A 57,671-nucleotide genomic window follows, 5' to 3' on the forward strand; every position below is an offset into this window, starting at 1 on the left:
GCCGTGGTGGGCGACCTGCGGCAACTCAATCGCGGCAAGTGATCGCAACCGCAGGGTGGAACGCGGCATACTGGTCACACCTCGTCTCACTCAAGGAGCCTGTATGCAGTTGGACCCCGCCAGCGGTTGGTGCCAGGGCATTCGTCATTGCCCTTCGCCCAACTTCAACGAGCGCCCTGAAGGCGAAATCTCGCTGTTGGTGGTGCATAACATCAGTTTGCCTCCGGCGCAGTTCAAGACCGGCAAGGTGCAGGAGTTTTTCCAGAACCGCCTGGATATTTCAGAGCATCCCTACTTTGAAGGGATAGCCAGCCTACGGGTGTCTGCGCATTTTCTGATTGAGCGTGACGGCACTGTGACGCAATTTGTTTCGTGCCGCGACCGGGCCTGGCATGCCGGTGTTTCCGTTTTTGACGGGCGCGAGGTGTGCAACGATTTTTCCCTGGGAGTCGAGCTGGAAGGTACGGACGACCTGCCGTTCACCGATGCCCAGTATGCGGCGCTGATCGACCTGACCCGCCAGTTGCTCAAGGCTTACCCGAAGATCACCCACCAACGTATTTGTGGTCACAGCGACATCGCACCGGGGCGCAAGACCGACCCGGGCCCCGCTTTTGATTGGACGCGCTTTCGCAGCGCCCTGCAGGATGGAGGACACGAACGATGAGTTTCCTGGTGTTGGTGCTGGCGGTATGGATCGAGAAGTTCTCAGCCTTGCGCCTGCGGTTGCAGCGTGACGGCGGATGGCTGCGTGAGCTGGCCAAGCTGGAATCGAGCCCGCGCATGGGCAAGCGGCCCTGGCTGATCCTGCTGGTATTGGTGCTGCTGCCGGTGGCATTGCTGGCGTTGCTGTTGCTGGTGCTGGAACCAGTGGCCTATGGCCTGTTGGCATTGCCGGTGCATTTGCTGGTGGTGATCTATAGCCTGGGCCGTGGCGACCTATTGGCAGGGTTGGGGCCGTTTCGCGATGCCTGGCGGCGCGGTGACCTGCAAGCGGCCGAGCATGTGGCCGAGCGCGACCTGAATATTGGCGCTGACAGTGGCGAGCAACTGCTGGAGCGTGTCCAGGGCTACCTGCTGTGGCAGGCATATCAAAGTTTTTTTGCGGTGATTTTCTGGTATTTCCTGCTGGGCCCGGTGGCCGCCCTGGCCTACCGCCTGTTGGCACTGGCCAGCGAAAACAGCCAGAACCCCTTGGTGGTCGAGCGCGCCACGCAACTGCGCCACGCGTTTGACTGGTTGCCGGTACGCCTGCTGGCGGCCAGCTTTGCCCTGGTGGGCAATTTCGTCGGGGTCAGCCGGGTGATGCTCCACGAACTGCTGAGCTGGGACATCAGCGCGGCACAGTTGGTGGAAAAAGTCGGCCTGGCCGCTGCGGAAATCCCGCCGCCAGTGGTGGGGGCCGATGGCATTAACAGCCTGGATCGCCTGTGGGAACTGCTGCTGCGCGCGGCGGTGCTGTGGTATGCCGGGTTTGCCATCTGGACGGTACTCCCCTGATGCCAATTTGTAGGAGCGAGCTTGCTCGCGAAAAACGTCAACGATAACGCGTGCTTCCTGAATAAACGCGGCGTCGTTAAGTTTTTCGCGAGCAAGCTCGCTCCTACATGGCGTTAGGGCCTCCAGACACGCCGTTAACCTTACGTTACAAAACTCCCTTTCGAATTGAGCTATACAGATAGAGCGCCAAATAGTGGCTATCTGCCGCCGCCCTGCGCCTCAATAAAAATAAAAGAAGGGGAGGTCACCTGTGAAGAGCTTGCTCTATCCCGCCGTCGCGCTGATGAACCGCCTGAGCTTCGGCATGAAGTTCAGCCTGATCAGCGTGCTGTTCCTGCTGCCGATGCTGGCGACCAACTATTACCTGGTGCGCGATTCGTGGCGTGAATACCAGGGCACCCGCGTCGAACTGCAAAGCCTTGACCTGCTTGGCAGCAGCCTGGCGTTGCGTCGCGAGTTGGAAACCCTCAACAACCAGGTACAGATCAACGCGACCCTCGGCCAGTCTGGCAAAGCGGCAGACCTGGAGACCAAGATCAGTGCCTTGGAAGCCAGTGTAGTGGAGCGCTTGCAGAGCTTGCGCGCCATCGCGACCCAGCCCGAGCACGTTGCCGTCTTCGACAGTAAGCGCGACGAACTGATCGCCGCGTTCAAGGCCCAGCAGCAGGAAACCTCGTTGCTCAACAAAGCGGCTTTGATCAGCAAGTTACTCAACCAGGCCCAGATGTTCAGCCAGATCATCGCCAGCCAAGCCGGCTTGAGCCGTGATCCGCAAAGTGATCTGCGCCAGCTCAGCGACCTGGTCACCACCGTCACCCCTCAAGTCACCCAAGCCTTGGGCGAAGGCCGGGCGATGGGCGCCTACTCCCTGGGGCAGGGCTTTATCAATTCGTCCTCCAGCACCCGTTTTGACGAACTGCTGCAGCAGCTGGAAAAACTCCACGGTGAATACGGCCTGAAGCTGCAGGACGCGTTGGGCGCCAGCCAGGCCGCGCACGCCGCCCTCGACGTCTCGGCGCAAGCCAGCCAGGCGAGCCTCAAGCAAGGCAGTGAGTTTTTCGAAGAGCAGGTGGTGATGGCCGAGACTCTCGATGCGCCTTGGCAGGGCTTTTATGACGGCGTCAGCCAACTGATGGCCAAGACCTATCAATTGGATGACGCCACCCTGGCGTTCCTCGGGCAGCAGTTGCAGCAGCGCCTGGCGCAGAACCGTTTGCATATGGTGTTGCTGGTCACTGCCCTGGCGGCGGTGTTTGCGCTGATTTTCTATCTCTATGCCGGTTTCTTTGTCTCCACCCGCACCACCTTGCGTCGCCTGGGGGCGATGATGGACAAAGTGGCGGCGGGCGACATGACGGTCACCTTCGTTGCCCAGAGCCGTGACGAACTGGGCGACCTGGGCCAGGTGTTCAATGGCACCGTGGCCAAGATTCATGACCTGATCGAGCGCGTTGGGCATACGGTCAGCCAGGTCGAGTTGCAGGCCGGCCAGGTGCAGGCGGTGTCGGCACAGAGTAACCAGGCGGTGTCCGGCCAGCGCAGCCAGATCGAGCAAGTGGCGACGGCGATGAACCAAATGTCCGCCACCGCCCAGGAGGTGGCGCGCAGCGCGGCGGCGGCGGTCAGCAGTGCCCAGAGCGTCAACGATGAAACCGTCAGCGGGCGTGCGCTGGTGCAATCCCAGCAAAGCGGCATCGCACGCCTGGCGGCGGAGATCGACGAATCGGTGCGGGTGATCAACCAGCTGGCTACCGACAGCCAGTCCATCAGTAGCGTTCTGGAAGTGATCAAGAGCATCGCCGAGCAGACCAACCTGCTGGCGCTCAACGCGGCCATCGAAGCGGCGCGCGCCGGTGACCAAGGGCGCGGGTTTGCGGTGGTGGCCGACGAGGTGCGCACCCTGGCTCGGCGCACCCAGCACTCTACCGAGGAAATCGAGCAGATGATCATCCGCTTGCACAGCGGCGTGGGTGCGGCGGTGAAGGCCATGGGTAGCAGCCATGAAATGGCGAATGGCACGGTAGGGCAGTCGGAAAAAGTCCAGCAAGCCCTGGAAAATATCCTGGGGGCGGTTGGGATGATCGTCGATCAGAACCAGCAGATCGCCGCCGCCGTGGAGCAGCAAACGGCGGTCGCCCACGACATCGACCAGAACATTGTCGAAATCAACCGCGCCGGCGAGCATGCAGCGCAAGGCGCGCAGCACACGGAAGCGGCCAGTCGGCAACTGGCAACCCAGGTGGTTGAGTTGAAGCAATTGATTGGCGCGTTTCGGGTGTAGGGCGGTTCTGAAGGACAGAGCGGCGGGCCATGTGGCTTATGTCCTGATTTACCAATGCGTGTTTTATCGGGGCGTGAATAGGTGAAAATTTATTTCATCCGTCACGGTCACGAGGGGACAAAACGATGGCCGCCGCAATCGGTATCAAAGGGCATTGCGCCCAATGCAACATGACGTTTGAGCTCAAGCCCTGGCAACTGAACGCCATTGCCATTGAGGTGCCGTTTGACTGTACGTATTGCCACTGCGGTTTGCAGTTGGAGTGCGTCAAGCAGTTGCGCCAGTTCAAGGCCCTGGACCACTGGGCGCTGGTACGCCCGAGCATGATCATGCTGACGTGCGCGACCTTGCTGGTGGCCTTGGTCGCTGAATGGTTGGGGCTGCTCAGTGTGATCGGGCAGTTGAACATTTCGCTGGTCGCCGTGCTGATCCATTTGCTGGTGGTGCGCTATGCCCGACATCGACAGACAATGACCTTGAAGTTGCAGGTCATCAGCCCGCTACCAGTTGAACAGCTCGCACGCATTGCGTGTGCTCGCCTCAGCCAGCAATAAAGGGCTGATACCCATGCGCTCGGCCAGGGCCGTGCAGATCTGCGGCAGGTGCTGTGGGCTATTGCGCTGGTTGGGGTACATGGCCGGGGCCATATCCGGCGAGTCGGTTTCCAGCACCACGGCATCAAGTGGTAACTGCGCCAGTACCCTGTGCATGCGCAGCGCCTGGGGCCAGGTGGCAGCGCCGCCCAGGCCCAGTTTGAACCCGAGCTTGATGTACTCGCGTGCCTCTTCAACGCTGCCGGCGAACGCATGGATGATGCCGCCTCTGGGCACGCGGATGCGCTTGAGGGTGGCAATCACGGCGGCGTGGCTGCGGCGAACGTGGAGCAAGGCCGGCAGTTGGAAATCCACCGCGAGTTTCAGTTGGGCTTCAAACAGCGGTTGCTGGCGCTGGTGGTCCAACTGTTCCAGAAAGTAATCCAGGCCAATTTCGCCCACGGCGCACAGTTGCCGGTGGCCGTGCAGGCGCGTCAACCAGTCGCCCAGTTCCAGCAGGTCGGCAGGGCGATGCTCATCGAGATACACCGGGTGCAAGCCGAAGGCGGCGAACAAGCCTTCGTCCTGCTGCACCAAGTCCCACAGCCGCTGCCAATTCCTCTGGTACACCCCCAGCACCACCAGGCGCCGCACGCCGAGTTCACGGCTGTGGGCGAGGACGTGCGAGCGATCCTGGTCGAAGTCCTCGAAGTCCAGGTGCGTGTGGGTGTCGATCAGCTCCACGCTCAGGCCCCGTGAATACGCTGCTTGAAGGTCCGGCCAATCGCATGCACCCCGGGTTGGTACTGTTCTTCTTCAATGGCAGCCAGGGCCAGGCGCAGGGCGGTCTCGGCAATCAACTGATGTTGCTGGGCCATGGCGTTGACCGGCAGCGGCAGGAAATCCAGCAACTGGGTATCGCCGAAGGTGCCCAGGCGTAGGGGGCGCGACTTGAGGGGGAAGTCATGCAGCGCGTCGAACACGCCTTGCAGCAGTACGTAGGAGGTGGTCACCAGCGCGTCCGGCAGATGCCCCAGGCGTTGCAGCAGTTGCTCCATCAGCTCTCTGCCGCAGTCACGACTGAAGGCTTCGCCCTGTTCGATGATCACGTCGCCCGTAAAGCCTTGCAGCGCATCACGGAAACCGGCGGTACGTGCCTGGCTGATGCTCAGCTCGGGCCGCGCGCCAATCAGTGCAATCTGTTTGGGCAGCGGTTGCAGCAAGCTGCTGGTGAGTTGCTGGCAGGCCTGGTGGTCGTCGCTGACCACGGAACAGAACTGGTTCGGCTCCATCTCTCGGTCGATGGCAATCACCGGCAGCCCCTTGGCCTGCAACTCGCGATAGCTGTCATCGCTGGCCGGCAGGCAACTGGCGACGAACAACGCATCGCAACGCCTGGCACGGAACAGTTGCAGCAGTTGGCGTTCGCTGTCCGCTTCGTCATCGGAGCTGGCAATCAACAGCTGATAGCCCCGCGCCCGTGCACCTTGTTCCAGCAGTTTGGCGATGCGTGCGTAGCTGGGGTTTTCCAGGTCTGGCAGGATAAACCCCAAGGTGCGTGTATGCCGGCTGCGCAGCCCGGCGGCTTGAGGGTTGGGGGTAAAACCATGGGCCTGGACCACGGCACGCACACGCTCAACGGTTGCGTTGCTGATGCGCTGCTGTTCGGCCTTGCCATTGATGACATAGCTGGCGGTGGTAACGGACACACCGGCCAGACGTGCGATATCACTGAGTTTCAAACCGGGATTTCCTTGTTTTTTGGCGCTCGCCCCGACATTTTGTCCAATCGTAACCGATTCCAGCATTCGACCCATGTCCCACAGCAAGCGCCGAGTGGCCCTTCAAGCTTGCGCAATTAACGCGTAAGCTGCCATAAATTCTAGATTAAACGTTTCAGCAGGCGTATTTTTACGATGTTCGCCGCTGAGTGACCACTGCCAATTGACCGCTCAGTCAGTTAATTTCGAACATATTTACCTACAACAATACCTAGTGCGCTTGTCGCACTAACTAGGAGAACGGCATGCTTGAGCTCACTGTAGAGCAGATATCCATGGGCCAGGTGGCTGTGGATAAATCTGCTGCCTTGCACCTGCTCGCTGACAAATTAGTGGCCGATGGCCTGGTTGCCGAAGGTTATCTCAGTGGCTTGCAAGCCCGTGAAGCCCAAGGTTCGACCTTTCTCGGCCAAGGCATTGCCATTCCTCATGGCACGCCAGAAACCCGCGACCAGGTATTTTCCACCGGTGTGCGCCTGCTGCAGTTCCCCGAAGGGGTGGACTGGGGCGATGGCCAAATCGTTTACCTGGCGATTGGCATCGCGGCTAAATCCGATGAACACCTGCGCCTGTTGCAACTGCTCACCCGTGCCCTGGGTGAAACCGACCTGGGCCAGGCCTTGCGCCGTGCCGGCAGTGCCGAAGCCCTGTTGAAACTGTTGCAAGGCGCGCCCCAGGAACTGGCGCTGGATGCACAGATGATCAGCCTGGGCGTGTCGGCCGATGATTTTGAAGAGCTGGTATGGCGTGGTGCACGCCTGCTGCGCCAGGCCGACTGCGTGAGCAATGGCTTTGCCGCCGTGTTGCAGCAAGTCGACGCGCTGCCCCTGGGCGATGGCCTGTGGTGGCTGCACAGCGAGCAGACGGTCAAGCGTCCAGGCCTGGCCTTTGTGACGCCGGACAAACCCATGCGTTACCTCGGCCAGCCCTTGCACGGCCTGTTTTGCCTGGCGAGCCTCGGTGAAGCGCACCAGACCCTGCTTGAACGCCTGTGTGCCTTGCTGATTGAAGGGCGCGGCCAGGAGTTGGGGCGCGCCACCAGCAGCCGCGCGGTGCTGGAAGTGCTGGGCGGTGAACTGCCGCCGGACTGGCCCAGCGCCCGCATTACCCTGGCCAACGCCCACGGGTTGCATGCACGCCCGGCCAAGATCCTGGCGCAATTGGCGAAAAGTTTTGACGGCGATATCCGCGTGCGCATCGTCGATGGCGCGGTGGGCGCCGTGTCGGTCAAAAGCCTGAGCAAGTTGCTCAGCCTCGGCGCGCGTCGTGGCCAGGTGCTGGAGTTTGTGGCCGAGCCGACGGTGGCCGGCGATGCACTGCCCGCGCTCTTGGCCGCCGTGCAAGAGGGCCTTGGCGAAGAGGTCGAGCCTTTGCCCACCGTGAGCGCACAGCCAGCGCAGGTCGACATCGAACCCGTACTCAGCGCGCCACTGAGCGGTAGCCAACTCCAGGCCATTGCCGCCGCACCGGGTATTGCCATCGGCCCGGCCCATATCCAGGTGCCGCAGGTGTTCGATTACCCGCTGCGCGGTGAGTCTGCCGCCGCCGAACGCCAGCGCCTGCACACGGCCTTGAGCGAAGTGCGTACGGATATCCAAGGCCTGATCGAACGCAGCCAGGCCAAGGCCATCCGCGAGATTTTCATCACCCACCAGGAAATGCTCGACGACCCGGAACTGACCGACGAAGTCGACACCCGCCTCAAGCAAGGCGAAAGCGCCGAAGCCGCCTGGATGAGCGTGATCGAAGCCGCCGCCAAGCAACAGGAAGCCTTGCAGGATGCCCTGCTGGCCGAGCGTGCTGCCGACTTGCGTGACATCGGCCGCCGTGTGCTGGCGCAGTTGTGTGGCGTCGAGAGCGTCCAGGAACCGAGCGAACCCTACATCCTGGTGATGGAAGAAGTCGGCCCTTCGGATGTAGCACGCCTGGACCCGGCCCGCGTTGCCGGCATTCTCACCGCCCGAGGTGGCGCCACCGCTCACAGCGCTATCGTCGCCCGCGCCCTGGGCATTCCGGCCTTGGTCGGTGCTGGCGCTGCGGTGTTACTGCTCAACGCCGGCACGCCACTGTTGCTCGATGGCCAGCGCGGTCGCCTGCATGTGGACCCCGACGCCGCCACCCTGCAACGGGCCACCGTGGAGCGCGACAGCCGCGAACAGCGCTTGCAAGCCGCCTCGGCCCAGCGCCATGAAGCGGCGCTGACTCGGGACGGTCACGCCGTGGAAGTGTTCGCCAACATTGGCGAAAGCGCCGGGGTGGCCAGCGCAGTGGAGCAGGGCGCCGAAGGTATTGGCCTGCTGCGCACCGAACTGATTTTCATGGCCCACCCCCAGGCGCCGGACGAGGCCACTCAGGAGGCCGAATACCGTCGCGTACTCGACGGCCTCAACGGTCGCCCGTTGGTGGTGCGCACCCTGGATGTGGGCGGCGATAAACCTTTGCCCTATTGGCCGATCGCCGAAGAGGAAAACCCCTTTCTGGGTGTGCGCGGCATTCGCCTGACGTTGCAACGCCCGCAGATCATGGAAGCGCAACTGCGCGCATTGCTGCGTGCAGCAGACAACCGCCCGCTGCGCATCATGTTCCCCATGGTCGGCAGCGTGGATGAGTGGCGCGCCGCCCGGGACATGACCGAGCGCCTGCGCCTGGAGATCCCGGTGGCGGACCTGCAACTGGGGATCATGATCGAAGTGCCTTCAGCCGCCTTGCTGGCGCCGGTGCTCGCCAAGGAAGTCGACTTCTTCAGCGTCGGCACCAACGACCTGACCCAGTACACCCTGGCCATCGACCGCGGCCACCCGACCCTGTCGGCCCAGGCCGATGGCTTGCACCCGGCAGTTTTGCAACTGATCGACATCACCGTGCGCGCCGCCCATGCCCATGGCAAATGGGTGGGTGTGTGCGGCGAGTTGGCGGCGGACCCGCTGGCGGTACCGGTGCTGGTCGGCCTGGGTGTGGATGAGTTGAGCGTGTCGGCCCGCAGCATTCCCGAGGTGAAGGCGCGAGTGCGTGAATTCAGTCTGAGCGAGGCCCAGGGCCTGGCGCAACAAGCACTGGCGGTGGGTTCGCCCGCGCAAGTGCGTGCCCTAGTGGAGGCCGTGTAGATGGCGAATATTCTGACCCTGACGCTGAACCCGGCGTTGGACCTCACGGTACGCCTGGCGCACCTGCAACCCGGTGAGGTCAATCGCAGTGAAGCGATGCTCACCCACGCGGCGGGCAAGGGCGTGAATGTGGCGCAAGTGCTGGCGGACCTGGGCCATTACGTCAGCGTGGGCGGGTTCCTCGGCAGTGCCAACCCCCAGGCTTTCAATGCGCTGATCAAGCGCCGTGGGTTTGGCGATGCCTTCATCCGGGTTCCCGGCGAAACCCGTAGCAACATCAAGATTGCCGAACAGGATGGGCGGGTCACCGACATCAATGCACCGGGGCCGCTGGTGACTGAAGAGGCGCTAAAAGCCCTGCTCAAGATGGTCGCGATCATTGGCCCGGAGTTCGATGCGGTGGTGGTGGCCGGTAGCCTGCCGCGCGGCGTCAGCCCGCAGTGGTTTAAAGGTCTGCTGGAGGCGTTGAAGGACCTCGGGTTGAAAGTCGCCCTGGACACCAGCGGCGAAGCGCTGCGCCTGGGGCTGGAGGTTGGGCCGTGGCTGGTCAAACCCAATACCGAAGAGCTGGCCGAGGCCTTGGGTAACGCCACCGATGCCATCAGCCGCCTGCATCAGCAAGGCGTCGAGCATGTGGTGGTGTCCGACGGGGCCGCAGGCGTGACCTGGTACCGCCCAGGTGCGGCGCTGCACGCCACGCCGCCCAAAGTGGCAGTGGCCAGTACCGTGGGCGCCGGCGACTCGCTGCTGGCCGGGATGCTCCACGGTTTGCTCAGTGGCGACACGCCGGAGCACACCCTGCGCCGGGCCACGGCGATTGCCGCGATGGCAGTGACACAGATCGGTTTTGGCATCAGCGATGACGCGCAGTTGGCGCGTCTCGAAAGCGGCGTCGATGTGCGCACGCTGACAGAACAATAAGAGGGTTTGTGATGAAGTTAGCCATTGTTACCGCCTGCCCGAACGGCATGGTCACCAGTGTGCTGTGCGCCCGCTTGCTGGACGCCGCCGCCCAGCGCATGGGCTTGCACACCAGTGTTGAAGTCGTCGATGTGCAGCGCCCGGAGCGCCAGTTGTCCCAGGCGACGATTGATGATGCCGAGTGGGTGCTGCTGGTCAGCAGTACCCCGGTAGATATGCAGCGGTTTGTCGGCAAGCGTGTGTTCCAGAGCACGCCCGCCCAGGCGTTGGCGGATGTCGAAGGCGTGTTGCGCCGTGGGGCTGAAGAGGCCCAGGTGTATGTCGCCAACGCCGCCCCGGTGGCGGCCAAGGCTGCGCCGCGTATCGTCGCGATTACCGCGTGCCCCACCGGTGTGGCCCACACGTTCATGGCCGCCGAAGCCTTGCAGCAGACGGCCCTGCGCCTGGGTTATGACTTGCAGGTCGAGACCCAAGGTTCGGTGGGCGCACGCACGCCGTTGAGCCCCCAGGCGATTGCCGAGGCCGATGTGGTATTGCTCGCGGCCGATATCGAAGTGGCCACCGAGCGTTTCGCCGGCAAGAAGATTTACCGCTGTGGCACCGGCATTGCCCTCAAGCAATCCGAAGCCATCCTCAACAAGGCCCTCGCCGAAGGCGCAGTGGAAAGCGCGGCCAGCGGTGCAGCGGCCAAGGCCGAGAAAACCGGGATCTACAAACACCTGCTCACCGGCGTGTCGTACATGCTGCCGATGGTGGTGGCGGGGGGCTTGCTGATCGCCTTGTCGTTTGTGTTCGGCATCCATGCTTTCGAGCAGCCCGGCACCTTGGCGGCGGCGCTCAAATCCGTGGGTGACCAGGCGTTCCTGTTGATGGTGCCGCTGCTGGCGGGCTACATCGCCTACTCGATTGCCGACCGTCCCGGCCTTGCGCCCGGCATGATTGGCGGGCTGCTGGCGGGGACGCTGGGGGCTGGGTTTATTGGCGGCATCCTCGCCGGTTTCGTCGCCGGGTATTGCGTCAAGCTGATCAGCCGCGCGGTGCAACTGCCCCAGAGCCTGGAAGCGCTCAAGCCGATCCTGATCATCCCGTTATTGGCGAGCCTGTTTACCGGTTTGGTGATGATCTACCTAGTGGGGCCACCGGTCGCCCGCTTGCTCACGGGCCTGACGGACTTCCTCAGCACCATGGGCACCACCAACGCGGTGCTGTTGGGCATTTTGCTCGGCGGCATGATGTGCGTGGACTTGGGCGGGCCGATCAACAAGGCGGCCTATGCGTTCTCGGTCGGCCTGCTGGCCGCCTCGAGCGGCGCGCCGATGGCCGCGACCATGGCCGCCGGCATGGTGCCGCCGATTGGCATGGGCATCGCTACGTTACTGGCCCGACGCAAGTTCGCCCAGACCGAACGCGAAGCCGGCAAGGCGGCGATGATCCTGGGGCTGTGCTTTATCTCCGAAGGCGCGATTCCTTTCGCCGCCAAAGACCCGCTGCGCGTCATTCCCGCCAGCATCGCCGGCGGCGCGTTGACCGGTGCGCTGTCGATGTACTTTGGCTGCAAACTCGCCGCGCCCCATGGCGGCTTGTTTGTGCTGGTGATTCCGAATGCGATGAACCATGCGTTGTTGTACTTGTTGGCGATTGTGGCGGGCAGTGTGTTGACCGGGCTGGTGTATGCCCTGCTCAAGCGGCCGGAAGCGGCCGAGCTGGCCGTTACTGCCTGACCAATACCCTGTAGGAGCGAGCTTGCTCGCGAAGAACTAAAAGGCGCCGCGCTCATTCAGCAAGCCCGCGTGATCGTTGACGTTTTTCGCGAGCAAGCTCGCTCCTAGCGTTGGATCCTGTCATCTGCGCTTCATCCCATCATGCTTTAGTGGCCCTTTTGATACTCAAGAGGGCACCTGCATGAGCCACTTCGATCTGGGCCGCCGCCGTGTGATGCAAGCCGTGGGCGCCGGCCTTTTGCTGCCGGGCCTGGCGCCGGCGGTGATCGCTTCGGTGAAGGACCGACCGCAACTCACTGACGGCGTGCAGTCGGGCGACCTGCAGGGCGACCGCGCCATGATCTGGAGCCGCAGCGACCGCCCGGCGAAGATGGTGGTGGAGTGGGATACCCGCAGTGTGTTCAGCAACCCGCGCCGTTTCGTCTCGCCCCTGGCTGACAGCCGCACCGACTTTACCGCCCGTGTCGAACTCACCGGGCTGCCGGTCGACCAGGCGATTTTCTACCGCGTGCATTTCGAAGACGCCCAGAGCGGCATTGCCAGTGAACCCTGGTTCGGCCACTTGCGTAGCGTGCCGCAACAGCGTCGTGACATCCGTTTTGTGTGGAGCGGCGACACCGTCGGCCAAGGCTTCGGCATCAACCCGGACATCGGTGGCATGCGCATCTATGAAGCCATGCGCCTGCGGCTGCCGGACTTTTTTATCCACAGCGGCGACACCATCTATGCCGACGGCCCAGTCCCCGCGCAGATCACCACCGAAGGCGGGCGCATCTGGCGCAACATCACCACCGAAGCCAAGAGCAAAGTCGCGGAAACCCTCGATGAATATCGCGGCAATTACCGCTACAACCTGCTGGATGAAAACGTGCGCCGCTTCAATGCCGAGGTGCCGCAGATCTGGCAGTGGGACGATCACGAGGTGATCAACAACTGGTCATCGAGCAAGCAGTTGGATGAGCGTTACCAGACCCGCGACATCAACACTCTGGTGGGCCGTGCCCGCCAGGCCTGGCTGGAATATTCACCCATGCGCCGACAGAGCGCCGACGGTGGCGGGCGCATTTATCGCAAGCTCAGTTATGGGCCGCTGCTGGATGTGTTTGTGTTGGATATGCGCAGCTATCGCGGGCCGAATGACGACAACCTGGGCGCTGAAAAACCCTTCCTCGGTCGTGAACAGTTGGACTGGCTCAAGCGCGGGCTCAAGGCGTCGCAAGCGCAGTGGAAGGTGGTCGCCGCCGACATGCCCATCGGCCTGGGCGTACCCGACGGTGAAGTCAGCCCCGGTGTGGCGCGCTGGGAAGCGATCGCCAACGGCGACCCTGGCCCGGCGCAAGGGCGTGAGCTGGAGATCGCCGAACTGCTGGGGTTCCTGCATGAGCACAAGGTGCGCAACCACGTGTGGCTGACGGCCGATGTGCATTACTGCGCGGCGCATCATTACCACCCTGACCGCGCGGCGTTCCAGGATTTCGAGCCGTTCTGGGAGTTTGTGGCAGGGCCGTTGAATGCCGGAAGCTTCGGGCCCAACCCACTGGATAAAACCTTCGGCCCGCACGTGGTGTTCCAGAAGGCGCCACCAGCGCAAAACACCTCGCCGTTTGCGGGTTTCCAGTTTTTTGGTGAGGTGCAGATTGATGGGCAGACGGCGGAGTTGACGGTGATGCTGCGCGATCTCGATGGCGTCTCGGTGTTTGAGCAAAAGCTGCAACCCATCTGATTGGAATGCAATCAAAACTGTAGGAGCGAGCTTGCTCGCGAAAAACTCATAGACGCCGCGTTATTCAGGAAGCCCGCGTTATCGTTGACGTTCTTCGCGAGCAAGCTCGCTCCTACAGAGGGCAGGCATTAGCGGGGTCAGTAGACATCCCGACGATAGCGGCCCTGTTCGATCAGGCGCTCCAGCGCCTCATTGCCCAGGATGTCTGCCAGTGCCTGATCCACGCCCGTCGCCATCCCTTGCAAGCTGCCACATACATAAATCGCCGCGCCATCCGCCAGCCATTTACGCAGCACATCCGCTGATTCGCGCAAACGGTCCTGTACGTAGATTTTCTCCTCCTGGTCCCGGGAAAACGCCAGGTCCAGCAGGGCCAAATCTCCATTGGCGAGCCAGCCTTGCAGTTCGTTCTGGCACAGGTAGTCGTGGGCGATATTGCGCTCGCCAAACAGCAGCCAGTTGCGCTGCTGGCCGTCGGCAATGCGTGCTTTGAGCAAGCTGCGCAGGCCCGCCAGGCCGGTGCCGTTGCCCAGCAGAATCAGCGGCACGGGCGCGTCGGGCAAATGGAAGCCGCTGTTGCGCCGCAAGCGCAGGCTGATGGCCGAGCCGAGGGCGGCGTGTTCGGTCAGCCAGCCGGAGCCAAGCCCCAGGCTGCCGTCGGGGTGGCGTTCCTGGCGCACGATCAGCTCCAGCACACCGTCGCTGGCAATCGAGGCGATGGAGTATTCGCGCATGCCCAGCGGTACCAGCGCGTCCACCAGTGCCTGGGCGTGCAGGCCGACCAGGTGCGTGCGGTTGTCCGGCAGTTGGCGCGTGGCCAGGGCCTGGTCGAGGGTGTGGGCGACGCCGTCGATCACCACGCCGTCGCTGCCGACCAAGCCCAGGCCGGCCAGGAAGTGTTCGATGGCCCAGGGGCAATTACGCGGCAGGACTTCCACCAGGTCGCCAGCCAGCCAGCTATGCGCAGACGTGGACGTCAGGCCCAGCAGGTAGACGGGCGAGCCGACACTGTTGGGGTTGAGCAGGGTGCGTTGGCTCAGGGTCCAGTTTTCGTAATGAGCCGTCGGCCAGGCCGCTGTCGGTGCGTGCCCGGTGAGCTGGCCCAGTTGCTGTTGCCAGGTCTGCAACGCCAGGGTGTCGCCACTGTCGACTTCAACCGGAGCAAACAGCGGGGTGCCGCCCTGGTTGGTCAGCCAGAAATGCAGGCGCCGGGCAAAGCCGCAAAAATGCTCGTACTGCCGGTCGCCCAGGGCCAGCACCGAGTAGTTCAAGCCTTTGAGGGGCAGCGCCTGGCCGAGCACGCTGCGCTCGAAACCACGGGCGCTGTCGGGGGCTTCACCGTCGCCGAAGGTACTGACCACAAACAGCGCGTTTTGCGATTGGCTGAGGTCGTCAGGGCTGACACTGCCCAGGGGCTGCACCTTCACCGCCAGGCCCGCAGCCTGTAATTGCCCGGCCGTTTGCCAGGCCAGTTGTTCGGCAAAGCCGCTCTGGCTGGCGAAGCCGATCAGCCAGGCCGGCGCATCGCTGTGGTTACCTGTCAGACCTTTGCGGGCATCGCGGACCTGGCGCTTTTTACGGCGTCGGTCCAGGTACAGCAGCCAGCCCGTGATGAAAAACAGCGGCATAAGCAGTGAACTGACGGTGAGGACAATCCGCCCGACCAGGCCGAAATAGCTGCCGGTGTGCAGCGCATACACACTGGTCAGCAACTGCGCCTTGAGGCTTTTACTGGCGTAGCGCTCGTGGGATTTGACCTCGCCGGTGGCCGGGTCCAGGTTGATCTGGTTCAGCGCGCGGTCATGGGGCGATGAGTTGAGCAGGTAATACACAGTGGCCGGTTGCCCGGCCACCGGCGGCATCCGAATGTTGTAGGCGCTCAAGTCGGGGCCGGCGTTGCTGTAGATGCTGCTCCAGATCGCGTCGTAGTTGGCCACCGGAGCCGGGCCAGCGGGGGCTGGGCCGCGCTTGCGCATGCGCTCGTTCTGCGGCGCGTCGGACAGCAGTTTGGTCACGCCACGGTTGTACCAGTCGTAGGACCAATACAGCCCGGTCAGTGCCGCCAACAGATAAAACAGCAGGCACCAGGTGCCGAATACCGAGTGCAGGTCCCAATTGAAGCTGCGGCCCTTTTTGCGCCAGTCCAGGGTCAGCCAGACGCGCCAGCTTTTCACCTGGCGCGGCCAGCGCAGGTACAGGCCGGAGAGGCAGAAGAACAACAGGATCAGGGTGCAGGCGCCGGTGATATTGCGCCCGGTGTCACCGATGGCGAGGAAACGGTGCAGTTGCAGGATAAAGCCGAACAGGTCCTGGCCGACCGCGTCGCCCATGTAGTCGCCGGTGTACGGGTCAAAGTAGCGCATCTGGCCACGGCGCTCGCCCGGTGGCGGGGTGAAGGACACGCGGCCGGCGTTGCCGCTGTCGCTTTCTACCCACAGCATGGCCACGGTCTTGCCTTCGGCCGCTTCCAACTTGCGTACCAACTCGGCGGGCGGCAGTACACCGGCTTCGCGTTTCTGCACGCTCAACACGGTGGGGTTGAGCGCCCGCAGGATCTCGTCCTGAAACGAGTACGTGGCCCCGGTGACCCCCATCAAGGCCAGCACCAGCCCGGCCGTGATGCCGAAGAACCAATGCAACTGGAACAGGGTTTTCTTCAACACGTCGGAGCGCCTCGCTTAGCTGGATATCTGATCACGGCGCGCATTATGCCGTGAGTTGCCTGGGAACACGCAAAAGCCCCACGCATCCGATGTGTGGGGCTTCTGGCTGGAACTTTACCGCTTTTAGAAGTGGAAGCTGGTGGTCAATAACGCCGTACGACCGGCCGCCTGGTTGGCGAAGTGCGTGGAGAAAGCCTTGTCGTAGTAGGTCTTGTCAGTCAGGTTCTGCACGTTCAATTGCAGGTCGACGTTCTTGGTCAGCTTGTAGCTGGCCATGGCGTCGTAGCGGGTGTAGGAGGGTACATACACCGTGTTGCCGACGTCGCCGTAAACCTGATCGACATAGAAGGCGCCGCCGCCGATGGTCAGCTTGGGCGTCACGTCGTAGGTGGTCCACAGGCTGAACGAGTTCTTCGGCGTGTTGGGCATTTGGTTGCCCTTGCTGGAGCCGGAACTCACGACACCGTTACGCCCGTTGAGGCCGGATTTAACCAGTTCGCTGTCCAGATAGCTGTAGCCCGCAAACACCTGCCATTGTTCGGTAATTTTGCCGCTGGCGGACAACTCGATGCCATCGACCTGAGATTCACCGGCGTTCTGGTAGGTGAGTGCATCCACCAGGATGCGGGTGTTTTTCTTCTCGGTGCGGAAGATAGCTGCGGTCAGGGACAGGCGGTCGTGGAACAGGTCCCACTTGGTGCCCAGTTCGTAGTTGACGGTTTCTTCTGGCTGCAAGTCGCTGGTGGCGGCACCGGCAGACAGTGGGTTGCCGTCGGAACCTTCGCCTATCAGGCCACCGGCTGGCGTGGCCGATGTTGCGTACGAGGCGTAGATGCTGCCGTTCTCCACCGGCTTCCAGACCAGGCCGGCCTGCCAGTTGAAGAACTGGCTATCGTCCTTGATCTTGGTGCGTCCGGCGACGGCGTTGGTGTTGGCTTCGGTGTCAAAGGTGTCGTAACGCAAGCCTACGTTCAGCAGCCATTTCGGATCGAGCTCGATGGTATCGAACACGTACGCGGCGCGGCTGGTGGCCTTGGTGTTGGTGCCGTTGTAGTTGCGGGTGATGCTGCCGTTCCAGGCATCGTCGGGGTTTGGGTTGCTCAGTGAGGTGCACTGGCCGCCCAGGCTGCCCTTGGCGGTGGTGCACACCGGGTTCGCATTAGGGCTGACGGTGTAGCCACTGACACGGGTTTCTTCACCAGTAAATTCCAGGCCAGTGGAGTAAGTGTGCTTGAAGCCCAGGGCCTGGAAGCTGCCAAACAGGTCAGTCTGGTTGGTGGTTGTGGTCGTGGTGGAGACACGGCTGTTGGCGCGGCGCCAGACGGTGCCATAGCGGTTGACGTTGAACTTGCTGTCATCCGGCTGAGTGAGCACATAGTCCTGGCCGGTGCTGCCGTGGCGCAGGGTGTTTTTCAGCGTCATGTTGTCGTTCAGGTCGTGCTCGATGGAGAACGTGCTGATGTCCGCGCGGGTCTTGCGGAAGTCACGGCTTTTCAAACCGTAGAAGTTGTTGCTGTCGCCGCCGTCGTTGGGTTTGTCATGCACGTGGGCCGTGGCGGTTGCTGAGCCATAGCCATACGGAATCCCCGAATCCGGCAGGTCATCACTTTCCATATGGTAATAACTGAGGTTGACGCGGGTCGGCGTGCCCAGGCCAAACGTCAGCGACGGTGCCACGCCCCAACGGTCGTAGTTCACCGCATCGCGGCCAGCCACGTTTTGTTCATGGCTCATCAGGTTCAGGCGGAATGCCGCGCTGTCGTCGAGGAACTGGCGGTTCACGTCGAGCACGTAGCGGCGGGTCTGGTCGGAGCCGTAGGTAAAGCCGCCGTTGGTGAAGTCCCGCGCTTGTGGGGTCTTGCTCACCAGGTTGAGGCTGCCACCGGCCGAACCACGGCCGCCGAACGAGGAGTTGGGGCCTTTGCTGACTTCGATGGACTCGATGTCGAAGATCTCGCGGCTCTGACCGCCGGTATCGCGTACGCCATCGAGGTAGGTGTCGCCCTGAGCGTCAAAACCACGGATGAACGGACGGTCGCCCTGAGGGTTGCCACCTTCACCGGCACCGAAGGTGATACCCGGTACGGTGCGCAAGGCATCCTGCAACGAGGTGGCGGCGGTGTCCTTGAGTACTTGTTGCGGCACCACGGTGACCGAACGTGGCGTGTCCACCAGCGGTGCGGTGTACTTCTGCGACGAGGCTTTTTCGACCTGGTAGGAGGTGTTGTCCTGCTCTTGCCCTGTGATGTTGGTGGCGCCGAGGGAGATAGGGTTGCGCTCGCCTTTTGGCTCGGTATTTTCAGCCGCCTGCGCCAGGTGGGCGGCGGAGCCGGCGCTCAGAGCTACGCCGATGGCCGAAGCCAGCATGCGTGGTGAACTGACCGGTATTTTTAGAATAGTGCGCGACATGACGTGTCCCTTCCCCAAGGATGTGAGGCCGCGGAATATAGGGCCAACAAGACTTTGTATCAATTGCGAGATATTGCTATTCGCATCAAATTTACATTCTTTACACTTTTTTGTTACGGAATTTGCCTTCTCGTTCGTCCCCGTGTTTTACAGGGCGGATAAGAATCAATACCATTGACGCCTCTCTGATCGCAGGTATTGCCCCATGTTGCTGCACATTCCCGGCCTGTTCTCTCGCGAGGAGGTGCTGCGCATTCGCCAGGCCCTAGAAGAGACCGAATGGGCTGACGGCAAAATCACCGCCGGGCACCAGTCGGCCAAGGCCAAGCACAACCTGCAATTACCCGAAGGCCACCCCCTGGCCAAGGAAATCGGCGCGGCGATGCTGGAACGGTTGTGGAGCACCCCGCTGTTCATGTCGGCCGCGCTGCCGCATAAAGTCTTCCCGCCATTGCTCAACTGCTACACCGCTGGCGGCAGTTTCGACTTTCATATCGACAACGCGGTGCGCCAACCCAAAGGCAGCCATGAGCGCGTGCGCACCGACCTTTCGTCCACGCTGTTCTTCAGCGACCCCGACGACTACGACGGTGGGGAACTGGAGATCCAGGACACATTCGGCGTACAGCGAGTCAAGCTTCCTGCCGGCGACATGGTGCTGTACCCCGGCTCCAGCCTGCACAAGGTCAACGCGGTGACCCGTGGCGCGCGCTATGCCTCGTTCTTCTGGACCCAAAGCCTGGTGCGCGAAGACAGCCAGCGCACCTTGCTGTTCGAGATGGACGGCGCCATTCAGCAACTGACCCGCGACGTCCCCGACCACCCCGCGTTGATCCAACTCACCGGCACCTACCACAACCTGTTGCGCCGCTGGGTCGAGGTCTGAGCATGGGCTTTTTATTGCGCCGCGAAGAAGTGCTCAATGTCGAGCAATTACAAAGCATGCTCGATGATTCCCCGGTGCGCGCCGCCCAGGCCATCCTGATCGCAGCCAAGGCAGGTGTGGTCGATGCCCAGGCCCTGCTCGGGCAAATATTGCTGGAAGGGCGCGGCATTGCGCGCGATGAAGCCTTGGCGCTGCGCTGGTTCCAGATTGCCGCGCAGGGCGGGCACCTGATGGCGCGCAATATGACCGGGCGCTGCCTGGAGCATGGTTGGGGCTGTGCCGTCGATGAAGCAGCAGCCGCGCAGGAATATCGCCGGGCGGCACACGCCGGGCTGGATTGGGCGCAGTACAACTACGCCAATCTGCTGGCGACCGGTCGTGGCGTTGTAGAAGACCAGGCGCAAGCACTGGCGCTGTATCGCCAGGCCGCCGAGCAGGGCCACGCCAAGTCCATGAACCTGCTCGGGCGTTACCTGGAAGACGGGCAGCATTGCCCCAAGGATCTTGAGGCGGCTGTCGAGTGGTATCGCCGTTCAGCCGAGGCAGGGGATTTTCGCGGGCAGTTCAGCCATGCGGCAGTGCTGGCCGACAGCGGCCAGGTCGATGCGGCACTGGAGTGGTTGCACAAGGCGCTGGAAGGCGGGAATCTCAAATTCCTGCGAACGGCGCACAAGGCCCTGGCGCTGGCGGACGATCCGCGAATTCGCGCCATGGCCGAGGCCTACCGACAACGAGCCGCGACCTGATCGTTCCCACGCAGAGCGTGGGAACGAGCGGGGGAGGGGTTAAACGTAGAACGACTTCAACGGCGGGAACCCATTGAACTCAACGGCGCTGTAGCTGGTGGTGTAGGCACCGGTCGACAACCAGTACAGACGATCACCAATGGCCAGGTTCAATGGCAGGCCGTACTTGTAGTTTTCGTACATGATATCGGCGCTGTCGCAGGTCGGGCCGGCGATGACCACTTCTTCCATCTCGCCTTTCTTCTCGGTCCAGATCGGGAACTTGATGGCTTCGTCCATGGTTTCGATCAGGCCGGAGAACTTGCCCACATCCGTGTACACCCAACGCTCGACGGCGGTACGGGACTTGCGCGCCACCAGTACCACTTCGCTGACCAGGATGCCGGCGTTGGCGATCAGCGAACGGCCAGGTTCCAGGATGATTTCCGGCAGGTCGTCACCGAAGTCTTCCTTGAGGAAGCGGATGATTTCTTCGGCGTAGGTTTCCAGGCTGTTGGTGCGGGTGATGTAGTTGGCCGGGAAGCCACCGCCCATGTTGATCAGCTTCAGGTGAATGCCGTCTTCTTCTTTCAGGCGTTCGAAGATCACCTTGACCTTGGCTATGGCCGCGTCCCACACGCTGATGTCGCGCTGTTGCGAGCCGACATGGAACGAGATGCCGTACGGCACCAGGCCCAGGTCGCGAGCAAGGATCAGCAGGTCCATGGCCATGTCGGTCTGGCAGCCGAATTTGCGCGACAACGGCCAGTCAGCGGTGGTCGAGCCTTCGGTGAGGATACGCACATACACTTTCGAACCCGGCGCGGCCTTGGCGATGTTACGCAGGTCGGCTTCGGAGTCGGTGGAGAACAGGCGCACGCCCTTCTCATAGAAGTAGCGGATGTCCTTGGATTTCTTGATGGTGTTGCCGTAGCTGATACGGTCGGCGCTGACGCCGCGGTCCATGACCTTGTCCAGCTCGTAGATCGAAGCGATGTCGAAGCTCGAGCCTTTGTCTTTCAACAGGTCGATGATCTCGACGGCCGGGTTGGCCTTGACGGCGTAATACACCTTGGCGAATTCGAAACCGGCGCGCAGGTCATCGTAGGCCTGGCTGATCATCGCGGTGTCGATCACCACGAACGGGGTTTCTTGCTTGTCGGCGAACGCCTTCATTTTGTCAAAAGTGGCGCGCGCGAAATAATCTTCGACGTTGATCGACATGCTGGGAACTCCTAAGGGCAAACTGAAATTAGCAATGGGTGCAAATGAACGTCCTCCGTATCCCCACTTTGGTTCGCCTACTTCCCAAGGCATGTCGCCGAAAGCAAAAAGGCCACGGGGTAAGCTGCCCTTGGCCTTGCTGTCTCGTCGTCAGTACTTGAGCCGGATGGATCGTTTCCAGCATGGACGTTCGGCGCGAACTTTAGGGCTTGGCGGGCGTGGGATCAACTAAAAATGTCGCGTTTTTGCACGCGTTCGTCGCGCGGCCGCGTGCAGCTACTTATGTAACCGACCGGTGTGACGGATTGATGTTCCCCGGATGGGGCTAATCAGATGGATTTGCGGTGTATTCATCGCAGGCAAGCCAGCTCCCACAGGGGAATGCATTCCAACATAAGAATGCAGTTCAAATGTGGGAGCTGGCTTGTCGGGTCGCCGCATCGCTGCGATAGCGATCTATCAAGCCAAAGCAGTTTCGGCAGGCGAGACAATACTGGTCTTGCCCCCACGGGACTTACCGGAACTCAGGTACTCGGCAATCGACTCCTGGGTCACTTCCCCAAGGAACACCCGCTCCGCATCCATCACCGGCAACCACGAGCGGTTGAACTCGTACATGCGCGACAGCAGGATGCGCAAATGCTCGTCATACGCCGCCGTGGCGTTGAACTCGCGCAGGTACTGGCCGCAGGTGCCGGCCTGGCGGTGCAGGTCGCGGCGGCGAACATAGCCCAGCGCTTTGTTTTCGGCGCAGGTGACCACCACGTAGCGGCGGTCATGCTCGTCCATCAACTCCAGGGCATCGGCCACCGGGGTTTCCGGGCTCACCGACGGGGCGTTGTCCGCCGCGTCTTCGGCTTTGACCAGCAGCAGGCGCTTGAGGGTGCTGTCCTGGCCAACGAAGTTGCTGACGAACTCGTCGGCCGGGTGCGCCAGCAGCGTGTCCGGGTGGTCGATCTGCAGCAGTTTGCCGGCGCGGAAGATGGCGATCTTGTCGCCCAGCTTGATGGCTTCGTCGATGTCGTGGCTGACCATGATCACGGTCTTGTTCAGCGCGCGCTGCATCTCGAAGAACTCGTTCTGGATCATCTCGCGGTTGATCGGGTCGACCGCGCCGAACGGCTCGTCCATCAGCAGCAACGGTGCGTCGGCCGCCAGGGCGCGGATCACGCCGATGCGCTGTTGCTGCCCGCCCGACAATTCACGCGGGTAGCGATGCAGGTACTGCTTGGGCTCCAGCTTGATCATGCTCATCAACTCGCGGGCGCGGTCGTGGCATTTCTGTTTGTCCCAGCCGAGCAGCTTGGGCACCACCACGATGTTCTCTTCGATGGTCATGTTGGGGAACAGGCCGATCTGCTGGATCACGTAGCCGATGTTGCGGCGCAGGGTCACCTCGTCGAGGTCGGTGGTGTCTTCGCCGTTGATCAAGATCTTGCCCGAGGTGGGCTTGATCAGGCGGTTGATCATTTTCAGCGTGGTGCTCTTGCCGCAGCCCGAGGGCCCCAGGAATACGCAAATCTCGCCTTCATTGACGGTCAGGCTCACATCGTTGACGGCGGTGACGGTCTTGCCGTTGCTTTGAAAAGTCTTGGACAGGTTTTGAAGTTCGATCATTTGAGCAATCCTTTTGGAGTCAGCGAGCGTTGCAGCCATTGCAGAAGCAGGTCGGCGAAGATGGCCAAGAGACTGACCAGCACGGCGCCGACGATCAGCATCGACATGTCACTGCGGCTGATAGAGGCCAGAATCAGTACACCCAGGCCACCGGCGCCGATGGTGGCGGCGATGGTCATCACACCGATGTTCATCACCACGGCGGTGCGCACGCCAGCGAGAATCACCGGCACCGCAATCGGCAGTTCGACCATGCGCAGGCGCTGGCCGAAGGTCATGCCGATGCCGCGTGCGGCTTCGCGAATGCCTGGCTCTACACCGGTCAGCGCGAGGTAGGTGTTACGCATGATCGGCAGCAGGGAGTAGAGGAACACGGCGGTGATCGCCGGCATCGGCCCCAGGCCCTGGCCAAACTTAGAGTAGAACGGCAGCAGCAGGCCGAACAGCGCAATGGAGGGCACCGTCAGCAGTACTGTGGCACTGGCTTGCAGGGGACCGGCCAGGGTCGGAAAACGCGTCATCAGAATGCCCAGGGGCACGCCGATAAAAATCGCGAGGATCACGGCGATGCCGACCAGCGTGATGTGCTGCCAGGTCAAGTGCAGGACTTGGGCCCAATCAAGATGGGAAAAGGCGTTCAAAAATTCCATGTCTTCTCCTTTTTAGTTGATTGGATGTTGGCGCAGGAAATCGGCGGCAACGGCGGACGGGCTTTCATGGTTGACGTCGACCCGCGCATTGAGCTGGCGCATGGTTTCGTCGTCGAACAGATTGGCCAAAGGCTTGAGCTCGGCAGCCAGTTGCGGATGCTTGTCGAGGTATTCCTGGCGGATCACCGGGGCTGCGGTGTAGTCGGGGAAGTAGTGCTTGTCGTCTTCCAGCAGCTTCAACTTGAACGCGTTAAGGCGACCGTCAGTGGTGTAGACCAAACCGGCAAACACCTGGCCGTTACGCAGCGCGGTGTAGACCAGGCCGGCGTCCATCTGCCGGGTGTTCTTGCGTGTCAGGTTCATGTCGTACAGCTTGACCATGCCGGCCAGGCCATCGGAGCGGTTGGCGAACTCGGTGTCCAGGGCGACCAGGCGATGCTCTTTGGTCTCCTGGGCCATGGCTTTGTTGAGGTCGCTGATGCTGTTGATCTCGGGATGTTCCTGCGCGACTTTCTCCGGCAGTGCCAGGGCGTAGGTGTTGCTGAAGCGCGACGGCGACAGCCAGACCAGGCCTTTTTTCCCATCGAGTTCTTTGACCCGAGCGTAGGACTGTTCGCTGTCGAGTTTCTCGTCGATATGGTTGTAGGCCACCAGGGACACGCCGGTGTATTCCCAGATCAGGTCCAGTTGCCCGCTTTCCTGGGCACTGCGCGCCAGGTTGCTGCCCAGGCCGCCGGTCACGCGGGCGTCGTAGCCCTTGGTGCGCAGGTACTGGGAGGTGATTTCGGCGAGCAGGGTCTGCTCGGTGAACACCCGGGCGCCGATGCGGATCACGGGTTTTTCGGCGGCTTGTGCAATACCTGCAAGCAGCAGGACGCAGCCTAATATCAAGCTCAGTTTTTTCATGTGAATTCCTTTACCGGGCCTTAAGACGGGCGCAACCCGCGTTCCAGCCAGAGGCGGCTGGCCATGGTCACCAGGCCATCAAGCAGCAATGCCAGCAGTGCGGTACACGCGGCGCCGAGCAACAGTTGCGGCTGGTTGTTCAGGGCGATGCCGGGGAAGATCAGGCTGCCCAGGCTGTTGGCCCCAATCAGGAAGGCCAGCGGTGCGGTACCGACGTTGATCGCCAGGGCCACGCGCACACCGCCGATGATGATCGGCACGGCGTTGGGCAATTCCACGCGAAACAGCACCTGACGTGGCGTCATGCCGATGCCGGTGGCGGCTTCTTTCAGGGAACCCTGAACGTTTTTCAGGCCTTCGTAGGTGTTGCGCACGATGGGCAGGAGCGAGGCGAGGAACAGCGCGAAGATGGCCGGGCCGCTGCCGATACCAAGGACGCCGAGGGCGATGGCCAGTACGGCCAGGGGAGGGACGGTGTTGCCGATGTTGAAGATCTGCATGAAACGTTCTGCGCGCCCGACCATATTGGGTCGGCTGAGCAGGATACCGGCGGGGATGCCCACAATCAGGGCTGCCAGCATGGAGACTAGGACGAGAATCAGGTGAGCTTGCAGGTAAAACAACAAATCGTCGCGGTACAGTTCGATCGTGTTGATGCCGATCCAGTGGACCAGCAGGGCCAGGAGAGCGACGACAACCACTGCTCCTATCAGCCCTTTGCCATAGCGAATAGCCACAGGCGGACTCCTTTTTTTCTTCTGTCGGCGAACACATTTCCGAGCGGCAGGGCCATGACTGGCTGCCTTGGAATGGGTTCGCGAAAAGCAACTCGCCGATACTGGCAATGCAGTATGCGATCGAGCCATGAGCGCAGCCTCGTCAGGCTAACTTGCTGATTTTTCAGCCCCTGTTCCGAGTGCGATAGCAGGGGAGTGGACGTCTCTACCTTTTAAAAGGTTCCACACTTGGGAGCATTTAGCCACCCCCAATGGGCTCAACGGTGGTCCGTAACCTTGCGTTTGCGCTATACTCGCCGCCCTTTTTTGACTCACCTGCCAGGCGATTTCCCATGACCCACCAGGCCGCCGAAGTCGCGAAACGCCGCACTTTCGCCATTATTTCCCACCCCGATGCCGGTAAGACCACCATCACCGAAAAGCTGTTGCTGATGGGCAAGGCGATCGCGGTGGCCGGCACGGTGAAATCGCGCAAATCCGACCGCCATGCCACCTCCGACTGGATGGAAATGGAAAAACAACGGGGTATTTCCATTACCACGTCGGTCATGCAGTTCCCGTATCGCGAGCACATGATCAACCTGCTCGACACCCCCGGGCACGAAGACTTCTCCGAAGATACCTACCGCACCCTCACCGCGGTGGACTCGGCGCTGATGGTCCTCGACGGCGGTAAAGGCGTCGAGCCACGCACCATCGCGCTGATGGACGTGTGCCGTCTGCGTGACACGCCGATTGTCAGCTTCATCAACAAACTCGACCGCGACATCCGCGACCCCATCGAGCTGCTGGATGAAATCGAAGCCGTGCTGAAGATCAAGGCCGCGCCGATCACCTGGCCGATTGGTTGCTATCGCGACTTCAAGGGCGTGTACCACCTGGCCGACGACTACATCATTGTCTACACCGCCGGCCACGGTCATGAACGCACCGAAACCAAGATCATCGAGAAGCTCGACTCCGGCGAAGCCCGCGCCCACCTGGGTGACGAGTACGACCGTTTCGTCGACCAGTTGGAGCTGGTGCAGGGCGCCTGCCATGAGTTCAACCAGCAGGAGTTCCTCGACGGCCAACTGACGCCAGTGTTCTTCGGTACCGCGCTGGGCAACTTCGGTGTCGACCACGTGCTCGACGCCGTTGTGGACTGGGCGCCAAAACCCCTGGCCCGCGTCGCCAACGAGCGCACCGTGGAACCGGTCGAAGAGAAATTCACCGGCTTTGTGTTCAAGATCCAGGCGAACATGGACCCCAAACACCGCGACCGTATCGCCTTTATGCGCATCTGCTCCGGCAAATACGAAAAAGGCATGAAGATGCGCCACGTGCGCACCGGCAAGGACGTACGCATCGGCGACGCCCTGACGTTCTTCTCCTCCGAGCGTGAACAGCTCGAAGAAGCCTACGCCGGCGACATCATCGGTTTGCACAACCACGGCACCATCCAGATCGGCGACACCTTCACCGAAGGCGAAGCCCTGGGCTTTACCGGTATTCCGCACTTCGCCCCGGAACTGTTCCGCCGCGTGCGCCTGCGTGACCCGCTCAAGTCCAAGCAACTGCGCCAAGGCTTGCAGCAATTGGCCGAAGAGGGCGCCACCCAGGTGTTCTTCCCCGAGCGCAGCAACGACATCATCCTCGGCGCCGTGGGTGTGCTGCAGTTCGATGTGGTCGCCAGCCGCTTGAAAGAGGAATACAAGGTGGAGTGCTCTTACGAGCCGATCACCGTGTATTCGGCGCGCTGGATTGATTGCAGCGATAAGAAGAAGTTGGAAGAGTTCTCCAACAAGGCCGTGGAAAACCTGGCAATCGACGGCGGTGGTCACCTGACCTACCTGGCGCCGACGCGGGTGAACCTGGCGTTGATGGAAGAGCGTTGGCCGGATGTGAAATTCCGTGCGACCCGCGAACACCATTAAGGTTTGAGCGGTTAAGAGAAGGGCGAAGCTGTGATGGCTTCGCCCTTTTTTGTGGGCGCAACGCTGGTCCATTGTGAGAACTGGCTTGCCTGCGATGGCGGCGATACCTTAAGCCTTATTGGCATAAACCCGAGAATGAAACTAGCTTCCTTCATAGCGCCGGTCGAACGTTGGCGCACGTGTTTCATTGACTGGACGGAAATCGACCATGACTATCTTTCAACGTTGGGTGCTGTTGCTAAAAGTGTTTGTGATGTTGTCGCTGGGGGCGTCATCTGCGTGGCCAAGAGCGAGGCAGAGCCTGGTGATGAATACCATGGCGGTTCCAAGGATGATGATGACCAGCAAGCGTCGCCGGACGACGATGACAGCCCTGAAGGTGAAAACGATACCTGAGTCGAGTTAAAAAGCCCCTCCTTCCAAGCTGATGCACAATCAATCTGGAGGGAGAGGCTTTGTAGCTGAGAATGGAGGGCTGCAATAAGCGCAGAATATCAAACCGTCGATATTTTATTGACGTCTGATTATACAGTGTTCAAGTGTGTATTTAATACCCGGTTTCCTTCCCCACGTCAGGTTCGACTGGGTCAGCCGATATCTTTAAAGTAATCGTGGCTAGTGATGTGTCCTATAGAAAGTCCTTGTGCTGGCGTATAATCTTTACTTTGAATAGTAGAGAGTCCTACTCCCTTATCACCCAAGCTCACAGTACGATCATCCCCTGTTTTTGTGCTGGTAGTGTAAACCGTGTTGCGCATCGTCACATAGCCCGCTGAGTCGTTTTTTATTTTTTCGAGCAAACTGTTTATCTGAGTTGGCGTCAAATTCAGCGTCTTCTCCAGACCAACCCCCCAGCGAGCCAAACACGTTTCCGCATAGTGCCGAACGAGTTGTCCTGGTTCAGGATACAGTTTGGATCCCTTTTTTCCGTCGGCTGCGGCATTACCGACTAGAGTGGCGTGCCGACCGGACAGTGGGTAAATGTGAACTTTAGTGCCGCTGAAAAAAACTGGAATAACACAGTCAAAGCCGAATGATCGTTCATCGCGTGCAAAAAAACCCACATATTCTTTTACGTTACTTCCAAGTTTGACTTTGTTGTCTTGAAAATTTAAGGCTCCTGGGACTGGGTCGACCGCGAATATGTTGACGGGCACCCCAGAAAGTTCACTATCATTTAGCATGGCGTTCGCCAACATATGGCAGCTAACCCCTCCGCGGCTCCAACCAACTAAATTGACCTGGGTTGGAATAATGCCGTCGGAACGAAAGGTTTTTATGATCTGTTCTTGCAGTTGCTGCGGCGTAACCTGACGTGTGCCATATTCATATTTGCGCCAAAACCAGCAACCTGTTGTATTAACGTCTGCGATGGGGATGCCAGCATTTTCCAGTTGTTTATAGTTTTCCGCGGTTAATTTTTCTCGCTGCCAAGTAAACTTGCCTTTCATCATATTAATAGCATGGGTGACGTTTTCCTCCCAGCCGGACCCAAATAGCATTCCCCTCGTTTGATAATAGCCGCCAGGCTTTGTGAACATTTCGTCGGCTTGTAAGTTGCCACTGCCAGGTCCGTCCATGATGATCCAAGTGGCAAATTCATTATTTTGGCTTCGGGTGTTTTGAGCCAATGTGGAAATCAGTTCACCATTCCAGTAGTTATTATTGCTGTCATCAAATTGGTTGGAGCTGGTGCCGCAAAAATACACAGTAAAGGTGGTCATGTGTTTCACCGTTAATGATGGATTTGAGTATTTATTAAATCCCAAATTCTGCATTCAGACTACTGTGAAAACTAACAGGTGTTTATGGCTTTTTTGAATATGGAACTGATTTTTTATGTCGTTATTCATTCCGCTGTATCGATAGGGGCGCTGTAAAACAACGTGCTTTCTAAGGGGCTTACGTTCTTGTGTGGGGTAATGTTTATTTATCGGCATCGGCCGTTTTTCTTCGGTATCTAAAATTACCTGTTAGATTTGACAGTAGACGCGGGGTGCAGTGGGGGCTATAACTCTGAATATGCGGGCTTCGTACAGCCGTCAGGTTATGAGACTAACTAACTTGCTTGTGAGGTTGAGATGAGTGCTGGAGAAGAAACCATCATATTTACAGTCGAGGAAGTGACGAACCTGAAGTCATATGTGTCAATGGCTCAAGCCCTTCCAACCGAAAACGATATTATTGAGGATCGCTACAATACAAAAAAGCTCAATGAAAATGGGCTTAGCGCTTCTGATATAGGCGAGCTATTTAGCATCGTTCGAAATAATGCGGGCGGTTGGCCGTCAATTCAAATAGACCTAATCGTATTGATGGACAAGCTATTAAAATTTGCGGAAGTATTTAAGTCAAGTGGCCTGGCTACGATCAAAATCCTGGAATCGATTCCAGGATATAAAGAGTTTAATGCGCAAGTTTCTGGGTTGACGCAGGAACAGATAAACAGTCTTCCATTGAACTCAATGAGGGAGGGGTATGATCCAGACTTAAATAAAGTTGAGGATATCTATAATGATTTAGCTGCTGATGTAAAAAAACATCGAGATGAAATTGTAGGGATAGAGGAGCGAGTCTCTCGGTATAAACGTGAGTTGAGTGATGAGGTACTGGTCGCTGTAACAGCCAAGCTGAATCTAGTCGGTAGCGATCTGCTTGATAGAGAGATTGCGGAGCTTAATAAAGAAATTGAAAAAGAAAACCTTGAGGTCGCCAAGAATCAGAAGATCTTAAAAGAGATGCAAAGTATGAGTGTTTGGCCGGAGTTTACAGAGATTTATATTGTAAGGCCGCTTGCGAGTTCGTCAATAAAAAAGCGAGATGAATTACTGGTCGAGGTGGGCAGGCGAAATGAAATAAGAACGATTTTAGAAAGAATAAAAGTTTTGTTAAAGGGGATGGAGAAGATTATTGCTGCTGCGCTCGATGCAGTGAGAAAGATAGAGAGTATCTGGATCTTGACGTTAGATTTTGCTAAGTCTTCCGTGTTAAAAATAACTAATGCCACAAAGATGACAAAAATAAATTCATTAGTGGGTATGCAAAAGGGCGCGCTTAATGATTGGCAGGTCGTCCAAGATTACATGCAGTCCCTAAAGAGTGCGTTTGAGAGCTGATTTTATTGAGTGTTGTTAACGTGATACATTATGGAGAATATGATGGCTAATACGACGGTTGCATCAATTCCAGTGGTGACGAAGAACGATGTTGAAAGCATTCGGCGTTACGTTACGAAGGGCAAGTCTCTGCCGACAGATATCGATAGCATAACTGGTTTGTTAAAAGTGTCCACAACAAATATTCCAGGTCTTGAGCCAAGCGATATTAAGGTGTTGTATACGGATATTAGTACAAGTGCCTATGCTTGGAGTGGCGTTGAAGTGTCTATGAAAAAAGTGGCTGCTGCGTTATCTACTTTTGCAGAGGATATAAAGCTTTATGGAGACGAGCTGGTGGGCACGATTGTCGCCATGCCCGGATATATTGACTTTATGGGGAAGGTAGCTGATATCAGTGATGAGGACATCAGCGCCCTTCCACCTGTATATATGACTAATGGTGACGGGGAGAGGGTCTCCAGTATCCATGATTATCTGGAGTATTTGAAAGTTTCAATTGAAGATAAGCGATTAAATACCCAGGGTGTTATTGATATCATTGCGACGTTCAGAAATGGGCTGGAAGAGATAATGCCCAATGTGGGTGCGGTTCTTAAATTAGCATCCAAAGATGAGTTGAACGTTGAAATCACAGCATTGCAAGCGAAAATCGATGATGTAGAATTGAAAATTGATAAGAAAAAAGCAGAGTATGGTTGGGGAGGGGTATGGGACTATATAACTTTGTTGAGTTTTCCTGCAATTATCGGGTATCAGGTTCAGAAAAGAAAGGACCAAGAGGCCGCACTGGAGCCGTTACGAAAAAATAAGAAGGAACTTGTCAGCCAAATGGAAGCTAGGAACGCGTTAATCGCGACGCTTCACTCCGTGTCCACTGAGCTAAACACGCTCTTTGATTATGTGTTAAGCGCACAAAATACGGTATCGCAGCTTGAAAGTATCTGGCGCGGATTGCTTGAGTATATCGAGTCCTCTAAGCAGAGTATTAGTACAGTCAGTCAGTATACGGTGTTGCGCACCTTTGTCATAAAAATGCGATCCATTATTAAAACTTGGGAAAATATTAAAATAAATGCAAGTGTGCTGGTTGTGGCGTTGAGTTGAAATCAATTGATATTTACACTATAGGAGGCTAGAGCCATGAGCATAGATGAACTGCAGGTACTCGATCTGGATGTTGTGAGAAAGGCTCGGGTTATCATTCGCAATGAATCACTTATCAATTCCAGTAATGTTTCATACGAGTCCCTCCGGCAGGAGTTGAAACAGCTTAATACATCAATTGATGACGTTGATGTGGTTGTCAACAACGCCTTGGCTACCGTCCCGGTCTTATTGGATGTCGACGAATTGCGGGAGTACGTCAATGGATTGGAGGACATGGGGGCAGATCCGGATCGCCAGCCAGCACGGGATAGCTACTTAAAAGAAATAGGTAAGCTGCTTGATTATTTTTCGGTCAGATTCACTGAAGTTCGTAAAGGCGTAAATGCGGCAATTTTTGTCGCCGAAACGGCTGTCATTAGTGGCAACGATTATATGTTGAGCGCTTTGCAGTCGGAACGTGAAATGCTATTGAATCAAGTCTCACCTGAGGAGAAGCCTTTAATTAGAATGAAGGAGCAGATGGCCGTTATCGACCAAGCTATCAAAGTATATACGGATAACTCAGAGTTGGATAAGGCTCTTGGTCTGGTAGATAAAGTGACCAGCGTGCTTGATAAGGCTGAGGTGCCCGGTGGTATGAAGGCTGCAGCAATAAAGGCAGGTGCTGAAACCGCTAAACTGGTTTTAAAGACTCTTGATGAGGCAATAAAGTTTGAGCACTTGATTAAAGCGCGGACGTCGCTTCAGGAAAGCATTGATCGAAGAACAAAGCGAATGACAAGTCTCGAGCAGCAGCTTGATGATAATCAAAAAAGATCTCAGCAGTTCATTGATTCGCAAAATATTGTGGAACCGCGGAGGGCTTATGTATATCAAGTTAAGAAAGTTGCGGGCGCATTTTCGACTTTTTATAGTGCGATTTTTTTGAAGCCTGAAGATGTGCAAGGTACTGCGAAACTATTGTTGGCTAATGCTGATAGTTTAAAAAAATATTGTCAGGATCTTCAGCCCTATTGGCTTCGTGACGTGTAAAGTGATCAGGCTTGTTGAGAAGTAACGCAGTCGTCATTGGTTGCGTTGATTGGTCGGGCTACACAATTTAAAATTTATTATTTCTGTATGGATACAGTGTAAAGGCACTGATAAAAATCCCCCTCAACAGACTGATGCGCAATCTGGTGAGGGGGAAGGTGCAACTCGATATTGCGTTGTTGTTGTTGTTGTTGTTGTTGTTGCTCGTTATCGCTGCTGACTTCTGGCAGTCCGGGACGACTGTCTCGCCCTATAAGGCTCAAGCCACAACCTGCTCCGCGTAGTGGCAAGCCCCCTGACGGTTATCTAAAGCGCGCAACTGTGGCTCCTCAATTCCGCGTCGCGCCGTGGCATACGGACAGCGCTTGTGGAACGCGCAGCCAGGTGGCGGGTTCAGTGGGTTGGGCAGTTCGCCGACGATCTTGATCTTCGGCTTGCTCGGGACCGGGTGAATGGTCGAGGTGGCCGACAGCAGCGCCTGGATGTAAGGGTGCAAAGGACTTGCGTAGATGTATTCCTTAGGCCCACCTCAGACGGGCGGCCGAGGGTTGCACCACCGCTAGGTTGTGGGAGATGAACATGGTGTTGAACTCCTGCTGCAAATACATGAACAGGTTGAGCACCTGCGCCTGGATCGACATGTCCAGCGCCGAGGTCGGTTGATCGGCCACCAGCGCTTTGGGTTGCAGCATCATCGCGGGGCTTCACTGATATCCCGCACTTCGCCCCGGAACTGTTCCGCCGCGTGCGCCTGCTTGACCCGCTCAAGTCCAAGCAACTGCGCCAAGGCTTGCAGCAATTGGCCGAAGAGGGCGCCACCCAGGTGTTCTTCCCCGAGCGCAGCAACGACATCATCCTCGGTGCCGTGGGTGTGCTGCAGTTCGACGTGGTCGCCAGCCGCTTGAAAGAGGAATACAAAGTGGAGTGCTCTTACGAGCCGATCACCGTGTATTCGGCGCGCTGGATTGATTGCAGCGATAAGAAGAAGTTGGAAGAGTTCTCCAACAAAGCCGTGGAAAACCTGGCGATCGACGGCGGTGGGCATTTGACCTACCTGGCGCCGACCCGGGTGAACCTGGCGCTGATGGAAGAGCGTTGGCCGGATGTGAAGTTCCGTGCGACCCGCGAACACCATTAAGGTTTGAGCGGTTAAGAGAAGGGCGAAGCTGTGATGGCTTCGCCCTTTTTATTTAATCAGCGGGCTAGTGGCTGAGTTGCAGATTATCAAGGGGGCCAAAATTTTTACGCCCGAACTTCCCGTCCCTGTGCCTCCTCAGTAGTTAATCGATTCACTGTCAGAAATGACAGTAGTGGTGCTTCGTCACTCACGCTATAAGTCAGTGTAGGAAGCCTACGGTGCTTGGCGTGATACGAAGAGGATACAAACATGATCAAACAAGTGAAGGCAAATATAGAAGGTGTGTTAACTGCCTGTGTTGATGGGGGAGAGGTCTTTACCGCTGTCAGTCACTCGTTTTCTTATGATGTGAAAAATTTTACGGTGTCGGGTTATTTTGAAGATGGTCGAAATATTTATTTTTCTTTTGATAAAAATATTGAGCCTGGTACTTATAAGTTTGATGAGGAAAGTAAAATTTCAGCCTGGTATAACGCTGGCCCTGGCTATTCGTGGGTAGCGCTACGAGACGGAATCGGAGAGGTAGTGATTAAAAAGATTTCGGTGCATGAGAATGCATGCGTGGAGTTTACGTTCAAGTTCAAGGCGAAGCAGTTTGAGGGGGACGATTCTACAATACTTACACTCGAGGGGGCGGTAGCGTTGAAAGCCGTTACTGCGCTTGCTACGACCGGGGAAGTTAATGTGCGCATTAAAGATGGCCCCAGTTTCAGTGCGGATAAGCTGTATTTCCTGCCAGAGGGAAGTGGCTGTTACGTAGGGGGGAGTAGCAGCGAACACGCTGGGCTTGGCGTGTTTGTATATTTTGACTTTCTTGATATCGAAGAGCGTAGTTACGAAATATCAGAAAAGGATAAAGTGTATGCTTGGTATAACCCTAGTGAGGCACACAGTAGTTGGTTGGCGACGGAAGGGGCAGTGGACGTAAAGTCATTTTCGCTAACCGGGGGGGCTTTTATAAAGTTCGAATACCGGTTCACGGCTGTGGACAGGATAGGGACAGGGGAGGTCGATATCTCGGGAACGGCTGAACTCAGCGGTTTTTCCCGTGCGGCTGATCGATAGATTTTTCTGCGTGTTGAATAGCGCCTGGCAACTGATAGGTGTTTGTCTGCTGCTAAGAGAGGACGTTGAAAGCGTTATCCAACAGGCCCGCAGAAAAACTCGCATCGCTCCCGCTCATTTTGATCTCATCAAGGCTGTGGATTGGCGGTAAACCGGCATCGCGACTAGCTTAAACGCTGGTGGCAGTTAATGACTGCCGTGCGGGGCCCATTTACTGACTGGACGGAATCGACCATGAGTATTGTTCAACGCGTCGTGCTGTTGATGAAGGTGCTGGTGTTGTTGTCGTTGGGGATGTCGACGGCCTGGGCACATAACCCGGTGCATGGCTCAGCCAGGGTGACGAGTAGCCAGAGCTCGGACTTGCAGTTGGCCAAGTCCGAAGCGGAACCCGGCGATAAAGGCCAAGGTGGCGCTGAGGGGGATGATGACTCGACCACCGAAGAGCCCGACAGCGACGACGCAGATGAAGGCGATAGCCAGACGTAGACTCGCCAAGGGAAAGCGTTTCAAACTATCAATGCCTTGGATGGGACCTCCAAGGCATTTTTATTGGCCGCCCCTTTTCCTCAGAACGATGTGGTCACCGACGCGAAGTAAGCCCGCCCCGGCTCATTGTAGGTCTGCGCCCCCGCATCCTCGGCGTTGCCTTTGCGCGACAGGCGCTTGTCCAGCAGGTTATTGATGCCCACCCGTACGCTCAGGTTTTTATTGAATTCGTAGCCGCTGCTCAGGCCCATCAGCCCGTACGGGTCGACGTCCTGCTGGGCGCTGCGCTCGTAACTGCTGGCGCTGCGTGAGTTGAGCGTCGGCGCCTCCTGCTTGCCGTAATAGGTGCCGCTGACCTGGAAGGACAGCTTGTCCGTGGCTTGCCAATCCAGCGTGGTGTTGACGGTGTACTTGGGGATGATGCTCAAGGGCTCGCCGGTGTCCTTGTCCTTGGAGTCGATCATGTAGGTCAGGTTGGTGTTCAAGTCCAAGTCATCGCGCAGGCTGATGAACAGGTTGCCTTCAACGCCCTGAACCAAGGCTGGGCCGCTGTTTTCCCACTCCAGAACACGTCGGCCGTTGCCCAGGCGGAAGGCCGCCTCGTTACTGGCGTTGATCTTGTTCTTGTAGTCATTACGGAAGTACGTCGCACTGGTGCGCCAGGTGCCCTTGTCCAAGGCCAGGCCGATTTCCTTGTTGACGCTGATTTCCGGCTTCAGGTCGCGGTTGCCCACCAGGTAGCAACCGCCCATGTTGGCTTCGCTGGCGTTGCAGCCATTGCCGCGGCTGTAGAGCAAATAGTTCGGGTTGGACTGGTACAGGTTGGGGGTTTTGTAGGCGCGGGCAATGCCGCCCTTGATGCTCAGTTCATCGGTCAATTGGTGCGAAGCGTTGAAGCTGGGGCTCCAGTTACCGCCGAACTCTTCATGATCGTCGTAGCGCAGGCCAGGGGTGATGACGGTCTTGCTGCCCAGCTCGATGTTGTCCTCGGCAAACAAGGCGTAGCTCGAGGCGGTGGTCTTGGTGCTGTTGCGGCTCACGCCCGGGATGGCGGGGACGCCGCCGGTGCCTGGGTCATAGCTTTGCGGGCGCAACGAGCCAGGGTCGTTCATCGACTCGTAGAGGTATTCGCTGCCCAGGGTCAGCACCTGTTCGGCACCTAGGCTCAGGGGCAGGTTGACCTCGGCGGTGGCCCGGGTATTGCGCAGGCGCGACTCGAAACGGCCTGCACTGGCGGAGGGCGCGCCCTCGCCGGATCCGGCCAGGCCTTCGTTGAGGCGTTCGTTGCGGGTCAGGTCGTGGGTCAACGAGGCCAGGGTCGAACCCCAGTCAAATTCGCCGCGGTGCGTGGCTGAAAAGCTGCTGCGTTGAATCACACTGGTTTCCTTGCCCACCAGGCTTTCCACGAACGCGCCACCGCCGTTGAGCATGGTATCGCCGGCGAAAATATTGCCCTGGCGGCTGTAGCTGGCTTCCAGGTCGAGGGTTTGCTCGGGGGTGAATTGCCAGCTCAGCAAGCCATTCACGTCTTTGTTGCGCACGCCTTCGCGGCCAGCTACCAGCGAGTCTGGGGTCGCTTGGGCTGCGCGGTTGATGTCGGCGTCATCGGCGTCGGTCTTGTTCAGGCCGCCATAGACGCGGAACGCCAGGGTGTCGGTCAGCGGGCCGCTGAGGTTGAAGTTGGTACGCTTGCTCGCGCCTTCGGCATCGTTTTCGGGGAAGGCGGTGTAGGCGGTCAGCGAGCCGTGCAGTTGGTCGGTGGGGCGTTTGGTGATGATGTTGATCACCCCGCCCATGGCACCGGAGCCATAACGGGCGGCGGCCGGGCCGCGCAGGATTTCAATGCGTTCGACTTCTTCTGCCGGTACCCAGTTGGTTTCGCCACGGGTATCACGGTCACCACTCCAGCCATAACGCACAGCGTTGCGCGAGGTCGACGGTTTGCCATCGATCAGGATCAGGGTGTTTTCCGGGCCCATGCCGCGCAGGTCGATCTGGCGGTTATTACCACGACTGCCGCTGGAACTGTTGCCGGTCAGGTTCACACCCGGCTCGCGGCGGATGATCTCCGACAGGTCGTTAGTGGGCGGGCGTTTCTTGATGTCTTCGGCGGTGATGATCGACACGCCGGGCGCTTGCTTGAGTTCTTCGGCGGCGGTGCCCAGTACCCGCGTTTCGCCCAGTACCAGGGCTTGTGGCGTGCCATCCACAGGCAGGTCTGTCGCTTGGATCGGCACTTTGTCGCGCTCTTTTTCCACACTTTGCGCCAGCAGCGCGGGGGACGAAAGGGTAGCGATAAACGCCAGCGAGAGATGGCTGAGCCTGAATTGAGACGACATGTCCACAAAGTCCTTTAGGAGGGGCGATTGAACGAGAGGCGTCTGAATTTTTTCGTGCATCCAGCGCTCTCCGTGCGCCGTAATGGTATTGATTCTCAAACAGAAGTAAATTGCATTTACAATCTATACACTTTTCAAAACGGTCTGGCTCAATGTTTTCAGGGCTTTTGGCATGGGTTCAAACGGTATGTTTTCTGTTACAACCGCGCAAAAAAAAGCCCCTCCGGCCAGACTGATGCGCAATCTGGCGGGAAGGGCGATGGAACTCATTGAAACCGCAGCCTCTGTAGGAGCGAGCTTGCTCGCGAAGAACCCATGGACACCGCGTTAAACCAGATCACCGCGTTATCGTTGACGTTTTTCGCGAGCAAGCTCGCTCCTACAGGGGCAGGTTGGGTTGCTTCAGGCCACGAATTGCTCCGCGTAATGGCAAGCCACCTGCCGGTTATCCAAAGGACGCAACAGCGGCTCCTCACTGCTGCAACGCGCCGTCGCATATGGGCAGCGCTTGTGGAACGCGCAGCCAGGCGGCGGGTTCAGCGGGTTGGGCAGTTCGCCGACGATCTTGATCTTCGGCTTGCTCGGGTCCGGGTGAATGGTCGGGGTGGCCGACAGCAGCGCCTGGGTGTACGGGTGCAGCGGACGGGCGTAGATGTCTTCCTTGGGGCCCACTTCAACCGGGCGGCCGAGGTACATCACCATCACATCGTCAGCCACGTGTTGCACCACCGCCAGGTTGTGGGAGATGAACACGTAGGCGGTGTTGAATTCCTGCTGCAAATCCATGAACAGATTAAGCACCTGGGCCTGGATCGACACGTCCAGCGCCGAGGTCGGTTCATCCGCCACCAGCACTTTGGGTTGCAGCATCATGGCGCGGGCCAACGCGATGCGCTGGCGCTGGCCGCCGGAGAACATGTGCGGGTAACGCTGATAATGCTCAGGGCGCAGGCCCACTTGCTTCATCATCGCCTGCACTTTCTCGCGGCGCTCAGCGGCCGACAGGTTGGTGTTGATCAGCAACGGCTCGGCCAGTTGATCGCCGACTTTCTGGCGTGGGTTCAACGAGGCATAGGGGCTCTGGAACACCATCTGCACGTCTTTGCGCAATTGCTTGCGCTGGGCCTTGTCGGCGCCGGCCACTTCTTGCCCGGCGATTTTCAACGAGCCCGACGAGGGCTCTTCAATCAGCGTCAGGGCGCGGGCCAGGGTGGACTTGCCACAGCCCGACTCGCCTACCACGGCGAGGGTTTTGCCGGCTTCCAGCTCAAAAGACACACCATTAAGGGCACGCACGGTGGCGTGCCCTTTGAACAGGCCACGGGACACTTCGTAGTGACGGGTGAGGTCGCGGGCGGTAAGTACGACGGCCATTACGCCACCTCCTGGTTCAGCGGGTAGAAGCAGCGGGCAAGGCTGTTGCTTTTCGGATCAAGGCCCGGGCGCTGGGCGCGGCAGGAGTCCTGCACGTACGGGCAGCGCGGCGACAGCAGGCAGCCCTGTGGGCGGTCATAGCGACCCGGCACGATGCCCGGCAGGGTGGCCAGGCGCGTAGCACCCAGGCTGTGCTCGGGAATCGCCTTGAGCAGCGCTTCGCTGTACGGGTGCGCCGGAATGTCGAACAACTGCGGCACCTGGCCGACTTCCACGGCTTGGCCGGCGTACATCACGCACACGCGCTGGGCGGTTTCAGCCACGACCGCGAGGTCGTGGGTGATCAGCACCAGGCCCATGTTCTGCTCTTTTTGCAGGGCCAGCAGCAGTTCCATGATCTGCGCCTGGATGGTCACGTCCAACGCAGTGGTCGGTTCATCGGCGATCAGCAGTTTGGGCTCGCCGGCAATTGCCATGGCGATGGCCACGCGCTGGCTCATACCACCGGACAGTTGGTGCGGGTAGGCGTCCATACGGCTGGCGGCGCCCGGGATTTCAACCTTTTCCAACAGTTCGATGGCGCGCTTGCGCGCTTGTTTGCCGGACATTTTCAAATGCAGGCGCAGCACTTCTTCAATCTGGAAACCCACTGTGTAGCTTGGGTTCAGCGCGGTCATCGGGTCCTGGAACACCATCGCCAGGTCTTTGCCGACGATCTGGCGGCGCTGGCGGTTGCTCAACTTGAGCATGTCCTTGCCGTCGAAGCTCAGGGCATCGGCTGTGACGATGCCGGGATGCTCAATCAGGCCCATCAGCGCCATCATGGTCACGGATTTACCCGAACCCGACTCGCCAACGATCGCCAGTACTTCGCCTTTGTCGACGGACAGGTCGAGGCCATCGACCACCGGCACGGCGGTCTTGTCGCCGAAGCGCACGTTGAGATTCTTGATTTCTAACAGTGACATGGGAATCTCCTCAGGCGGCATTCTTGAGTTTCGGGTCCAGCGCGTCGCGCAGGCCGTCACCCATCAAGTTGATTGCCAGCACGCTGAGCAAAATGGTCAAGCCAGGCAGGCTCACCACCCACCAGGCGCGTTCGATGTAGTCACGGGCCGAAGCCAGCATGGTGCCCCACTCAGGGGTTGGCGGTTGTACGCCAAGGCCAAGGAAGCCCAGGGCCGCGGCATCGAGAATCGCCGAGGAAAAGCTCAAGGTCGCCTGTACGATCAGCGGCGCCATGCAGTTAGGCAGTACGGTGATGAACATCAGGCGTGGCAGGCCGGCGCCGGCGAGGCGGGCGGCAGTCACGTAGTCGCGGTTCAGTTCGCCCATCACGGCGGCGCGGGTCAGGCGCACATAGGACGGCAACGACACGATGGCGATGGCGATCACGGTGTTGATCAGGCCAGGGCCGAGGATGGCGACAATCGCCACAGCCAGCAGCAGCGACGGCAGGGCCAGCATGATGTCCATCAGGCGCATGATGGTGGGGCCCAGCAAGCGCGGGAAGAACCCGGCGAACAGGCCCAGCAGGATGCCCGGGATCAGCGACATCACCACCGACGACAAGCCAATCAGCAACGACAGGCGCGAACCCTGGATCAGGCGCGAGAGCAAGTCACGGCCCAGTTCGTCGGTGCCCAGCAGAAATTGCATTTGCCCGCCCTCCAACCACGCCGGTGGTGTGAGCAGGAAGTCACGGTATTGCTCGCTGGGGTTATGCGGGGCAACCCACGGGGCGAAGATCGCGCAGAACACGATCAGCAACATGAACAGCAGGCCGGCGACCGCGCCTTTGTTCTTGGAGAAGGCTTGCCAGAATTCTTTGTACGGGGACGGGTACAGCAGGCTCTGATCGACTGCTGACACTTGATTAGGTGTGGTCATGGTCATGATCTCAGCGCTGGTGACGGATGCGTGGGTTGGCGAAGCCGTAGAGGATATCCACCACGAAGTTCACCAGGATCACCAGGCAGGCGATCAACAGAATGCCGTTTTGCACCACCGGGTAGTCCCGCGCGCCAATGGCTTCGATCAGCCATTTGCCGATGCCGGGCCACGAGAAGATGGTTTCGGTCAGTACCGCACCGGCCAGCAGCGTGCCGACTTGCAGGCCGACCACGGTGAGCACCGGGATCAGTGCGTTGCGCAGGCCGTGCACGAACACCACGCGAGCCGGCGACAGCCCCTTGGCCTTGGCGGTACGGATGTAGTCCTCACGCAGCACTTCGAGCATCGACGAACGGGTCATGCGCGCGATCACTGCCAGCGGGATGGTGCCGAGCACGATGGCCGGCAGGATCAAGTGATGCAACGCATCCCAGAACGCGTCCGGCTCGTCGGCCAGCAAGGTGTCGATCAGCATGAAGCCGGTGCGCGGCTCGATGTCGTAGAGCAGGTCGATACGCCCGGAAACCGGGGTCCAGCCCAGGCTCACCGAGAAGAACATGATCAGGATCAGGCCCCACCAGAAGATCGGCATCGAATACCCCGCCAGGGAGATGCCCATCACCCCATGGTCGAACAGGGATCCTCGCTTGAGTGCCGCGATCACCCCGGCCAACAGGCCCAGGATACCGGCGAACAACAGCGCGGCCATGGACAGTTCCAGGGTCGCGGGGAAGAGGGCGGTGAACTCGGTCCACACGCTGGTGCGCGTGCGCAGCGATTCGCCAAGGTCGCCCTGAGCGAGCTTGCCGACATAGTCCAGGTATTGCGCATACAGAGGCTTGTTAAGGCCAAGGCGCTCCATTGCCTGTGCGTGCATTTCGGGGTCAACCCGTCGCTCGCCCATCATGACTTCTACGGGGTCGCCTGGAATCATGCGAATCAACGCAAAGGTCAGCAACGTGATGCCGAAGAACGTGGGGATCAATAACCCCAGTCGGCGGGCAATAAAACTAAACATCTTGGTGTGTACCTCAATCAGCCGGTTAGGCAGGTCCGGCACCGTCAGTGTCGACGGTGCCGAGCGTTTTTCTTATTTACTTCACCTGGGTGGTGGCGAAGTTATTGGTGGTCAGAGGGCTTTGGGTATAACCCTCGACGTTCTTGCGCATGGCGGTAAACATTTTCGGGTAGGCCATGGGAATCCACGGTTGGTCCTTCTCGAATACGGCCAAAGCTTGTTCATAGAGTGCGGCGCGTTCGGCGGGTTCAGCGTCGGCGCGGGCCTTGTCGATCAAGTCCTGAAACTCTTTGTTACACCAGCGTGCGTAGTTTTCGCCGTTTTTCGCTGCATCGCAACTCAGGTTTGGGGTGAGGAAGTTGTCCGGGTCGCCGTTATCTCCGGCCCAGCCGGCAGAAACCATGTCGTGCTCGCCGGCTTTGGCGCGCTTGAGCATTTCGCCCCATTCCATGACTTTGATATTGACCTTCAGGCCGATCTGGGCCAGATCCGCCTGCATGCGCTGGGCGCCGAGCATCGGGTTAGGGTTGGTCGGGCCGCCGCCGTTGCGGGTGAACAGGGTGAACTCGGTGCCTTCCGGTACGCCGGCTTCCTTGAGCAGAGCGCGGGCTTTGTACAGGTCGCGAACAGGGTTTTTCAGCTTGTCACTGAAGCCCAGCAGGGTCGGCGGGTACGGGCCGGTGGCATCGACGGCGTTGCCTTTGCCGTACAGCGATTCGTTGTAGCCCTTTTTATCGAAGGCAATATTGATCGCGTGACGTACCCGCGCATCGCTCATGTACTTGTGGGTGGTGTTCATGGCGGTGTAGCTGGTGGTCATCGCTGCCAGTTCCGCCACTTTCAGGTTGGGATCAGCCTTGGCGCTGGGTACATCATCGGGCTTGGGATACAGCGCGATCTGGCATTCGTTGGCCTTGAGCTTTTGCAGGCGCACATTGCTGTCGGTGGTGATTGCCAGAATCAGCGGATCGGCCGGCGGCTTTCCACGGAAGTACTCCGGGTTGGCCTTGAAGCGCACTTGGGCGTCTTTGGCGTAGCGGTTGAAGATGAACGGCCCGGTGCCGATCGGCTTGGCGTTCAGGTCATCGGTCTTGCCGGACTTTAGCAATTGGTCGGCATATTCGGCGGAGTGAATCGAGGAAAACGCCATGGCCAGGTCGGCCAGGAAGGGGGCTTCAGGACGGGTCAGGGTAAACACGACGGTGTGGTCGTCGGTCTTCTCTACGCTCTTGAGCAGTTCTTTAAAGCCCATGCTTTCGAAATACGGGTAACCCACAGCGGACTTGTTATGCCAAGGATGATTCGGGTCCAGCTGGCGCTGGAAGCTCCAAAGCACATCATCGGCGTTCAGGTTGCGCGTGGGTTTGAAATAGTCGGTGGTGTGGAACTTGATGTCGTCACGCAGGTGGAACGTATAGGTCAGGCCATCGGCGCTGATTTGCGGCAAGTCTTTGGCCAGGGCAGGCACCACTTCTGTGGTGCCGGGCTTGAAGTCCACCAGGCGGTTGAACATGGTTTCAGCGGCGGCGTCAGCGGTTACGGCGGTGGTGTACAGGACCGGGTCGAAACCTTCCGGGCTGGCTTCGGTGCAGACCACCAGCGGTTTGGCCGAAACGCCGATCGCCACGCTCAACAGCGCAGCGGCCATGGCGGCTTGGAGTGGGAGCATTTTCATTCAGAGCCCTCTGCAATCGATGGAGCCAGAAAAGCGTAGGCGGCGGGCTCGTCCTGAGCTCGCCGCCTGCCTGGCACTAATTAAAGGATGTTGAACGGGATGGTGGTAACCAGACGGAACTCTTTGATGCTGCCGTCGGACTGGAACTCGCTGCCACGGTGCTCAACATAGGTTGCGCGCACGGTGGTGGCTTTGAGTGGGCCGCTCTGCAGCGCGTAAGAGGCGCCTACACCGTATTCCTGGTGCTTCTCGCCGTCCTGGGACTGGATGCCGTCATAGGCAAACTTGGCCCGGCCATTGTTGCCGGTGTAGTGGGTACCGTCGATGCCCCAGCCGCGTGCCGAGTAGGCGTTGAACTTAAGGCCAGGTACGCCGTATTCAGCCATGTTGATGGCATAGGCGATCTGGAAGGATTTCTCGTTCGGGCCGTTGAAGTCAGACGTCAGGGAGTTGGCCAGGTAGATGCCGTTGGTTTCGTGCAGGTAGTCGAAGTACTCGTTACCGTTCACTTGTTGGTAGCCGAAGGTCAGGCTGTGTGCCTGGTGAGTCAGGCCCAGGGAGAGGGAGAAGGTATCGTTGTCGATTTCCCCCATCTCTTTTTTGCCTTCATCGACAGTCTTGTAGTAGTTGAAACCGGTGGTCAGGCCCAACTGCTGCGCGTCGCCCAGCTCGTGGGTGGCGCCGAAGTAGTACTGGTTCCAGAAGTCCTTCACGTTGGCGGCGAAGAAGCTGGTCTTCAGGCTTTTCAGCGGCTGGTAGTTCACACCCAGGGTCGACACTTTGTCGGTTTCTGCGCCGTTGCCGTATTCGCTGCGGAATTTCGACAGGCTCTGCTCGCTACGTGGCGAAACGCGGTCGAACACGCCACCCTGGAACGACAGGTTGCTGAACTCTTCGCTGTTGAAGCTCACACCCTGGAAGCTGGAAGGCAGGGCACGGTTGCCGATGGTGTCGACGATGCCGCTGCTGAAGTTCTGGCGACCGGCGGTCAGTGTGGTGTTGGACACACGGAATTGCACGTTGGCCAGGCCCAGTTTGCTCCACTGGTCGACGGCGTCACCGTTGGAGTCGGCCAGGGTACGGTTGGAGCCGCCTTTGATATCACGCTTGCTGCGGTCCAGTACCAGGGCGTTGTACACCGCCACTTCAGTCTTGACCCCAACGGTGCCCTGGGTGAAACCCGAGCTGGCGTTGAGGATGGTGCCTTGCACCCAGTTGGTACGGTTGCGATCGGTCAGGGTCTGGCCGTGCTTCTGGTACGAGAAGGTGCCCCCACGGTATTTGCTTTCATGGGAGTACCAGTTGCGCGTGGTGCCGCCCAGGCTGAAATCTTCGATAAAGCCTTTGGCCTCGCTTTGGGCGCTGGTGCCGGCCAGGGTGGTAGGAACGAAGTCCTGGCTTTGCGTTTCAGCGTAGGCGGTGGCCGTGATGCTGCTGATGGCCAAGGCCAGAAGCGCTTTGCTGCTCAGTTTCATGGGTGAAGCTCCTTTGGTTCTCTTTTTTAATGCCGGTCTTTTTGGGTGATCCGGCTATTGGGTGTGGAACTCGTTCAAGCTGTTGCAAACGTTTGGCGTAGGAAATTTCCCAACAAAAGCCTGCACGTTTGCCGGGGAGCCGATTTCGCTCCCCGCCATCCGGTTTTTTTCTTATGGGGTGATGCTGACGCCCGAGAACACGTTGCGGCCGAAGGGGCTTACCTTGAAGCCTTCGACTTTGGCGCTTAACGGCTGGTTGACCGTCGAGTGGGCGATGGGCGTGATCGGCACCTGCTGCTTGAGCAGTTGCTGCGCCTGTTTGTACAGAACAGTCCTTTGTTCGCGGTCGGTCACGACCTTGGCTTGCTTGATCAGCTTGTCGTACGCCGGGTCGCACCACATGGAGTAGTTGTTCCCGCCGATGGCGTCGCAGCTGTAGAGGGTGCCGAGCCAGTTGTCCGGGTCACCATTGTCGCCGGTCCAGCCGATCAGGCTGACATCGTGCTCACCGTTCTTGGTGCGCTTGATGTACTCGCCCCATTCATAGCTGACGATCTTGACCTTGAGGCCGATCTTGGCCCAGTCGTTCTGCAGCATCTCGGCCATCAGCTTGGCGTTGGGGTTGTACGGGCGTTGTACCGGCATGGCCCACAGGGTGATCTCGGTGCCTTCCTTGACGCCGGCAGCCTTGAGCAACTCCTTGGCTTTTTCCGGGTTGTAGGCGGCGTCCTTGATGCTGTCGTCGTAGGACCACTGCGTCGGCGGCATGGCGTTGACCGCCAGTTGCCCGGCGCCCTGGTACACGGCGTTGAGGATGCTCTGCTTGTTCACCGCCATGTCCAGCGCCTGGCGTACTTCAAGCTGATCGAATGGCTTGTGGCGTACGTTGTAGGAGATATAGCCGAGGTTGAAGCCCGGCTTGGTCAGCAGTTGCAGGTTCGGGTCGGCCTTGAGGGCTTCGACATCGGCGGGGCGTGGATGCAGGGTCACCTGGCATTCGCCGGCCTTGAGTTTTTGCACGCGCACCGAGGCGTCGGTGTTGATGGCGAAGATCAACTGGTCCAGCTTGACGCGGCTCGGGTCCCAGTACTGTTTGTTGCCCACGTAGCGGATCTGCGAATCTTTCTGGTAACGCTGGAACACGAACGGGCCAGTGCCGATCGGCTTCTGGTTGATGTCGCTGGGCCGGCCTTGCTTGAGCAACTGCTCGGCGTATTCGTCCGAAAGGATCGCGGCAAAGCTCATGGCGATGTTCTGCACGAACGCGGCGTCGACCGTGTTCAGGGTCATTACCACGGTGTAGGGGCCGGTTTTCTCGACCTTGGCGATGTTCTTGTTCAGGCTCATCCCGTTGAAGTAAGGAAACTCAGTGGGGTAGGCCTTGCGGAACGGATGCTCGGGGTCAAGCATGCGGTTGAAGGTGAACAGCACATCGTCGGCGTTGAAGTCGCGCGTCGGCTTGAATTCCTTGTTGCTGTGGAATTTCACCCCTTCACGCAGGTGGAAGGTGTAGGTCAGGCCATCTGGGGAGATATCCCACTTGGTTGCCAGCCCAGGGACGACGTCGGTGGCGCCTTTTTCGAATTCCACCAAACGGTTATACAAAGGCTCCGCCGCATCGTTGTCGGTGGCGGTGGTGTATTGCGCGGTGTCAAACCCTGCCGGGCTACCTTCGGAGCAGAACACCAGGCTCTTTTTTTCGGCGGCTTGGCCCATCGTGGCCACGGCCAGCAGGCTGGTGGCAAACAGAGCGGATACAACGGTTGTATGGCGCATGACGTTCCCGGTCCTTGTTTGTAGTTATCAACAGCGAGCCTTGCTTCTGGCATGCAGCCAGGCAGACAGCACTGATCCCACACACAGCAAGTGCCCTTCCCAGAGTGATGCCTCTGCTGTCCTACGACCTTATGGGGCGTTGACCTTGCAGTAAATGCGTCAATTCTGACTGACCTTGTAGGCAACGGAGGCACGGGTCGCAGTTCATTGCTGTAAGACGGCAACGCTTGCAAACGTAGTCTGTTTCCTAAGGTCCAGGCGGATGGAATAACGGCGACGTTATGAAACGTCGCCGTTATTGATCCTTACTTGCCGCTGACGCTAACGCCGTAGAAGGAATTCAAGCCAAACGGGCTGATCTTGAAGTCCTGCACGGTATTACGCATGGGTTGATACACCGTCGAGTGCGCGATAGGTGTCATCGGGACTGCATCTTTGAGGATATGTTGCGCCTGCTTATACAGCTCGGTGCGTTTGGCGACATCCGATGTGGCCTTGGCTTCTTTCACGATGCCGTCGAATTTCTTGTCGCACCACTTGGAGAAGTTGTTGCCCGACAGCGAGTCGCAGCCGAACAGCACGTTCAGCCAGTTGTCCGGGTCACCATTGTCGCCGCTCCAGCCAATGATCATGGCCTGGTTCTCGCCGCCCTTGGAGCGCTTGATGTACTCGCCCCACTCGTAGCTGACGATGTTGACCTTCAGGCCGATCTGTTTCCAGTCGTTCTGCAGCATCTCGGCCATCAACTTGGCGTTGGGGTTGTAAGGACGTTGAACCGGCATGGCCCACAGGGTGATCTCGGTGCCTTCCTTGACGCCAGCGGCCTTGAGCAGTTCCTTGGCCTTGGCAGGATCGTACTTGGCATCCTTGATGGTGGTGTCATAAGACCACTGGGTCGGCGGCATGGCGTTGACTGCCAGCTGGCCGGCACCCTGGTACACAGAGTCGATGATCTGCTGCTTGTTCACCGAGATGTCCAAGGCTTCACGTACGCGCAGGTCGGCCAGCGGGTTCGCGGCGGTCTGGCCCTTGAGTACTGGCATGACGTTGTAGGCGATGTAGCCCAGGTTGAAACCGGCCTGGTGCGGCAATTTCAGGTCCTTGTCCTCACCCAGCGCCTTGAGGTCGGCCGGACGCGGGAACAGGGTGATCTGGCATTCGTTTTTCTTGAGCTTCTGGATACGCACCGACGGGTCAGTGGTGATAGCGAAGATCAGGTTATCGATCTTCACGTCTTCAGGTTTCCAGTAGTCCTTGTTGCCGGTGTAGCGAATGTTCGAGTCTTTCTGGTAGCTCTTGAACACGAACGGGCCAGTGCCGACCGGCTTCTGGTTGATGTCGGCAGGCTTGCCTTCCTTCAACAGCTGCGCAGCATATTCGGCGGACTGGATCGAGGCGAAGCTCATGGCCAGGTTCTGGATGAACGCGGCGTCCACGGTGCCAAGGGTGAACTTGACGGTGTGGTCATCGATTTTCTCGATGTTCTTGATGTTGGTGTCCATCCCCATGTCCGTGAAGTACGGGAACTCGGTGGGGTAGGCCTTACGGAACGGATCGTCTTTATTGATCATCCGGTTGAAGGTGAACAGTACGTCGTCAGCCGAGAATTCACGAGTAGGCTTGAAGTACGGGGTGGTATGGAACTTGACGCCTTCGCGAAGGTGGAAGGTATACGTCAGGCCATCCGGAGACACGTCCCAGCTGGTGGCCAGGCCAGGAACCACGGCGGTGCCGCCACGTTCGAACTGGCTCAGGCGGTTGAACATGGTTTCGGCCGAGGCATCGAAGTCTGTTCCGGTGGTGTACTGGCCTGGATCAAAACCGGCCGGGCTCCCTTCGGAGCAGAACACCAGGTTAGTTGCCGCAAGGGCTACGGGGGCTGCGGCCATAAGGCCAGCGCTCACTAATAACGGAAGGACTGCGTGTTTAAGCATGTTGGCCTCATGATTTGTTGTCATTTTTGGTGGTGAGGGCGACCTCGTGAGTCGGCCTGCGGATACTTATGCAGGCGCCATACCCAATGCAAGATGCAGAGCGGTTGCAAAGGGAAAACTGTGGTACGAACGTACAGGAATGTCGCAATTATGAAAGTTTCGACACAAAAGTGCTTATTTGGAGGGTTTTTTCGGTGCAAATGGCGCACCAAAAAAGCCCAGCCGAGGCGTCTAGCGCACTCGGTTGGGGCGCGGCTGTTACTTATCTAGACCCACACCGTAGAACGGCGTTAGCCCAAACGGGCTGATCTTGAAGTCCTGCACTTGCTCGCGCATAGGCTGGAAAACCGTCGAGTTCGCAATAGGCGTTATAGGTATTTGTTCCTTAAGGATTTTCTGTGCCTGTTGATACCACTTGATGCGCTGCTCGCGGTCACTGCTGACCTTGGCCTGCTGCACCAGCTTGTCATAGGCCGGGTTACACCATTTGGCGTAGTTGCTGCCCTTGACCGCGGCACAACTGTAGAGCACGCCCAGCCAGTTATCGGGGTCACCGTTGTCGCCGGTCCAGCCATAAATCATTGCATCGTGCTCGCCATTTTTGGCGCGCTTGATGTATTCGCCCCACTCATAGCTGACGATGTTGGCCTTGATGCCGACCTTGGCCCAATCCTGTTGAATCATTTGTGCAGACATCCGCGCATTCGGGTTCGAGGCGCGTTGTACGGTCATGGCCCACAGGTTGATGGTGGTACCTGGTGCAACCCCTGCTTCTTTTAGTAGCAACCGTGCCTTGGTCGGGTCGTAAGGGGCGTCCTGGATTTTGGGGTCATAAGACCACTGCGCGGGAGGCAGTGCGTTCTGCGCCAATTGCCCGGCGCCCTGGTACACGGCCTTGATGATCGCGGGCTTGTCGATGGCCATGTCCAGGGCCTGGCGCACCTTGAGTTGATCCAGCGGCGGGTGAGTCACGTTATAGGCCAAAAAGCCCAGGTTGAAGCCTGCTTGTTGCAACACGCGCAGGTTGGGGTCTTGTTTCATGATCTCGATATCGGCGGGGCGCGGGTAACCGCTGACCTGGCATTCGCCCGCCTTGAGTTTCTGCAGGCGCGCGGCAGCATCGGGAGTGATGGCGAACACCAGGTTGTCGAGCTTCACATCCTCGGGTTTCCAATACTGCTTATTGGCCACATAACGGATCTGCGAGTCTTTCTGGTAGCGCTTGAACACAAACGGCCCGGTACCGACCGGTTGCTGGTTGATCTGCTCGGCCTTGCCTTCTTTTAACAGTTGGGCGGCGTATTCGGCCGATTGCACCGAGGCGAAACTCATGGCCAGGTTTTGCACGAACGAAGCATCGACCGTGTTCAGGTTGAACCGCACGCTGTGCTCGTCGAGCTTTTCGACGCTCTTGATCGTGGTGTTCAAGCCCATGTCAGTGAAGTAGGGCGACTCGGAGGGGTAGGCCTTGCGAAACGGGCTCTGGGCATCGAGCAGGCGATTGAAGGTGAACAGCACATCATCGGCGTTGAAGTCGCGCGTTGGGGTGAAAAAGTCGGTGGTGTGGAACTTGACGCCTTCGCGCAGATGGAAGGTGTACGTCAGGCCGTCCTTCGAAACATCCCAGCTCGTCGCCAGACCAGGCTCGACCTCGGTGCCGCCGCGCTTGAACTGGGTCAGGCGGTTGAACACGGTTTCGGCGGAGGCATCGAAGTCGGTGCCACTGGTGTATTGGCTGGGGTCGAAGCCGGCGGGGCTGGCCTCGGAGCAGTAGACCAGGGTCGTGGCGGCCTGGGCCATTGGCATCAAAGCCAGGAGACCGGTGGCGAGAAGGAGCTGTTTGAAGGCGATTCTGTCCATGGAGTCCCTTGAGGTGGCGGGCAAAAAACTGTCTGTACGAAAACGGAGGTAACTGAGGTTACCTCCGTTGAGGATTGCCAGATAGCCGTTGATGCTCGCTTAAGCAGCAAGCGTATTTTTTTCAGGGAGTGGCGCAACCATAAGGCTTGCTCGGGCAGGAGCCGATTGGTCGATCTTGAATGGCTCACTTACATCGTTGGTTGCGAGGATTTTGAAGCGCTTGGTCAGTGTCACCTCGATACCGGGAACCGGGTCGATACCCCGCTCTATATCCTGTATATGACCAATGCCAATGGCGTTGACCTCGGTCACCTCGCTCGTCGGGTCATAGATGATGGTATAAGAGGGAATGTCTACTTTTAGTCTGAAACCTTCTTTCAGTTCCGTGTCCTCAAGTGACATAAAACCCGCCGAAACTTCGGCCATCGCCCCCTGGTGAGCGACCTCGGAAATACGCGCCCTGAGATCGGGGTTGGGGATCAGCGTTTCGAACTGTGTGATTCTTGCCCTGCGTATATCCTCAGTAGAGGCCCCGCCTTGATTCAATTCCACGGTGTGCGGTGCACCGCCTGTTTTTACCTCCACACGGTATGTACTGCGATTGACGTCTTTGACGAATTGGTCTGAATATTGACTTGTGCCGTAATCTGCCGGGCCTGCTTTTTCTGTTTCGCCAACAGCGAAGTCATTGTCGGGAACTTCCCAGGAGACCTCCAACTTTGTCTGGTCGATACCGTTGCTATTAACGTTTCGAGTGGAAAAATCGAAGTTCTGGCGCCCGCTATTTTTCAACAGCTCATCGAATCGTTCTGCCCCGGCTAATTTCTCGCCTTCGAGACCAACGAAGTTGTCCGAAATTTTAGGCGAGATTTTTACTTCTGGATCCTTGGGGGGCGAAACCGTGCGTTGCCACGGCCACTTCACCCCACCGTCGCCCGGTGCACGGGCCCACTCTCCATCACGCCCGGGTGTAATGACCATCAGCCCCGCGCCGTTATCGGGGTTGATGACTCTGGCAAATGCATCGCCGGTGCGGTAACGCCCCGATATCTCAAATACCTTGCTCGCCCCCGTCTCATCGGTAAGGCGCACGAATTGGCGCAGTGCTCCCTGGTTGTCCGTTATGCGATAGACACCCAGTGCGTCGCGGGGCGCGTTCTTTATCAGCTGTTCACCCTCCGGGACGGCATATTGCGCCATTGGAATGAGTGAACGGGATCTGGGGAGTGGGGCGTTAATAGGGTCAATCACCACGGGGGTGCCTGTGGACGGCCCAGGTTGCGGTTCGCGAGCATTTAGCTCGGGGAGAGTCTGCGGCTTAAGGCGCGGCAGTTGTTTTTCGGCGGGCAGTGCAAAAGGGTCTTCCGGCACAGCACTGGCACCGTAGGAAAACAGTGTATTGAGTAAGCCATCGAACGCTTTGGTGGCGCCCTCATCACGTTCTGTCACGGTGTCGCCAGACGTGGTTTTTTCTGCCCCTAGCGCCACCTCGGCCAACCCGGCAACCACCGCTGCGGCGGCGACGGGCGCGGCGATGGGGGCGAGTTTGGCCAACAAGCCGGCGGCGACGGTGACGTCGTTCAGCCAGGTATCGCGAATCACCTCGCTGTTGGACTTGATGACCACATCGGCGTCACTGTTCATCCGCTCTTTGGCGGCCGTTGCCAATGTGGAAAAAACGTCGTCTTTAATGGCAGCGTGGCTGCGGTCAATCGCTGACCCCTTCAACTCACCACTGGCCATTTTCGCCAAGAGGGTGTCCAGGCCATCCTTCTTTTCGCCCACATGGGTAAACCACAGAATGGGCATCAGTACTTTTGCCGCGCGCTCACCAAAGCTCTTGGTCTGGTCCTGGCGATAGATCATCGGGAAGTGAGCTGCCAGCGCTTCGCGTTTTGCAGGGTCCTTGGCTTGCTCGACCAGCCACTGGTCCAGCTTCTCAACAGAATCAAAGCGCACAAATGCCGGCTCGGCGCCTGGGATATACAGCACTTGCCGGCCACCGTCGCCTTCGCTGAAGCGCACGATATCGCTGGACGTAACCCCGTGTAGGCTCAGGGCGTTCGCTCGAAGATTGCCGCTCGTCGGCGCCTTGGCCTTGAGTTGTTCCAATGCCAGGGGCGTATTTTCATCGAGCGCCACGTTGGACACGGCCCCCATCACCAAGCGGTAGTCGTCACGGGTGAGCTGGTGCTCGGGCGCTTGCAAGGAACGTTCAAGCGCGGACCTGCCCTCGGTGCTTTTCAACTGCTTACGGGCCTGGAAGATGAATTCACCTTTTATCGCCGTCTCGTACTCGTCGTTATGCGTGTTCCAGAAGTGGTCGATCTTCTGGGTCATTTGGGTCTGAAAGTCGGTCTTCCAGCTCTCGTGCATCACTTGGGATGGCTTGAGGGCGATTTGATTGTGTTTACCGTAGCCGCCTTTGTCGCTTTGCCCGGCAGGCTGGGTATACAACCCCGCTTCCAGGTCCAGGTTGCCGGGCACCCAGTCGTGCTCGGAGAAGTTTTTCAGCAGGGCGTCGGGCAAGCGCAGCGAAGACCAGGGCTCCTGGAAGGTGTGTTCCCAGCTGGTCGCGGTGTCCGCGCTTTCGCCGCCTTTGAAGCGGTTCAAGTACACGGTGTCGGAGTCGATAGGTTTGCCGGTGAGTGTGAGCAACAGGCCATCCGCCCACTTCTTGGCTTCTGCTCGTGTATTGGGCAGGTTGTTGGCGACGTCAACTGCCAGGCGCTTGTAAGCCAACGCCTGCGGTGCGCTGCTGTAGTAGTTGGCGGCGTTGTGTTTTTGCACTTGCAGCGCCAGTGCCGAACGGCTGCCGGCAGGGCGCAGGGGGTCATTGGCGGCGATAGGGTCGAAGGTTTCCTTATGTTCCAAGTGCCTTATTTGTGCGCGAGCCTGGGACAATGTTTTCGGCAGGGGAACGCCTTCAAAGTTGGCCACCACCTTTGCGCTGACCTGCATGGCGTCGTTACCCAGCCTCACGCGCAACTCTCCGTTATTGCCTGGGGCGATGACTTTGGCTGCGGCCAGCAACGGCCCTGAAATCTGCCCCCAGCCTGATGTATCCGACAGATGAAAGGTTTTCTTTTTGCCACTGACCTCAAAGGACAAGGTCCCTGTAGACGGGTTGATTGAAAGCAAGGTGTCCGGGGTGACGTGTTGTTCGCGCAGCCAGCCCTGTACAACGTTGTTTTCCACAAGCGTGCGATACAGCCCAAGCCATTGGCCCAGAGTGCTTTGGGGCGGCACGGTTATAAGCCCGGCATTGCCGTGCAGCACCTTGCGTTGTACGGCCTCGAGGTAGGCCTTGAGCAGTGCGGTTTCGTCGGGGTGGATGGTCTCTGCCGTGGGCGGGGACGAAGCTGGTATCGCCTGAGCTTGAGTGTTTGATGTGGGATTGACGATCACGGGTGGCAGCGATAACGAGGGTGTTGGATTGAGTGATAGGGACATAAATTCGGCTCTCATTGTATGAATAAATGCCAGCACAGCCCTCCCTGGTAGCTATGGCAGTAATGAGTCGTGAAAGCCGGGCACTTGATTCCTACTCGATGTGCTGCGGTATATGACGGCGCGCGAGCGCGCAAAAAAAAGGCGCAACTGCGAGGGGCTGCGCCTTTGTTCTGTCTAAAAAAGTTACTGTAAAACTTCAATCACGCCGTCGGCACTCATCGTGACCTGGCTGGTGCCGGCTTCCACTTCAGGCGTCGGCGCTGAATCGGCCATGGCGGCTTTCATCATCATGCCGCCATTGCGGGCGTAGGGCATCGGGTAGCCATTGGTGTTGAAGTTCAGGTTGACGATCTTGTAGCCCTTGCCGCCGAGTGCATCGGTAGCCAGTTGCGCGCGTGCCTTGAACGCGGCCACCGCGTCTTTGAGCAGCGCATCTTCGCTGGCCTTGCGGGTGGCGTCGGCGATGGCGAAGTCCATGCTGTCCATCTTCAAGGTGTTCAACAACTCGCCGGTGAGTTTGGACAGCGCCGGGAAGTCCGCGCTTTCCAGGCGCAGCTCGGCGCGTTCACGCCAGCCGGTGATCTTCTGGTTCTTGCTGTCGTAGATCGGGTAGCTGTTGCGGCTGCCCTGGCGCAAGGTCACGCCTTTGACCTCGCGGGCCTGGCCCAGGGCCTGGTTCAGGGTGGTGGTGATTTCGGCGGCGAGCTTGGCCGGGTCGGCGTTTTGCGATTCGGTGTAAAGGGTGACGATCATCTTGTCGCGGGCCACTTCCTGGCTGGCTTCGGCGCGCAGGGAGATCTGGTTGTAATGCAATGCATCGGCGGCCATGGCCGGCAAGCTGGCCAGGGCGCTGGCGCTGAGGGTAATGATGGCTGCACTGCGAATGAAACGAGACATGGAAGCTCCTTGAGATAGTCGTGCTCGGTATGACTGTAGACGCTGGCACTGGGTTCTTCGGGTTTACACATTACCTACAAGTTATGCGGGCGCCGACGAACGGTCATTTGCCCAGCCTGCGTCAAAGAGCCACACACGCCGTGCCAGCAGGCCTGCTTCGTTTATACTCGTGCCGATCCGCCTGCAGCGCTCACCGGGAGAGCTCATGCTCGCCGCCGTAAAACTGACTTCCGCCACCCGCCAGAACCTTTGGCGCCTGACGTTCATTCGCACCCTGGTATTGGCCGCACAGGCCGGTTCCGTCGGGCTTGCCTATTGGTTCGACCTGTTGCCGCTGCCCTGGCTGCAATTGGCCGTGACCCTCGGTTTTTCCACCGTATTGTGTGTGTTCACCGCCATTCGATTGCGTACCACTTGGCCTGTGACCGAGCTGGAGTACGCCCTGCAACTGGCCTGTGACCTGTTTATCCACAGCGTGTTGCTGTACTTCTCCGGCGGTTCTACCAACCCCTTCGTCTCGTATTACCTGGTGCCCCTGACCATCGCCGCCGTCACCCTGCCGTGGCGCTATTCGGTGGTGCTGTCGGGCATTGCACTGACGCTGTACACCTTGCTGTTGGCGCAGTTCTACCCCTTGCAGACATTCCCCATCGCCCGGGAAAACCTGCAGATTTATGGGATGTGGTTGAGCTTCGCCCTGTCGGCGGCAGTTATTACCTTCTTCGCCGCGCGCATGGCCGAAGAACTGCGCCGCCAGGAAGAATTGCGCGCCATTCGCCGGGAAGAGGGCCTGCGTGACCAGCAGTTGCTGGCCGTTGCCACCCAGGCAGCCGGCGCCGCCCATGAGTTGGGCACGCCGCTGGCGACCATGAGCGTGCTGCTCAAGGAAATGACCCAGGACCACCATGACCCGGCCTTGCAGGATGACTTGAGCGTACTGCAGGAGCAGGTCAAACAGTGCAAGCTGACGCTGCAGCAACTGGTGCGCGCCGCCGAAGCCAATCGCCGTCTGGCGGTCGAAATGCAGGACGTCACCCAGTGGCTCGATGAGGCGCTCAACCGTTGGCACCTGATGCGTCCCGAAGCCAGTTACCGTTTCAACCTGCTGGGCCAAGGCAACGTACCGCGCATGGCGCCACCGCCAGACCTGACCCAGGCGCTGCTCAACTTGCTGAACAATGCCGCCGATGCCTGCCCTGAAGGCCTCGGGGTGCAGTTGGACTGGGACGCGGAAAACGTCACCATCAGCATTCGTGACCACGGCGCGGGCGTGCCGTTGGCCATTGCCGAGCAGATCGGCAAACCCTTCTTTACCACCAAGGGCAAAGGCTTCGGCCTGGGCCTGTTTTTGAGCAAGGCCAGCGTGACCCGCGCGGGCGGCTCAGTGAAGCTCTATAGTCATGAGGAAGGTGGCACGCTCACCGAGCTGCGCCTGCCCCGTGTCGCACGAGGAGATATCGATGAGTGACGAGATCCAAGTCGAAGGCGAAGAACTGCCGCACCTGTTGCTGGTAGATGACGACGCGACCTTTACCCGCGTGATGGCACGCGCCATGAGCCGGCGCGGTTTTCGCGTCAGCACCGCAGGTTCTGCCGAAGAGGGCCTGACCATCGCCCAGGCCGACCTGCCGGACTACGCCGCCCTGGACCTGAAAATGGACGGCGACTCGGGCCTGGTGCTGCTGCCCAAGCTGCTGGAACTCGACCCGGAAATGCGCGTGGTGATCCTCACCGGTTACTCCAGCATCGCCACCGCCGTCGAGGCGATCAAGCGCGGCGCCTGCAATTACCTGTGCAAGCCGGCAGACGCCGACGACGTGCTCGCCGCCTTGCTGTCCGAGCATGCCGACCTCGACACCCTGGTGCCGGAAAACCCGATGTCGGTAGACCGCCTGCAGTGGGAACACATCCAGCGTGTGTTGACCGAACACGAAGGCAATATCTCTGCCACCGCCCGCGCCCTGGGCATGCACCGCCGCACCTTGCAACGCAAGTTGCAGAAGCGCCCGGTACGACGCTGAACGGCAACTGAACAACCCGCTTCAGGCTGCACGGACGCACGAACCGATCACCTATGATCGGTTCAAACGCCTGTCATTCTTTTCCTACCGAGCCTGAACGATGAATCAGAACGCTGAATACCGCGCGGTCAACGACGCGGTGCGTGGGCAATTCTTCCGCCGAACCTGGGCGATGGTCACACCTTATTGGCGCAGTGAAGAGAAGGGCAGGGCCTGGCTGTTGCTGGCCGCAGTGATTGGCCTGTCGCTGTTCAGCGTGGCGATCTCCGTGTGGATCAACCACTGGTACAAGGACTTCTACAACGCCCTGGAGAAGAAAGACACCGCAGCCTTCTGGCAACTGATCGGCTATTTCGGCGGGATCGCGGCGGTGGCGATACTCGGTGCGGTGTACCGCCTTTACCTGACCCAGATGCTGACGATCCGCTGGCGTGCCTGGCTCACCGAAAAACACTTCAGCCGTTGGCTGGCCCACAAGAATTACTACCAGCTGGAGCAGGGCGGCTACACCGATAACCCGGACCAGCGGATTTCCGAAGACCTCAACAACTTCACCTCCGGTACTTTAAGCCTGGGGCTCGGCTTGCTGCGCAACGTGGTCAGCCTGGTGTCATTCTCGATCATCCTGTGGGGCGTCTCGGGCAGCATCGAAGTGTTCGGCATCATCATCCCCGGCTACATGTTCTGGTGTGCGTTGCTCTATGCCGCC

At 58.9% G+C, this 57,671-nt stretch carries 42 protein-coding genes and 3 pseudogenes (2 of these 45 only partly in view); 22 read left to right on the forward strand and 23 right to left on the reverse strand.

What is annotated here, in order from left to right; translation table 11 throughout:
* The 5 genes from HU731_RS20055 to HU731_RS20075 form a co-directional block, all read left to right on the forward strand.
* Positions 1-42 carry the end of a DUF1631 domain-containing protein gene (locus HU731_RS20055; RefSeq protein ID WP_186608205.1) on the forward strand. It extends 2,091 nt beyond the left edge of the window, so 42 of the gene's 2,133 nt are visible here — the last part of the coding sequence; its start codon lies off the left edge, out of view; its stop codon occupies positions 40-42.
* A 61-nt stretch (positions 43-103) separates the two neighbouring features.
* Entirely contained in the window at positions 104-667 is a 564-nt protein-coding gene (ampD, locus tag HU731_RS20060) for a 1,6-anhydro-N-acetylmuramyl-L-alanine amidase AmpD (RefSeq protein WP_003188448.1), read from the forward strand.
* Complete coding sequence (ampE, locus tag HU731_RS20065) at positions 664-1,500, forward strand: regulatory signaling modulator protein AmpE (protein WP_186608204.1); 837 nt, start codon at positions 664-666, stop codon at positions 1,498-1,500. The genes ampD and ampE overlap by 4 nt, the downstream gene beginning before the upstream one ends.
* Before the next feature lie 1,576 nt (positions 1,501-3,076).
* Positions 3,077-3,781, forward strand: a complete 705-nt coding sequence (locus HU731_RS28990; RefSeq protein WP_407728583.1) for a methyl-accepting chemotaxis protein — start codon at positions 3,077-3,079, stop codon at positions 3,779-3,781.
* 125 nt (positions 3,782-3,906) lie between these two features.
* A complete protein-coding gene (locus HU731_RS20075; protein ID WP_186608202.1) occupies positions 3,907-4,335 on the forward strand; it encodes a hypothetical protein in 429 nt (142 codons plus the stop codon).
* Here the strand turns inward: HU731_RS20075 and HU731_RS20080 are convergent.
* Complete coding sequence (locus HU731_RS20080; RefSeq protein ID WP_186608201.1) at positions 4,282-5,058, reverse strand: TatD family hydrolase; 777 nt, start codon at positions 5,056-5,058, stop codon at positions 4,282-4,284. The genes HU731_RS20075 and HU731_RS20080 overlap by 54 nt on opposite strands.
* 2 nt (positions 5,059-5,060) lie before the next feature.
* Complete coding sequence (gene cra, locus HU731_RS20085; RefSeq protein WP_186608200.1) at positions 5,061-6,056, reverse strand: catabolite repressor/activator; 996 nt, start codon at positions 6,054-6,056, stop codon at positions 5,061-5,063.
* Between the two features lie 284 nt (positions 6,057-6,340).
* Between cra and ptsP the strand changes: the two genes are divergently transcribed.
* The 4 genes from ptsP to HU731_RS20105 all read left to right on the forward strand — a co-directional run bounded on the left by ptsP (position 6,341) and on the right by HU731_RS20105 (position 13,564).
* On the forward strand, positions 6,341-9,199 hold the full coding sequence (gene ptsP / locus HU731_RS20090) for a phosphoenolpyruvate--protein phosphotransferase (protein ID WP_186608199.1): 2,859 nt from the start codon (positions 6,341-6,343) through the stop codon (positions 9,197-9,199).
* Positions 9,200-10,120: a 1-phosphofructokinase gene (gene pfkB / locus HU731_RS20095; protein WP_169913539.1), complete on the forward strand. Its 921-nt coding sequence runs from the start codon at positions 9,200-9,202 to the stop codon at positions 10,118-10,120.
* Between the two features lie 11 nt (positions 10,121-10,131).
* On the forward strand, positions 10,132-11,841 hold the full coding sequence (locus HU731_RS20100) for a PTS fructose-like transporter subunit IIB (protein ID WP_186608198.1): 1,710 nt from the start codon (positions 10,132-10,134) through the stop codon (positions 11,839-11,841).
* A gap of 181 nt (positions 11,842-12,022) precedes the next feature.
* Complete coding sequence (locus HU731_RS20105; RefSeq protein ID WP_186608197.1) at positions 12,023-13,564, forward strand: alkaline phosphatase D family protein; 1,542 nt, start codon at positions 12,023-12,025, stop codon at positions 13,562-13,564.
* 137 nt (positions 13,565-13,701) lie between these two features.
* Here HU731_RS20105 and HU731_RS20110 read toward each other — a convergent pair whose 3' ends face one another.
* A complete protein-coding gene (locus tag HU731_RS20110; RefSeq protein ID WP_186608196.1) occupies positions 13,702-16,227 on the reverse strand; it encodes a PepSY domain-containing protein in 2,526 nt (841 codons plus the stop codon).
* A 123-nt stretch (positions 16,228-16,350) separates the two neighbouring features.
* A complete protein-coding gene (locus HU731_RS20115; protein WP_186608195.1) occupies positions 16,351-18,636 on the reverse strand; it encodes a TonB-dependent receptor in 2,286 nt (761 codons plus the stop codon).
* A 205-nt stretch (positions 18,637-18,841) separates the two neighbouring features.
* Here HU731_RS20115 and HU731_RS20120 point away from each other — a divergent pair, with 205 nt between their 5' ends.
* Both HU731_RS20120 and HU731_RS20125 read left to right on the forward strand, forming a co-directional pair.
* Entirely contained in the window at positions 18,842-19,522 is a 681-nt protein-coding gene (locus HU731_RS20120; RefSeq protein ID WP_186608194.1) for a Fe2+-dependent dioxygenase, read from the forward strand.
* Between the two features lie 2 nt (positions 19,523-19,524).
* Positions 19,525-20,268: a tetratricopeptide repeat protein gene (locus HU731_RS20125; RefSeq protein WP_186608193.1), complete on the forward strand. Its 744-nt coding sequence runs from the start codon at positions 19,525-19,527 to the stop codon at positions 20,266-20,268.
* Positions 20,269-20,307: 39 nt separating this feature from the next.
* Here the strand turns inward: HU731_RS20125 and HU731_RS20130 are convergent, their stop codons facing one another.
* From HU731_RS20130 to HU731_RS20150, 5 genes are all read right to left on the reverse strand, one after another.
* Positions 20,308-21,471 carry a type III PLP-dependent enzyme gene (locus tag HU731_RS20130; RefSeq protein ID WP_014716890.1) on the reverse strand — a complete coding sequence of 388 codons (1,164 nt, stop codon included), beginning with the start codon at positions 21,469-21,471 and terminating at the stop codon, positions 20,308-20,310.
* Between the two features lie 459 nt (positions 21,472-21,930).
* Complete coding sequence (locus tag HU731_RS20135; RefSeq protein WP_003188471.1) at positions 21,931-23,088, reverse strand: osmoprotectant ABC transporter ATP-binding protein OsmV; 1,158 nt, start codon at positions 23,086-23,088, stop codon at positions 21,931-21,933.
* Positions 23,085-23,738: an ABC transporter permease gene (locus tag HU731_RS20140; RefSeq protein WP_003188473.1), complete on the reverse strand. Its 654-nt coding sequence runs from the start codon at positions 23,736-23,738 to the stop codon at positions 23,085-23,087. Before HU731_RS20140 ends, HU731_RS20135 begins: the two co-directional genes overlap by 4 nt.
* 12 nt (positions 23,739-23,750) lie before the next feature.
* Positions 23,751-24,644, reverse strand: coding sequence for a glycine betaine ABC transporter substrate-binding protein (locus tag HU731_RS20145; RefSeq protein ID WP_186608192.1), 894 nt, complete (start codon positions 24,642-24,644; stop codon positions 23,751-23,753).
* A 20-nt stretch (positions 24,645-24,664) separates the two neighbouring features.
* Positions 24,665-25,381, reverse strand: a complete 717-nt coding sequence (locus HU731_RS20150; RefSeq protein ID WP_003188475.1) for an ABC transporter permease — start codon at positions 25,379-25,381, stop codon at positions 24,665-24,667.
* A 332-nt stretch (positions 25,382-25,713) separates the two neighbouring features.
* Between HU731_RS20150 and HU731_RS20155 the strand changes: the two genes are divergently transcribed.
* A complete protein-coding gene (locus HU731_RS20155; RefSeq protein WP_186608191.1) occupies positions 25,714-27,297 on the forward strand; it encodes a peptide chain release factor 3 in 1,584 nt (527 codons plus the stop codon).
* 208 nt (positions 27,298-27,505) lie between these two features.
* Positions 27,506-27,693: pseudogene (locus HU731_RS20160) on the forward strand (hypothetical protein).
* 191 nt (positions 27,694-27,884) lie between these two features.
* Here the strand turns inward: HU731_RS20160 and HU731_RS20165 are convergent.
* On the reverse strand, positions 27,885-29,021 hold the full coding sequence (locus HU731_RS20165) for a hypothetical protein (protein WP_186608190.1): 1,137 nt from the start codon (positions 29,019-29,021) through the stop codon (positions 27,885-27,887).
* 357 nt (positions 29,022-29,378) lie between these two features.
* On the opposite strand from HU731_RS20165, the gene HU731_RS20170 reads away from it, so the two are divergent.
* From HU731_RS20170 to HU731_RS20180, 3 genes are read left to right on the forward strand one after another with little or no spacing between them, the layout of a single operon-like run.
* Complete coding sequence (locus HU731_RS20170; RefSeq protein ID WP_186608189.1) at positions 29,379-30,413, forward strand: hypothetical protein; 1,035 nt, start codon at positions 29,379-29,381, stop codon at positions 30,411-30,413.
* A gap of 42 nt (positions 30,414-30,455) precedes the next feature.
* Positions 30,456-31,520 (forward strand): alpha-xenorhabdolysin family binary toxin subunit A, encoded by a 1,065-nt coding sequence (locus tag HU731_RS20175; protein ID WP_186608188.1) that lies wholly within the window; start codon positions 30,456-30,458, stop codon positions 31,518-31,520.
* A 36-nt stretch (positions 31,521-31,556) separates the two neighbouring features.
* Entirely contained in the window at positions 31,557-32,555 is a 999-nt protein-coding gene (locus HU731_RS20180) for an alpha-xenorhabdolysin family binary toxin subunit B (RefSeq protein WP_186608187.1), read from the forward strand.
* A gap of 259 nt (positions 32,556-32,814) precedes the next feature.
* On the opposite strand, the pseudogene HU731_RS20185 reads toward HU731_RS20180, so the two are convergent.
* Positions 32,815-33,253, reverse strand: a pseudogene (locus HU731_RS20185) (oligopeptide/dipeptide ABC transporter ATP-binding protein); the annotation flags it as partial.
* A gap of 2 nt (positions 33,254-33,255) precedes the next feature.
* Here HU731_RS20185 and prfC point away from each other — a divergent pair.
* The 3 genes and pseudogenes from prfC to HU731_RS20200 form a co-directional block, all read left to right on the forward strand.
* A pseudogene (prfC, locus tag HU731_RS20190) lies at positions 33,256-33,693 on the forward strand (peptide chain release factor 3); the annotation flags it as partial.
* 249 nt (positions 33,694-33,942) lie between these two features.
* Complete coding sequence (locus HU731_RS20195; RefSeq protein WP_186608186.1) at positions 33,943-34,758, forward strand: DUF6252 domain-containing protein; 816 nt, start codon at positions 33,943-33,945, stop codon at positions 34,756-34,758.
* A 234-nt stretch (positions 34,759-34,992) separates the two neighbouring features.
* Positions 34,993-35,247 (forward strand): hypothetical protein, encoded by a 255-nt coding sequence (locus HU731_RS20200; protein WP_186608185.1) that lies wholly within the window; start codon positions 34,993-34,995, stop codon positions 35,245-35,247.
* An 80-nt stretch (positions 35,248-35,327) separates the two neighbouring features.
* On the opposite strand, the gene HU731_RS20205 is transcribed toward HU731_RS20200, so the two are convergent.
* From HU731_RS20205 to HU731_RS20260, 12 genes are all read right to left on the reverse strand, one after another.
* The gene (locus HU731_RS20205) at positions 35,328-37,586 is read right to left on the reverse strand and encodes a TonB-dependent siderophore receptor (protein ID WP_186608184.1); all 2,259 of its coding nucleotides are present in this window, start codon (positions 37,584-37,586) and stop codon (positions 35,328-35,330) included.
* 402 nt (positions 37,587-37,988) lie between these two features.
* On the reverse strand, positions 37,989-38,960 hold the full coding sequence (locus tag HU731_RS20210) for a peptide ABC transporter ATP-binding protein (protein ID WP_003188483.1): 972 nt from the start codon (positions 38,958-38,960) through the stop codon (positions 37,989-37,991).
* Positions 38,960-39,928, reverse strand: a complete 969-nt coding sequence (locus tag HU731_RS20215) for an ABC transporter ATP-binding protein (protein WP_186608183.1) — start codon at positions 39,926-39,928, stop codon at positions 38,960-38,962. The genes HU731_RS20210 and HU731_RS20215 overlap by 1 nt, the downstream gene beginning before the upstream one ends.
* A 10-nt stretch (positions 39,929-39,938) precedes the next feature.
* Positions 39,939-40,850 carry an ABC transporter permease subunit gene (locus HU731_RS20220; protein WP_138761288.1) on the reverse strand — a complete coding sequence of 304 codons (912 nt, stop codon included), beginning with the start codon at positions 40,848-40,850 and terminating at the stop codon, positions 39,939-39,941.
* A 10-nt stretch (positions 40,851-40,860) separates the two neighbouring features.
* Entirely contained in the window at positions 40,861-41,871 is a 1,011-nt protein-coding gene (locus HU731_RS20225; protein ID WP_003171721.1) for an ABC transporter permease subunit, read from the reverse strand.
* A 76-nt stretch (positions 41,872-41,947) separates the two neighbouring features.
* Positions 41,948-43,546 (reverse strand): ABC transporter substrate-binding protein, encoded by a 1,599-nt coding sequence (locus HU731_RS20230; RefSeq protein WP_186608182.1) that lies wholly within the window; start codon positions 43,544-43,546, stop codon positions 41,948-41,950.
* Between the two features lie 80 nt (positions 43,547-43,626).
* Positions 43,627-45,021 carry an OprD family outer membrane porin gene (locus HU731_RS20235; RefSeq protein WP_003188488.1) on the reverse strand — a complete coding sequence of 465 codons (1,395 nt, stop codon included), beginning with the start codon at positions 45,019-45,021 and terminating at the stop codon, positions 43,627-43,629.
* 171 nt (positions 45,022-45,192) lie between these two features.
* Positions 45,193-46,797: an ABC transporter substrate-binding protein gene (locus tag HU731_RS20240; protein ID WP_186608181.1), complete on the reverse strand. Its 1,605-nt coding sequence runs from the start codon at positions 46,795-46,797 to the stop codon at positions 45,193-45,195.
* A gap of 305 nt (positions 46,798-47,102) precedes the next feature.
* Positions 47,103-48,731, reverse strand: coding sequence for an ABC transporter substrate-binding protein (locus HU731_RS20245; RefSeq protein ID WP_186608180.1), 1,629 nt, complete (start codon positions 48,729-48,731; stop codon positions 47,103-47,105).
* Positions 48,732-48,989: 258 nt separating this feature from the next.
* Positions 48,990-50,591, reverse strand: coding sequence for an ABC transporter substrate-binding protein (locus HU731_RS20250; protein WP_186608179.1), 1,602 nt, complete (start codon positions 50,589-50,591; stop codon positions 48,990-48,992).
* 99 nt (positions 50,592-50,690) lie between these two features.
* Positions 50,691-54,044, reverse strand: coding sequence for a dermonecrotic toxin domain-containing protein (locus tag HU731_RS20255; protein ID WP_186608178.1), 3,354 nt, complete (start codon positions 54,042-54,044; stop codon positions 50,691-50,693).
* 183 nt (positions 54,045-54,227) lie between these two features.
* Positions 54,228-54,941, reverse strand: a complete 714-nt coding sequence (locus HU731_RS20260; protein WP_032893587.1) for an SIMPL domain-containing protein — start codon at positions 54,939-54,941, stop codon at positions 54,228-54,230.
* A 205-nt stretch (positions 54,942-55,146) separates the two neighbouring features.
* Between HU731_RS20260 and HU731_RS20265 the strand changes: the two genes are divergently transcribed.
* The 3 genes from HU731_RS20265 to HU731_RS20275 all read left to right on the forward strand — a co-directional run.
* On the forward strand, positions 55,147-56,409 hold the full coding sequence (locus HU731_RS20265) for an ATP-binding protein (protein WP_186608177.1): 1,263 nt from the start codon (positions 55,147-55,149) through the stop codon (positions 56,407-56,409).
* Complete coding sequence (locus HU731_RS20270) at positions 56,402-56,962, forward strand: response regulator transcription factor (protein WP_003171731.1); 561 nt, start codon at positions 56,402-56,404, stop codon at positions 56,960-56,962. Before HU731_RS20265 ends, HU731_RS20270 begins: the two co-directional genes overlap by 8 nt.
* A gap of 100 nt (positions 56,963-57,062) precedes the next feature.
* Positions 57,063-57,671, forward strand: partial view of an ABC transporter ATP-binding protein/permease gene (locus HU731_RS20275; RefSeq protein WP_186608176.1) — the 5' portion only. The gene runs 1,116 nt beyond the window's last position; the window shows 609 of its 1,725 coding nt (coding positions 1-609); its start codon is at positions 57,063-57,065; its stop codon lies off the right edge, out of view.

The organism is Pseudomonas salmasensis, assembly GCF_014268375.2.
GTDB lineage: Bacteria > Pseudomonadota > Gammaproteobacteria > Pseudomonadales > Pseudomonadaceae > Aquipseudomonas > Aquipseudomonas salmasensis.

Excerpts from the sequence above, each read along its gene's own strand:
- ampD (WP_003188448.1), top strand. The coding sequence starts at position 104 with ATGCAGTTGGACCCCGCCAGCGGTTGGTGCCAGGGCATTCGTCATTGC.
- ampE (WP_186608204.1), top strand. The coding sequence starts at position 664 with ATGAGTTTCCTGGTGTTGGTGCTGGCGGTATGGATCGAGAAGTTCTCA.
- HU731_RS28990 (WP_407728583.1), top strand. The coding sequence starts at position 3,077 with ATGTCCGCCACCGCCCAGGAGGTGGCGCGCAGCGCGGCGGCGGCGGTC.
- HU731_RS20075 (WP_186608202.1), top strand. The coding sequence starts at position 3,907 with ATGGCCGCCGCAATCGGTATCAAAGGGCATTGCGCCCAATGCAACATG.
- ptsP (WP_186608199.1), top strand. The coding sequence starts at position 6,341 with ATGCTTGAGCTCACTGTAGAGCAGATATCCATGGGCCAGGTGGCTGTG.
- pfkB (WP_169913539.1), top strand. The coding sequence starts at position 9,200 with ATGGCGAATATTCTGACCCTGACGCTGAACCCGGCGTTGGACCTCACG.
- HU731_RS20100 (WP_186608198.1), top strand. The coding sequence starts at position 10,132 with ATGAAGTTAGCCATTGTTACCGCCTGCCCGAACGGCATGGTCACCAGT.
- HU731_RS20105 (WP_186608197.1), top strand. The coding sequence starts at position 12,023 with ATGAGCCACTTCGATCTGGGCCGCCGCCGTGTGATGCAAGCCGTGGGC.
- HU731_RS20115 (WP_186608195.1), bottom strand. The coding sequence starts at position 18,636 with ATGTCGCGCACTATTCTAAAAATACCGGTCAGTTCACCACGCATGCTG.
- HU731_RS20120 (WP_186608194.1), top strand. The coding sequence starts at position 18,842 with ATGTTGCTGCACATTCCCGGCCTGTTCTCTCGCGAGGAGGTGCTGCGC.
- HU731_RS20125 (WP_186608193.1), top strand. The coding sequence starts at position 19,525 with ATGGGCTTTTTATTGCGCCGCGAAGAAGTGCTCAATGTCGAGCAATTA.
- HU731_RS20130 (WP_014716890.1), bottom strand. The coding sequence starts at position 21,471 with ATGTCGATCAACGTCGAAGATTATTTCGCGCGCGCCACTTTTGACAAA.
- HU731_RS20135 (WP_003188471.1), bottom strand. The coding sequence starts at position 23,088 with ATGATCGAACTTCAAAACCTGTCCAAGACTTTTCAAAGCAACGGCAAG.
- HU731_RS20140 (WP_003188473.1), bottom strand. The coding sequence starts at position 23,738 with ATGGAATTTTTGAACGCCTTTTCCCATCTTGATTGGGCCCAAGTCCTG.
- HU731_RS20145 (WP_186608192.1), bottom strand. The coding sequence starts at position 24,644 with ATGAAAAAACTGAGCTTGATATTAGGCTGCGTCCTGCTGCTTGCAGGT.
- HU731_RS20155 (WP_186608191.1), top strand. The coding sequence starts at position 25,714 with ATGACCCACCAGGCCGCCGAAGTCGCGAAACGCCGCACTTTCGCCATT.
- HU731_RS20165 (WP_186608190.1), bottom strand. The coding sequence starts at position 29,021 with ATGACCACCTTTACTGTGTATTTTTGCGGCACCAGCTCCAACCAATTT.
- HU731_RS20170 (WP_186608189.1), top strand. The coding sequence starts at position 29,379 with ATGAGTGCTGGAGAAGAAACCATCATATTTACAGTCGAGGAAGTGACG.
- HU731_RS20175 (WP_186608188.1), top strand. The coding sequence starts at position 30,456 with ATGGCTAATACGACGGTTGCATCAATTCCAGTGGTGACGAAGAACGAT.
- HU731_RS20180 (WP_186608187.1), top strand. The coding sequence starts at position 31,557 with ATGAGCATAGATGAACTGCAGGTACTCGATCTGGATGTTGTGAGAAAG.
- HU731_RS20195 (WP_186608186.1), top strand. The coding sequence starts at position 33,943 with ATGATCAAACAAGTGAAGGCAAATATAGAAGGTGTGTTAACTGCCTGT.
- HU731_RS20200 (WP_186608185.1), top strand. The coding sequence starts at position 34,993 with ATGAGTATTGTTCAACGCGTCGTGCTGTTGATGAAGGTGCTGGTGTTG.
- HU731_RS20205 (WP_186608184.1), bottom strand. The coding sequence starts at position 37,586 with ATGTCGTCTCAATTCAGGCTCAGCCATCTCTCGCTGGCGTTTATCGCT.
- HU731_RS20210 (WP_003188483.1), bottom strand. The coding sequence starts at position 38,960 with ATGGCCGTCGTACTTACCGCCCGCGACCTCACCCGTCACTACGAAGTG.
- HU731_RS20215 (WP_186608183.1), bottom strand. The coding sequence starts at position 39,928 with ATGTCACTGTTAGAAATCAAGAATCTCAACGTGCGCTTCGGCGACAAG.
- HU731_RS20220 (WP_138761288.1), bottom strand. The coding sequence starts at position 40,850 with ATGACCACACCTAATCAAGTGTCAGCAGTCGATCAGAGCCTGCTGTAC.
- HU731_RS20225 (WP_003171721.1), bottom strand. The coding sequence starts at position 41,871 with ATGTTTAGTTTTATTGCCCGCCGACTGGGGTTATTGATCCCCACGTTC.
- HU731_RS20230 (WP_186608182.1), bottom strand. The coding sequence starts at position 43,546 with ATGAAAATGCTCCCACTCCAAGCCGCCATGGCCGCTGCGCTGTTGAGC.
- HU731_RS20235 (WP_003188488.1), bottom strand. The coding sequence starts at position 45,021 with ATGAAACTGAGCAGCAAAGCGCTTCTGGCCTTGGCCATCAGCAGCATC.
- HU731_RS20240 (WP_186608181.1), bottom strand. The coding sequence starts at position 46,797 with ATGCGCCATACAACCGTTGTATCCGCTCTGTTTGCCACCAGCCTGCTG.
- HU731_RS20245 (WP_186608180.1), bottom strand. The coding sequence starts at position 48,731 with ATGCTTAAACACGCAGTCCTTCCGTTATTAGTGAGCGCTGGCCTTATG.
- HU731_RS20250 (WP_186608179.1), bottom strand. The coding sequence starts at position 50,591 with ATGGACAGAATCGCCTTCAAACAGCTCCTTCTCGCCACCGGTCTCCTG.
- HU731_RS20255 (WP_186608178.1), bottom strand. The coding sequence starts at position 54,044 with ATGTCCCTATCACTCAATCCAACACCCTCGTTATCGCTGCCACCCGTG.
- HU731_RS20260 (WP_032893587.1), bottom strand. The coding sequence starts at position 54,941 with ATGTCTCGTTTCATTCGCAGTGCAGCCATCATTACCCTCAGCGCCAGC.
- HU731_RS20265 (WP_186608177.1), top strand. The coding sequence starts at position 55,147 with ATGCTCGCCGCCGTAAAACTGACTTCCGCCACCCGCCAGAACCTTTGG.
- HU731_RS20270 (WP_003171731.1), top strand. The coding sequence starts at position 56,402 with ATGAGTGACGAGATCCAAGTCGAAGGCGAAGAACTGCCGCACCTGTTG.